The organism is Pseudomonadota bacterium, assembly GCA_018823285.1.
Lineage (GTDB): Bacteria > Desulfobacterota > Desulfobulbia > Desulfobulbales > JAGXFP01 > JAHJIQ01.
Genome location: JAHJIQ010000058.1, coordinates 1 through 57,510, shown reverse-complemented (window position 1 = coordinate 57,510; position 57,510 = coordinate 1). Strand labels below are relative to the sequence as shown.

At 55.4% G+C, this 57,510-nt stretch carries 54 protein-coding genes (1 of these 54 only partly in view); 33 read left to right on the top strand and 21 right to left on the bottom strand.

Translation table 11 applies throughout. The annotated features are described in order from the left end of the window. The 3 genes from KKG35_13630 to KKG35_13620 all read right to left on the bottom strand — a co-directional run. Positions 1-179: the 5' end (the start) of a hypothetical protein gene (locus tag KKG35_13630; protein ID MBU1739168.1), read on the bottom strand. It extends 292 nt beyond the left edge of the window; the window shows 179 of its 471 coding nt (coding positions 1-179); it begins with the start codon at positions 177-179; the stop codon falls past the left edge of the window. 152 nt (positions 180-331) lie between these two features. Beyond that, positions 332-574 carry a hypothetical protein gene (locus KKG35_13625; protein ID MBU1739167.1) on the bottom strand — a complete coding sequence of 81 codons (243 nt, stop codon included), beginning with the start codon at positions 572-574 and terminating at the stop codon, positions 332-334. 31 nt (positions 575-605) lie between these two features. Further along, positions 606-1,586 (bottom strand): lysophospholipid acyltransferase family protein, encoded by a 981-nt coding sequence (locus tag KKG35_13620; GenBank protein MBU1739166.1) that lies wholly within the window; start codon positions 1,584-1,586, stop codon positions 606-608. Positions 1,587-1,927: 341 nt separating this feature from the next. Here KKG35_13620 and KKG35_13615 point away from each other — a divergent pair, with 341 nt between their 5' ends. The 25 genes from KKG35_13615 to KKG35_13495 all read left to right on the top strand — a co-directional run bounded on the left by KKG35_13615 (position 1,928) and on the right by KKG35_13495 (position 25,159). Then, a complete protein-coding gene (locus tag KKG35_13615) occupies positions 1,928-2,374 on the top strand; it encodes a hypothetical protein (protein ID MBU1739165.1) in 447 nt (148 codons plus the stop codon). Further along, positions 2,374-3,651 (top strand): radical SAM protein, encoded by a 1,278-nt coding sequence (locus KKG35_13610; GenBank protein MBU1739164.1) that lies wholly within the window; start codon positions 2,374-2,376, stop codon positions 3,649-3,651. The genes KKG35_13615 and KKG35_13610 overlap by 1 nt, the downstream gene beginning before the upstream one ends. Continuing rightward, positions 3,651-4,985, top strand: coding sequence for a cobalamin-dependent protein (locus tag KKG35_13605; protein ID MBU1739163.1), 1,335 nt, complete (start codon positions 3,651-3,653; stop codon positions 4,983-4,985). The genes KKG35_13610 and KKG35_13605 overlap by 1 nt, the downstream gene beginning before the upstream one ends. 11 nt (positions 4,986-4,996) lie before the next feature. After that, complete coding sequence (locus KKG35_13600) at positions 4,997-6,196, top strand: DUF2062 domain-containing protein (protein MBU1739162.1); 1,200 nt, start codon at positions 4,997-4,999, stop codon at positions 6,194-6,196. Then, on the top strand, positions 6,193-7,095 hold the full coding sequence (locus KKG35_13595) for a lysophospholipid acyltransferase family protein (protein ID MBU1739161.1): 903 nt from the start codon (positions 6,193-6,195) through the stop codon (positions 7,093-7,095). Before KKG35_13600 ends, KKG35_13595 begins: the two co-directional genes overlap by 4 nt. Positions 7,096-7,206: 111 nt before the next feature. Then, the gene (locus tag KKG35_13590; protein MBU1739160.1) at positions 7,207-7,458 is read left to right on the top strand and encodes an acyl carrier protein; all 252 of its coding nucleotides are present in this window, start codon (positions 7,207-7,209) and stop codon (positions 7,456-7,458) included. Positions 7,459-7,639: 181 nt separating this feature from the next. Then, a complete protein-coding gene (locus KKG35_13585; protein MBU1739159.1) occupies positions 7,640-8,875 on the top strand; it encodes a beta-ketoacyl-[acyl-carrier-protein] synthase family protein in 1,236 nt (411 codons plus the stop codon). Next, a complete protein-coding gene (locus KKG35_13580) occupies positions 8,872-9,675 on the top strand; it encodes a hypothetical protein (GenBank protein MBU1739158.1) in 804 nt (267 codons plus the stop codon). Before KKG35_13585 ends, KKG35_13580 begins: the two co-directional genes overlap by 4 nt. 178 nt (positions 9,676-9,853) lie before the next feature. Then, a complete protein-coding gene (locus KKG35_13575; protein ID MBU1739157.1) occupies positions 9,854-10,462 on the top strand; it encodes an outer membrane protein assembly factor BamE in 609 nt (202 codons plus the stop codon). A 93-nt stretch (positions 10,463-10,555) separates the two neighbouring features. Next, positions 10,556-11,737 carry a hypothetical protein gene (locus tag KKG35_13570; GenBank protein MBU1739156.1) on the top strand — a complete coding sequence of 394 codons (1,182 nt, stop codon included), beginning with the start codon at positions 10,556-10,558 and terminating at the stop codon, positions 11,735-11,737. 68 nt (positions 11,738-11,805) lie between these two features. Next, complete coding sequence (locus tag KKG35_13565; GenBank protein ID MBU1739155.1) at positions 11,806-12,948, top strand: CsgG/HfaB family protein; 1,143 nt, start codon at positions 11,806-11,808, stop codon at positions 12,946-12,948. Between the two features lie 113 nt (positions 12,949-13,061). Continuing rightward, positions 13,062-13,790 carry a 3-oxoacyl-ACP reductase FabG gene (fabG, locus tag KKG35_13560; GenBank protein MBU1739154.1) on the top strand — a complete coding sequence of 243 codons (729 nt, stop codon included), beginning with the start codon at positions 13,062-13,064 and terminating at the stop codon, positions 13,788-13,790. A 72-nt stretch (positions 13,791-13,862) separates the two neighbouring features. Next, positions 13,863-14,309 carry an ACP dehydratase gene (locus tag KKG35_13555; GenBank protein ID MBU1739153.1) on the top strand — a complete coding sequence of 149 codons (447 nt, stop codon included), beginning with the start codon at positions 13,863-13,865 and terminating at the stop codon, positions 14,307-14,309. Between the two features lie 2 nt (positions 14,310-14,311). After that, positions 14,312-14,989, top strand: a complete 678-nt coding sequence (locus KKG35_13550) for an outer membrane lipoprotein carrier protein LolA (GenBank protein ID MBU1739152.1) — start codon at positions 14,312-14,314, stop codon at positions 14,987-14,989. Further along, positions 14,986-17,391: a hypothetical protein gene (locus KKG35_13545; protein ID MBU1739151.1), complete on the top strand. Its 2,406-nt coding sequence runs from the start codon at positions 14,986-14,988 to the stop codon at positions 17,389-17,391. The genes KKG35_13550 and KKG35_13545 overlap by 4 nt, the downstream gene beginning before the upstream one ends. Then, complete coding sequence (locus tag KKG35_13540) at positions 17,388-17,951, top strand: hypothetical protein (protein ID MBU1739150.1); 564 nt, start codon at positions 17,388-17,390, stop codon at positions 17,949-17,951. The genes KKG35_13545 and KKG35_13540 overlap by 4 nt, the downstream gene beginning before the upstream one ends. A gap of 21 nt (positions 17,952-17,972) precedes the next feature. Next, positions 17,973-18,341, top strand: coding sequence for a hypothetical protein (locus KKG35_13535; GenBank protein ID MBU1739149.1), 369 nt, complete (start codon positions 17,973-17,975; stop codon positions 18,339-18,341). 2 nt (positions 18,342-18,343) lie between these two features. Continuing rightward, positions 18,344-18,814: an acyl-CoA thioesterase gene (locus KKG35_13530; protein ID MBU1739148.1), complete on the top strand. Its 471-nt coding sequence runs from the start codon at positions 18,344-18,346 to the stop codon at positions 18,812-18,814. Further along, positions 18,811-19,896 carry a beta-ketoacyl synthase gene (locus KKG35_13525; protein MBU1739147.1) on the top strand — a complete coding sequence of 362 codons (1,086 nt, stop codon included), beginning with the start codon at positions 18,811-18,813 and terminating at the stop codon, positions 19,894-19,896. The genes KKG35_13530 and KKG35_13525 overlap by 4 nt, the downstream gene beginning before the upstream one ends. A gap of 17 nt (positions 19,897-19,913) precedes the next feature. Then, positions 19,914-21,374, top strand: a complete 1,461-nt coding sequence (locus tag KKG35_13520; GenBank protein MBU1739146.1) for a B12-binding domain-containing radical SAM protein — start codon at positions 19,914-19,916, stop codon at positions 21,372-21,374. Beyond that, positions 21,358-22,143: an ABC transporter ATP-binding protein gene (locus tag KKG35_13515; GenBank protein MBU1739145.1), complete on the top strand. Its 786-nt coding sequence runs from the start codon at positions 21,358-21,360 to the stop codon at positions 22,141-22,143. The genes KKG35_13520 and KKG35_13515 overlap by 17 nt, the downstream gene beginning before the upstream one ends. Next, on the top strand, positions 22,144-23,451 hold the full coding sequence (locus KKG35_13510) for an ABC transporter permease (protein ID MBU1739144.1): 1,308 nt from the start codon (positions 22,144-22,146) through the stop codon (positions 23,449-23,451). Positions 23,452-23,551: 100 nt separating this feature from the next. Further along, positions 23,552-23,821, top strand: a complete 270-nt coding sequence (locus tag KKG35_13505; protein ID MBU1739143.1) for an acyl carrier protein — start codon at positions 23,552-23,554, stop codon at positions 23,819-23,821. 267 nt (positions 23,822-24,088) lie between these two features. Next, a complete protein-coding gene (locus KKG35_13500) occupies positions 24,089-24,451 on the top strand; it encodes a hypothetical protein (GenBank protein MBU1739142.1) in 363 nt (120 codons plus the stop codon). A 459-nt stretch (positions 24,452-24,910) separates the two neighbouring features. Continuing rightward, positions 24,911-25,159, top strand: coding sequence for a hypothetical protein (locus tag KKG35_13495; protein ID MBU1739141.1), 249 nt, complete (start codon positions 24,911-24,913; stop codon positions 25,157-25,159). Between the two features lie 21 nt (positions 25,160-25,180). On the opposite strand, the gene KKG35_13490 is transcribed toward KKG35_13495, so the two are convergent. Genes KKG35_13490 through KKG35_13450 form a run of 9 tightly spaced genes read right to left on the bottom strand, consistent with a single transcriptional unit; the run spans position 25,181 to position 35,138 of the window. Further along, positions 25,181-26,329, bottom strand: a complete 1,149-nt coding sequence (locus KKG35_13490) for a beta-ketoacyl-ACP synthase III (GenBank protein ID MBU1739140.1) — start codon at positions 26,327-26,329, stop codon at positions 25,181-25,183. A 13-nt stretch (positions 26,330-26,342) separates the two neighbouring features. Continuing rightward, the gene (locus KKG35_13485) at positions 26,343-27,638 is read right to left on the bottom strand and encodes a B12-binding domain-containing radical SAM protein (GenBank protein ID MBU1739139.1); all 1,296 of its coding nucleotides are present in this window, start codon (positions 27,636-27,638) and stop codon (positions 26,343-26,345) included. Between the two features lie 43 nt (positions 27,639-27,681). Beyond that, positions 27,682-28,725: a radical SAM protein gene (locus tag KKG35_13480; GenBank protein ID MBU1739138.1), complete on the bottom strand. Its 1,044-nt coding sequence runs from the start codon at positions 28,723-28,725 to the stop codon at positions 27,682-27,684. After that, on the bottom strand, positions 28,722-30,038 hold the full coding sequence (locus KKG35_13475; GenBank protein ID MBU1739137.1) for an AMP-binding protein: 1,317 nt from the start codon (positions 30,036-30,038) through the stop codon (positions 28,722-28,724). The genes KKG35_13480 and KKG35_13475 overlap by 4 nt, the downstream gene beginning before the upstream one ends. Then, positions 30,039-30,857, bottom strand: a complete 819-nt coding sequence (locus KKG35_13470; GenBank protein MBU1739136.1) for a 1-acyl-sn-glycerol-3-phosphate acyltransferase — start codon at positions 30,855-30,857, stop codon at positions 30,039-30,041. 2 nt (positions 30,858-30,859) lie between these two features. Then, positions 30,860-31,123: a DUF1493 family protein gene (locus KKG35_13465; GenBank protein MBU1739135.1), complete on the bottom strand. Its 264-nt coding sequence runs from the start codon at positions 31,121-31,123 to the stop codon at positions 30,860-30,862. Beyond that, positions 31,120-32,352: a beta-ketoacyl-[acyl-carrier-protein] synthase family protein gene (locus tag KKG35_13460; GenBank protein ID MBU1739134.1), complete on the bottom strand. Its 1,233-nt coding sequence runs from the start codon at positions 32,350-32,352 to the stop codon at positions 31,120-31,122. The genes KKG35_13465 and KKG35_13460 overlap by 4 nt, the downstream gene beginning before the upstream one ends. Next, positions 32,343-33,848, bottom strand: a complete 1,506-nt coding sequence (locus KKG35_13455; GenBank protein ID MBU1739133.1) for an NAD(P)/FAD-dependent oxidoreductase — start codon at positions 33,846-33,848, stop codon at positions 32,343-32,345. The genes KKG35_13460 and KKG35_13455 overlap by 10 nt, the downstream gene beginning before the upstream one ends. A gap of 39 nt (positions 33,849-33,887) precedes the next feature. Beyond that, positions 33,888-35,138: a beta-ketoacyl-[acyl-carrier-protein] synthase family protein gene (locus tag KKG35_13450; GenBank protein MBU1739132.1), complete on the bottom strand. Its 1,251-nt coding sequence runs from the start codon at positions 35,136-35,138 to the stop codon at positions 33,888-33,890. 319 nt (positions 35,139-35,457) lie between these two features. Between KKG35_13450 and efp the strand changes: the two genes are divergently transcribed. Then, positions 35,458-36,021 (top strand): elongation factor P, encoded by a 564-nt coding sequence (gene efp, locus KKG35_13445; GenBank protein ID MBU1739131.1) that lies wholly within the window; start codon positions 35,458-35,460, stop codon positions 36,019-36,021. A gap of 24 nt (positions 36,022-36,045) precedes the next feature. After that, complete coding sequence (gene genX, locus KKG35_13440) at positions 36,046-36,927, top strand: EF-P lysine aminoacylase GenX (GenBank protein MBU1739130.1); 882 nt, start codon at positions 36,046-36,048, stop codon at positions 36,925-36,927. Positions 36,928-37,344: 417 nt separating this feature from the next. Here genX and KKG35_13435 read toward each other — a convergent pair whose 3' ends face one another. Next, the gene (locus tag KKG35_13435; protein ID MBU1739129.1) at positions 37,345-38,136 is read right to left on the bottom strand and encodes a uracil-DNA glycosylase; all 792 of its coding nucleotides are present in this window, start codon (positions 38,134-38,136) and stop codon (positions 37,345-37,347) included. Positions 38,137-38,418: 282 nt separating this feature from the next. Here KKG35_13435 and KKG35_13430 point away from each other — a divergent pair, with 282 nt between their 5' ends. Beyond that, positions 38,419-39,774, top strand: a complete 1,356-nt coding sequence (locus tag KKG35_13430; GenBank protein MBU1739128.1) for a chloride channel protein — start codon at positions 38,419-38,421, stop codon at positions 39,772-39,774. Positions 39,775-40,112: 338 nt separating this feature from the next. On the opposite strand, the gene KKG35_13425 is transcribed toward KKG35_13430, so the two are convergent. The 3 genes from KKG35_13425 to KKG35_13415 all read right to left on the bottom strand — a co-directional run bounded on the left by KKG35_13425 (position 40,113) and on the right by KKG35_13415 (position 45,336). Further along, positions 40,113-43,187, bottom strand: coding sequence for a ChaN family lipoprotein (locus tag KKG35_13425; protein MBU1739127.1), 3,075 nt, complete (start codon positions 43,185-43,187; stop codon positions 40,113-40,115). After that, a complete protein-coding gene (gene trmFO / locus KKG35_13420) occupies positions 43,177-44,484 on the bottom strand; it encodes a methylenetetrahydrofolate--tRNA-(uracil(54)-C(5))-methyltransferase (FADH(2)-oxidizing) TrmFO (protein MBU1739126.1) in 1,308 nt (435 codons plus the stop codon). Before trmFO ends, KKG35_13425 begins: the two co-directional genes overlap by 11 nt. 204 nt (positions 44,485-44,688) lie before the next feature. After that, positions 44,689-45,336 (bottom strand): adenylate kinase, encoded by a 648-nt coding sequence (locus KKG35_13415; protein ID MBU1739125.1) that lies wholly within the window; start codon positions 45,334-45,336, stop codon positions 44,689-44,691. A 469-nt stretch (positions 45,337-45,805) separates the two neighbouring features. On the opposite strand from KKG35_13415, the gene KKG35_13410 reads away from it, so the two are divergent. The 3 genes from KKG35_13410 to KKG35_13400 all read left to right on the top strand — a co-directional run bounded on the left by KKG35_13410 (position 45,806) and on the right by KKG35_13400 (position 49,827). Next, positions 45,806-47,200 (top strand): class I SAM-dependent RNA methyltransferase, encoded by a 1,395-nt coding sequence (locus KKG35_13410; protein MBU1739124.1) that lies wholly within the window; start codon positions 45,806-45,808, stop codon positions 47,198-47,200. 364 nt (positions 47,201-47,564) lie between these two features. Then, positions 47,565-49,292, top strand: a complete 1,728-nt coding sequence (locus KKG35_13405; GenBank protein ID MBU1739123.1) for a DEAD/DEAH box helicase — start codon at positions 47,565-47,567, stop codon at positions 49,290-49,292. Positions 49,293-49,548: 256 nt separating this feature from the next. Then, entirely contained in the window at positions 49,549-49,827 is a 279-nt protein-coding gene (locus tag KKG35_13400; protein MBU1739122.1) for an RNA-binding protein, read from the top strand. A 102-nt stretch (positions 49,828-49,929) separates the two neighbouring features. On the opposite strand, the gene KKG35_13395 is transcribed toward KKG35_13400, so the two are convergent. Continuing rightward, positions 49,930-50,694 (bottom strand): hypothetical protein, encoded by a 765-nt coding sequence (locus tag KKG35_13395; protein ID MBU1739121.1) that lies wholly within the window; start codon positions 50,692-50,694, stop codon positions 49,930-49,932. A gap of 43 nt (positions 50,695-50,737) precedes the next feature. Beyond that, positions 50,738-51,349 (bottom strand): glycine zipper 2TM domain-containing protein, encoded by a 612-nt coding sequence (locus tag KKG35_13390; GenBank protein MBU1739120.1) that lies wholly within the window; start codon positions 51,347-51,349, stop codon positions 50,738-50,740. Positions 51,350-51,546: 197 nt separating this feature from the next. Here KKG35_13390 and KKG35_13385 point away from each other — a divergent pair, with 197 nt between their 5' ends. Beyond that, complete coding sequence (locus KKG35_13385; GenBank protein ID MBU1739119.1) at positions 51,547-52,296, top strand: hypothetical protein; 750 nt, start codon at positions 51,547-51,549, stop codon at positions 52,294-52,296. Positions 52,297-52,331: 35 nt separating this feature from the next. On the opposite strand, the gene KKG35_13380 is transcribed toward KKG35_13385, so the two are convergent. Continuing rightward, complete coding sequence (locus KKG35_13380; GenBank protein ID MBU1739118.1) at positions 52,332-53,681, bottom strand: O-acetylhomoserine aminocarboxypropyltransferase/cysteine synthase; 1,350 nt, start codon at positions 53,679-53,681, stop codon at positions 52,332-52,334. Between the two features lie 380 nt (positions 53,682-54,061). On the opposite strand from KKG35_13380, the gene KKG35_13375 reads away from it, so the two are divergent. Beyond that, entirely contained in the window at positions 54,062-54,877 is an 816-nt protein-coding gene (locus KKG35_13375; GenBank protein MBU1739117.1) for a 4Fe-4S binding protein, read from the top strand. Positions 54,878-54,984: 107 nt separating this feature from the next. On the opposite strand, the gene KKG35_13370 is transcribed toward KKG35_13375, so the two are convergent. Then, positions 54,985-56,028 carry a c-type cytochrome gene (locus KKG35_13370; protein ID MBU1739116.1) on the bottom strand — a complete coding sequence of 348 codons (1,044 nt, stop codon included), beginning with the start codon at positions 56,026-56,028 and terminating at the stop codon, positions 54,985-54,987. 229 nt (positions 56,029-56,257) lie between these two features. Further along, positions 56,258-57,253, bottom strand: coding sequence for a hypothetical protein (locus KKG35_13365; GenBank protein MBU1739115.1), 996 nt, complete (start codon positions 57,251-57,253; stop codon positions 56,258-56,260). Positions 57,254-57,510: the final 257 nt, after the last annotated feature.

The window sequence follows — 57,510 nt, the reverse complement described above, 5'->3', positions numbered from 1 at the left end:
AGAAAACAGAGAATAATGAGAATCCTGATGTACAGCTCATGTTCGGGAACGTCGGAAATCAGAAGGGTGATAAAAGATCCTTCGTAGAAAAAATAGAAATCGAGCAGGGAATCAACCAGCCAGAGAAAGAGCCCGAGCCCGAGGGCCAGTACAACTATTCTCACTTCCTGTTTTTTCATATCCAGACCTAGTCGTTGGTTTACTGCACTTACAGCCTGTCAGTTGCGATGGTTAAGGGCTATCGTTTCACTACAGCACTAAGATTTAAGGTGCGCTGCGGGAATCAGTTAATATTTGCAACCGGGTGGTCGGAATCAATGGTCCGGACAGCTTATTTGTTTTCCAGCGCCTTGTCGATGGATTCAACGCGATCATTGCCAAGGGTTTTGGTTAATTTAGCTTTGTCGATGGGGGTGCGGATTTTTGTAACCGCCTTGTCTGCCGCTTTGGTAGTGATTTCATCAACCTTGCGAGAAGCCTTTTCGCTGACGCTCTCTTCACCTGAACAGGCGGTGAACAGAGTGAGAATCGACAGCATGGACAGAGCGACAAGGAAATTTTTCAACATATTCATTTCTCCTGCAGGTTAAGGGTCTTTGGGCATCCTATTGCCAGAGGCTGCTCTGGACAGGCGCGGCACCAGTCTCTTTTTCAATCGCTTCCGGCTGGGTTTTCCAGCGTTTATGCATCCAGACCCACTGTTCGGGAAAGCGTCTGATAATCCCTTCATAGGCATCAGAACATTGCTGGGTGTAGGATCTGATGTCTTTCTCCTCATTGGCGGTCCGCACCAGATCGAGGGGGGGCTGGCACTCCAGATGATAGGTGAGATCGTCTTTCAGGTACATGAAGATCGGGATGATCGGCAGGTCGAGCTTTCTGGCGAGTACCGCCGGGCCGGTCGGGGTGTGGGTTTGGCGGCCGAAGAAGTTTACGAAAACCCCCTGAGCCTTGGTATCCTGATCGATCAGCATACCGACCGAATGGCCCTTTTTCAGGGTGCGCATGATCTCCCGGGTGCCCTTGCCCCGAGCGATATTGGTATAGCCGGCGTTGTTCCTGGTGTCGACCAGGAAACGGTCGAGTCGTTCGTCGAACAGGGTGGTGCCGACCACGCTCATCGGGTAGCCGTTCTTGACCAGCCATGCGCCGAGGAGTTCCCAGTTACCGAAATGGCAGGTGATCAGGATGAGACCCCGGCCAGTGGCAAAGGCCCGGTCAAGATGCTCGGTGCCGGAAGCGGTGACCAGATCATTCAGTCCGGAGTCAATGAGCCGGGGCAATCTGACCAGATCGCCGATGGCCGTCGCAAAATGGATAAAGACTTTTCTGGCGAGAGTGATGATTTCTTCCCTGCTTTTATCAGGAAAAACCATGCCGAGATGGGCTATGGCACGCTTTCTCGGATTCTTCGACAGGATAAAAGCCAGCCGCCCCAAGGATCGCATGAAAAGGAGAGCTGGTTTGCGGGGCAGGGCGCGGAGCAGTTTTATCAGGACCAGCACCAGCAGGTAGAAGATATCGTCACGGATCTTTTTAATGGGATGTTTTTTTTCCACGATCTCTTTGCAAAAAAAGGTGAACATTGATTTCCAGGCATTTATATAGCGACGAATATAGGCGGTTCATTGCGGAGGTGTCAAGTACGAAGGGAAACCGGGAGTGGATCAATAATTTCCGTCATGTAAATTCCTTGACCCCCGGGGTTTCGGTTGATAATGTTTCGCGATAACCGGTTGGGCACAAGAAGAGCTGTCTGGTGGAACCTCCGGGTGAAACAGGCGCTGTTCTGGACAGGAGCTTGTTTGGCAATGATATCAGATCGGATTTCTGGTTTAAATTGAATAATTTCAGTTATTTATATAGCAACGAGCCTTCTTTCGGAATTGTGGAGATCCTCGGAGAAGTTCCCAGAAGATGGGGAAGGATGGATCATCTGAGTCGGTTGGTAGTTGTTGAAACCGGAAGAGTCTTGAGGGAAGAAGGTCTTGCCGGGGGTCGCGGGGTCAAGGTGAAAGCAGGCCTCATCGGCGGGACCAGATACGGTTCTCTGGAGACCGATCTCCTGTATGCCGAAACGGCCGCTGGTGATCCGCTACTTGCCAGTCCTCTGCTTTTCAGTTATACCCTGCCAAACATTTCTCTCGCGGAAGCGGCAAGTCATTTCGGCCTCACCGGTCCGGTTTATTCAGTCTTTTCCGAAAATCCTCTGTCGGCAGCGGAAGAGGAAGCGCTGCGCTGGCTGGCCGATGATCCGGAGCTTGCCTTCATGGTGGCCGGTGGGTTTGATTTCCGGGCGGGAGAGAAGGATGCCCACGGGCAGGAAGGTCCTGCCGATACGATCGAAGTCAATATCAAGGTGGTGAGAAAATAATGTCACATATTACCATTGTCTATCCCAGATGGCCGAAGATTCCCGAGCAGACCGAATTCCATCTGCCGCCCCATGGGCCGGTATGCCTGGCAGCTGAGGTCCCGGAAGAGTATGAACTGACCTTTATCGATGAAAATGTCGACCGGTTGGACTTCGACAAAGAGACCGATGTGGTTCTCCTGTCGATGATGCTGACCTGCCAGACCCCGCGGGGTATGGAAATCGCTGCGGCATACCGCAGGAAAGGAATCAAGGTGATCGCCGGCGGCATCAGCACCATGCTCCATGCCGATGAGATCGAGCCGCAGGTGGATGCGATCTTCCTTGGTGAGGTCGAGAATGGCCGCCTGGCCAAAGTGCTGAATGACTGGCGGACCGGGCAGCTGAAATCCCGCTACGATTACTTCCGGGACTTTCCGCCGATTGAATCGGTGGGGCCAGCCCGACGTGACATCCTGAACCGGGAACGTTACATCTATCGGGGCGTGCCGATGGTGGATCTGGTTCATGCCTCCCGGGGCTGCCGCTTCAACTGCTTTCCCTGCGCCACCGCCTATCTGGGCGGCAGGCAGTTCAGGCCGCGGCCCATTGCGCAGGTGATCGACGAGATTGCGGCCATCGACAACAATCGTCTCTTTCTGGTCGACAACTCCCTGGCCCAGGACCGGGGCTGGATCATGGAGCTGTTTGAAGCGATGATTCCGCTCAAGAAAAAATGGGTTTGTCACCCGATCCTTGATGAGGATGCGGTGGTGGCTAAGGCCGCTGAAGCGGGTTGCTGGTATGTGTATCAGGCAGTTTTTGATACTTCCGATGTGATCCGTGAGCGGGTGAAACGATTGAAAGACCACGGCATCGGAGTGGAGGCCGCCGTTCTCCTCGGACCCGATAATCAGGATGCCGATTATATCAAGAAGCTGGTCGATTTCCTGCTTGAGATCGATATCGATATGGCCGAATTTTCTCTCCTGACTCCGTTCCCGCACACCCCGGTTACCGATAAATATGAGAAGGAGGGCAGGATTCTCCACCGCGACTGGAGCCGCTACACGACCGCTGAAGTTGTGTATCAGCCGAAGCACATGACTCCGGAGGTCCTTCAGGAGATGTATCATTATGCCTGGGAGAACTTTTACAAGGACATGTCGCAGTCCCTCCGGATGGCCAGACTTTTTCAGAAGGTGGTCAGAAAAGAGATTGACGACAACACCTACCGGTCGCCCCCGAGGCTGACTGCGACCCGCCGTGACTGGGAGCTCGACCGGGGAACCGTCTGATGGGGATCAACTGCCTCTTGATTTCAACCAACCGGGTTGAAGTCCCTTTCCCTGTCTATCCGCTGGGCGTTGCGTATCTGATGGGCGCCCTGCGTGATTCCGGACATCAGGCCAGCCATTATGATCTGCTGGCCCAGGGTGGGTTGGCGGGCATTCCCGCGAGGATCGAAGAGTTCCGGCCCGACCTGATCGGGCTTTCGATCCGCAACCTCGATACCGTTGACAGCACTGCGCCGGACGCATTTATGGACGGTGTGGTGGAGGTGGTCGAGTTCCTCCGGCACCATACTTCGGTGCCGCTGGTTCTCGGCGGGCCGGCTTTTTCCATCATGCCGGAGATTATTATGGACCTCCTCAAGGCCGATTACGGGGTGATCGGCGAGGGGGAAAAGGTCCTGCCGGAGCTCGCGGATATGCTTGCCGCAGGGCAGGTGCCCGCTGAAAAGATCATGCGGGCAAAAACCGGTGACACGCTCTGGCGCCCGGCCCTGTATGATTCTCAAACCGCCGAGCATTACCTGGCCAGAGGCGGGATGCTCAATGTGCAGACCAAGCGCGGTTGTCCTTATCGTTGCAGTTACTGCTCCTATCCCTTGCTTGAGGGCAGGGGCTACCGGTTTCGAGACCCGGACGAGGTTGCCGAGGATGTGATCCGGCTCGGCCGGGATTACGGGGCCGGCTATGTGTTTTTTACCGACTCGGTGTTTAATGATATCCAGGATCATTATCTGCAGGTGTGTGAGTCTTTGATCAGGAGTGGCAACACCACTCCCTGGTGCGGCTATTTCCGGCCCCAGAATCTGACTGCTGAAGGGATGGCGCTGATGAAAAGGGCCGGGCTTGCGGCCATGGAATTTGGTACGGATGCTTCTTGCGACAGGACGCTTTCGGGTATGCAGAAGGGATTCACCTTTTCCGAGGTCGTGCAATGTAATGATCTCGCTGTGGAGCACGGCGTGCCGTGTGCCCATTTTATTATTTTCGGCGGCCCCGATGAAAATCGCGACACCCTGGCCGAAGGGCTGAACAACGTGGAGGCGCTTCGGCAGACGGTGGTTTTCGCCTTTACCGGGATCAGGGTGCTGCCGGGAACGGCAATGTTCCAGCGGGCCATTGATGATGGGGTCATGCAAGAGGGGCAGCCCCTCCTGGAACCGTTTTTCTATTTTTCTCCCCATCTGTCCGAACAGGAACTGGATGCCGCGCTTAAGGGCGCCTGGAAAGGAAGACTGGACCGGATCTATCCATCTTCGGTCATGCAGGAGAGGGTCACCAGGCTTCATAGCAAGGGGCATGTCGGACCCATGTGGGACATGCTGGTAAGGCATCACTGAGCCGGTTGACCATGGGGAGTGATCGTACGAAAATACTGCTGCTCATTCCGCTCTATAATCATGGAGGGACAGTCGCCTCCGTGGTTGATCGGGCGGTGGCCTCCGGCTGGCAGGTACTGGTCGTTGATGACGGCAGCACCGATGGCGGGGCCGCGACTCTTGCCGGGCGCCAATGCGAGGTGCTGCTCCTGCCGGAAAACCGGGGGAAGGGCGCTGCCATTCTTGCCGGGGCGGAACGTGCGCGCGAACTCGGCTATGAGGCGGTGATCACCGTTGATGCGGACGGTCAGCTTGATCCCGCAGAGGCGGCCCTGCTGGCTGAGGCCCTTCCGGATAACACACCCGCCATGGTGATCGGGGCCCGGCGGATGGATCGTGATAATGCCCCGGGGGCAAGCCTTTTCGGACGCGCTTTTTCCAACTTCTGGGTCCGCCTGGAATGCGGTCTTGAGCTTGCCGACACCCAGAGCGGCTTCAGGCTCTATCCGGTAAACGAGTTGCTGGCCATCGCCACCGGCTGCCGGCGGTATGATTTTGAGGTCGAGATCATCACCCGTTCCGCCTGGGCAGGGATTCCGATTGTCTCGGTACCGGTTTCGGTCCATTATCCGACCCCGGAGGAAAGAGAATCTCATTTCCACCAGTTCAAGGACAATCTCAGGCTGACCTGTCTGCATACCAGGCTCGTATTCCGCGCCCTCATGCCCTGGCCGCATAAACGGTTGATCGCCAAAAGTCCTGCGGCGAAAAAGGCTGAGAGAGACGAACACCTGTCGATGCTCCATCCTCTTCGACTGCTGAAAAGATTGTGCCTGGAGCACAGTTCGGCGCTGCAGCTTGCCGCAGCCGTCTGGATGGGAATATTTCTCGGGGCCTTGCCGCTGCTCGCCATCCACACCGTGACCATCCTCTATGTCAGTCACCGGCTGCATCTGAACAAACCGGCCGCGGTCACCGCGAGCCAGCTCTGCATGCCCCCGGTGGTTCCCGTGTTGTGCATCCAGCTCGGGTATTTCATGAGAAACGGCCGGCTGCTTTTCGACATCAACTGGGAGACCATGGTGGAGCAGATTCATTACCGGCTCTGGGAATGGCTGTTGGGCTCGTTGATTCTCGGCCCCCTGCTCGGGCTCGTGGTCGGGACGATTTTCTACTACGGAATCAGGAGACTGCGAAGCGTCCCGGGTGATGCTTGCGGCTCGCTGGAGTGATTGTGGGAAAAAAAGAGCGCAATCTGAAAGGGCGACTGGAATCCCTGGGGCATGACTGCTTTTACCTCACCCTCAAACTGTTCGGACACCGGGGGGGGTATCTGCTGCTGCTGCCCGTTATTTTCGTCTATGTCATCTGCAGCGGGAAAATCCACCGGGTAACCTCGCCCTATGTCTCCCGCCGTTTTCCCGAACATGGCTGGTTGAGAAAACGTGTCGACACCTTCAGGATCGTCCTGTCGTTCGGACAGGTTCTGGTGGATCGGGGCTGGCTCGGGCTCAACGTGGGGGCCTCGTTTTCAGGGGAGCTGGACGGGCGTGACCGGCTGCTTGAACTGGTTGCTGCGGGCAAGGGGCTGATCCTGCTCACCGCCCATGTCGGCAACTGGCAGACCGCCTTGTCCAGGATCTGCGATCTCGGGGCGCCGGTGAACTCCCTGATGCATTATGAACATGAAGCGGTCGCCAAACATTATTTTGATCTGCGTAAAGAACCGGTCCCTTTTACCATCATCAACAGCGAGGGGTTTATGGGCGGCTTGGTGGAGTCAACAGCCGCGCTGCAGCGCGGGGAGATCGTCACCATTATGGGCGATCGGTATACGGGGGGGCCCTATGCCGAAACAAAATTTCTGGGCGACACGGTCAGGCTCCCTGCTGCCGCTTACAGTCTCGCCGGGGCAACGGGGAGTCCGGTGGCGGTGCTGCTCGCGGCCAAGACCGGCAGCAGGAGTTATCGGCTGAAGGTCTGGAATGTCTTTCAACCCCTGCCGACCGAGAGAAATGAAAGGCGGAAGGGTCTTTCCCGATGGGCCTCGATGTTTGCCGGATCCGTTGAAAAATACCTCGAAGAGTACCCCTGGCAATGGTACAATTTTTACGATTTCTGGAGCCAATGACCCGATAATTTATTAAACTGCACGGTTTTACACTCTGGTAAATTATTTGTGAGCGGACACGCCGGCTGATAACAGAGAATCCGCGCCCGGCATAGTGGAGAAGGTTTTTTTATGGAAGAGCTGAAGCAGCAGATAAAAGAGATGATCGTCCGGGACCTGAAACTGCAGGGTGTCCAGGCCGGTGACATCAGAGACGATGATCCTCTTTTCGAGGAAGGGCTGGGCCTTGATTCGCTTGACGCCGTTGAGCTGGTGGTCCTGGTACAGAAGCATTTTGGCGTCCAGATTGAAGATATGGACGAAGGGCAGATGGCCTTCAAGTCTGTAAACTCTCTGGCCCGGTTTATCAGCGATCGCAGATGATCTGGTGTTGAAACGTTTGAGAATATCCGGCCGGCACTTCCCGTCACATTCATGGAGCGGGAAAAAACAGCATCAGGTTCCGGTCGGGAGGGCGTTTCCGGAGTGTGCAAGGTGATTATTCACCTGCCTCCTGTGTTGCTGATCACATACTTCTGCGGGATGATGTCATATAACTTTTTTTATGGCCTGTAACAATCAGATAGCGATTACCGGTATGGGCTGTATGGCCGGGGCCGGTACCAATATTGACGAACTCTGGGGAAATTTTGCAGAGGGCAGGGTAAACTGTGCCCAGGTTCCCGAATACCTGTTTCATACAATACTTGAATACCCGGTGTTTGCTGCTCCGGAAAACTGCTTTACCGAACGGGCAAGGGGGTTGGTATCGGCAACGGCTCCGAGGTTCCGGAGGGAACAGGTCAGCCGGACCATCCTTCTCGCTTGCAGTGCGACTGCCGAGGCCCTCGACCGGTCCGGGATTTCTCCAGATTCGCTGAAAGGAAAAAGGGTCGGCATCGCCCTCGGCACCACCGTGGGTTGCACGTTCCATAACGAAGAATATTACCAGGCCTGGCGGGACGGAAAAGAACCGGACCTGGCCCCGGTGCAGTACTATCTGGCGGGAAATGTCGCTTCTGCCCTGCACCGGATTCTCGGGACCACCGGACCATCGGCGGTGATCACCAATGCCTGCGCTTCGGGTACGGATGCCATCGGAGTGGCCAGGAACTGGCTTGCCGCCGGGCTTTGCGACATTGCCATAGCGGGCGGTGCCGATGAACTCTCCCGGGTGGCCTATAACGGTTTTGTCAGTCTGATGTTGTCGGACAGCGAGCCTTGCCGGCCTTTCAGCGGCGACCGCAAGGGCCTGAACCTTGGAGAAGGGGCCGGGGTTGTGGTGCTTGAAAGGTTTTTGGATACAGAAAAAAGAGGTGGTGAGCCGCTGGGCCGGATTCGGGGGTATGGCTGTGCCGCGGATGCCTGGCACCCGACTGCGCCGCACCCCGAAGGAAGAGGGCTGAAAAACGCCCTTGCCCAGGCATTGCGGGATGCAGGTCCCGATGTGGAACTTGCCCTGATCAACGCCCATGGCACCGGGACCAGGGCGAATGATGTCGCTGAAACCTCCGCTCTGGCGGAGATCCTCGAATATCCTGAGCAGGTGGCGATCGTTTCCACCAAAGGAGTGACCGGGCATACCCTCGGCGCGGCTGGTGGAATTGAGGCCATATTTACTCTCATGTCTCTTCGTGCGGGATACAGTCCGGGAACGGTCGGTTGTGAGAAAGTTGATCTTCAGTTGCCGGTCAAACCTCTTGCCCGCAACCAGGGCCGAGAGCTCTCGGGGAAAATCGGTCTCTCCGAGTCGCTGGCATTTGGCGGCGGCAATTCGGTTCTGATCATGGAGGCGTTATGAACAGGCCGGTTGCGGTGACTTCCGCATATGATCTCCCGGAAAACTATCAGATTCCCGACCATATGGCCAGGGACCTGCGTCGGGCAGACAACTTCATCCAGATGTCCGTACTGAGTGCCGCTGCGGCATTGGCCGCAGCCCCCGGGCGCGATCTCCCACCGGAAAACGTCGGCGTTTATATCGGCACCGCTTATGGTCCTCTGGAAACGAACTTCGAGTCCCTCGGGTCATTGATCGATGACGGGGAGGGGCAGATATCTCCAACCCTTTTTTCCCATTCGGTCTATAATGCGGCTGCGGGGTATGTGGCAAGACTTCTGGATATCAGAGGGCCGGCATTGACCATCACCAATTATGGCTGGCCTCTCCTGATTGCCATGGAAGAGGCGAGAACCGCTGTGGCCGTGGGACGGATTGAGAGAGGGATTGTGATCGGGGTTGAGACCTACAGCGAGCTTCTTGCCGACGCTTACCGGCGCTCCTATGGAACCGATACGGTCCCTTGGTACCGGAACAGTGTCGCCTGGATTCTGGATCCGGCGGAACAGGTTGACTGCTCTTTATGCAGGCTGAAAACAATCGGGCTTGTGGAAGCGGAATGTGATCCGGCCGACTTTCTCACCAGAAACGGGGAGAGGTGGTCCGGTCCAGGTCTGCAGGAGGGGGGGGCGCCACAGCCGATGGCCTATGCGGGGGCGATCACCGGAGCGGTTGCCGCTTTCCCAGGCGCCTATACAGGAAAGATCAGCTGGCAGATTACGGCACCCTTTGGCCGGGCTGAAATTGTTATGGAAATATGATACTGTATGTGCTTATTACACCCTTCGGGTATAAGATCCGTACGAGCAGACAAGCTGCTCAACTTAAGCTTTTCACCCTGCGGGTATAAGTCTCGATGTCTCGCAGGCTCGCTTATCGGTACGAGCAGACAAGCTGCTCAACTTAAGCTTTAAGAAAATTTCTGGAAGGTGGAACGTTATGAAGAAACTTGATGTTTTTTTCGTGATCGCTCTGATTTTTGCGTTTATCTGTCCTTCTGCATCAGCAGCCTCAGGGAAGCTTCCCGCCGACTCCAAGGCTCTGCAGAAAATGGAGGGGAAATATTATTATCTGGCCTACAATCTGCATGGCGACCAGAGACTCGGCAAGGTTTCATCTGTCAATTACCAGCTAGATGGCGGACTCATCCCCTGGGGTACGGAAGTCAAGATTCTGAAAGTGTATCGCAACTTTCTGATGTTTGCCGACAAGGACAGCGGCAAGAAATGGAAGTATGAATTCCACTACAACAGCCGTCAGAACCAGGGTCTGGAAGAGCATATCAAAAGTGTCTTCATTGAAGATCCGGAACCGATCCGCCGGAAAGTTGAAAGCCTTTCCGAACTTGACCGGGACGGGATCTATGACGGCCGGGTCCGACCCGGCATGAGTCGGGACGGGGTGTTGATCACCATGGGATATCCCCCGAAGTTCGCCAACAAGAGAGAACTTATGGGGGCGCGGGAATGGCTTTACTGGAGCAGCAGATTCAACCGGATTACGGTTGAATTTGACCGCAACGGTAAAGTGTCAAGGATCGCCGAATAGATGCCTGCGATGATGTTGACAAAGGGCTCGGGATGGGTTCATGCTATGGGTATCATTTACTAAACTATTTCTGACCGGAGGTTTGTTTTGATCATGCAAAGCGAAATGCAAGAAGCGCAGCTTGAAGTATCCCGCCGTTCGCGCTCAGCCTCGAGACGTTTCACGATAGGACTCCTGGTATTGTTCTCCCTGCTCGTCCCTGTTGCAGCGTCACTGCATGCGGCGGACCTTGAGGGAGATATCACGGTTGAAGCGGAAGGTTACGGCACCAACAGAAGCGATGCCCTGCTGAAGGCAAAGAGAGAAGCCGTGAGCAGCGGGATCGGCACCATGCTGATCTCCGAGACCGAGATCAAAAACTTCATGCTGCAGAAAGATGTGATCCTGACCAGAACAGTCGGCGCGGTCAAGAGCTACAAGATTTTAAAAGAGGAACCGCAGGGCGCGGACACCTTCCTGGTCAAGATCAGTGCGGTGGTTTCAAGGGCCAGTATCAAGCAGGACCTGATCGCGCTCAAGGTTCTCCTCGAGTCGATGGACAAACCGCGAATGATGGTTCTGATCAGGGAAGAGGGCGGCAATTCCGCCGAGACCGCCATTCTTGACTATCTGGGTGAGAAGAAATTCGAACTGGTCGATGCCGCTGCCGTGGCCGCGCTCATGGATAAAGATGATGTCCTTATCCAGAAGGCTACCGAAGGAGATCCGGCGGCCGCAGCCAAGCTGGGTGCGGCCAACGGCGCTGAATATGTGATTGTCGGCAAGGTCATCAAGAGCACCATGAAGAATGATCTGCTGGGCGACGCCGGAATGGTCTCGGGGCAGGCCAATATAACCGCCAAGGTTGTCAATGCCTCCAATGCGAGGATCATTGCCTCGAAGGCTGCCCTCGGAGCGGCAGCCCACATTTCTCCGGATTCAGCGATGGAGAAAGCCACCGAGAAGGCGGCCACGAAACTTATGGACCACAAGCTCTTTGAGGAGATCGTATCCTCCTTCCAGGATACGGTCAACAATGGGATGACCCTGGAGGTGACCGTGAATAACGTGAGTGATTTCAGCACCCAGAAAGAGGTGCGTCAGATCATTTCGACCCTGGATGTCTCCTCGATCAACAAGAGAGGGTTCGGGGGCGGAAAACTGCAGCTCTCGGTGGTTTTCCGGGGAAGCGCCGACAGTTTTGCCGAGGCGGTGGACGGCAGCAAACTGGCCGGCGGCAAGAAGCTCGCGGTGACTGATATTAAAGGCAGCAGGGTGGTCATCAGCCTGAAATGATGAGATGCGGGAAGTGGATTCAATCAGAAATTGCTTTATTGAGAGTGAAATACTTTAAGGAGATTACCGTGAAAAGATGTCTGTCCCTGCTAATGGGAGTGCTGTTGGTCCTCTGGTCTTTGCCGTTCACCGCTTCTGCCGACTTTGTCAAGACCAAGGTCGCGGTTCTGGACTTTCAGCTCCAGGGTGAAGGGTATGAAACCAAGGACATGGGGTCGATTGTTGCCGAGTGGTTCATCACCGCCCTGGTCAAGGAAGGGCGGTTTGACGTGGTCGAGCGGGCCATGCTGCAGAAGATCCTGAATGAACAGAAGATGGCGATGAGCGGGATTATCGATGAGAGCAGCGCCACCCAGCTCGGGAAGATTCTCGGAGTGAAGGTTATCATCTCCGGGTCAGTCATGAAGCTCCAGAACATCCTTGAGGTCAATGCGAGGATCATTGATGTCGAAACCGCCTCGATCATTGCCGCCGAAAATGTGAAGAGCACCGCCTCCACCAGTCTGCAGAGCCTGATTGTCCAGATGTCGGAGAAGATCATCAAGAACTTCCCGCTGGAAGGGTATATCATCTCCAGATCCGGGAAAACGGTTGCCATCGATCTCGGACTGTTGGCCGGAGTCAAGGATGACATGGAATTCATGATCTTCAAGGAAGGCAAGGTCATTAAACATCCCAAGACCGGGGAAGTCCTGGATGTGGAAAAAATTCAGACCGGCAAGCTCAAGATCACCAGCATCAGCAAAAAAATCGCCACCGCGACAATTACCGAGGAAAAGGGTGACGGGGCCGGGCCCATTGCGGTCGGCAATATGGTGAAGAGCATCTCCGGTGAACTGAAACCGATCCAGGAAACTCCGGCCTACACCCCGGCCTACACCCCGCCGCCGCCAGTGCGAGGGGCAATGAAGCAGACAGATTATATCCAGAAACTGGAGTCTCCGAACCTGAAAGACAAGGTCTATGGCGCCAAGAAGATCATCCGGGACGGGGTCAAGGACCCGGCGGTCCTCGATGTGCTGGAAAAGGTGGTGATGGAAATGTATAACCAGAATACACGTGACCGGAACCATGTCGATGCTGTGGCCTGGATGGTAAAGGCGTTGGGGGCCCCGGGCCTTCCGAAATACAATGCTGCGGTCGAGACCATCGCCAAGAATGCCAATAACCGGAAGATTAGAGGCTATGCCCAGAAAGCGTTGGGCAGGTAGTGATGCGGCTATTGAGCAATAAATAAAAAACAGCAAAGAAAATTCCTGTTAGTCCCTTCTTTGAAGGTCGGCCGTAACAGGAATTTTTTTATCAGACCAATTGCGGAGGGAGTATGGCCGATTCCGGAACGATTCTCGTTACAGGGGCAAGCAAGGGCATCGGTGCGGCAATTGCCAGAAGGCTTGCCGTAAGCGGCCGTGACATCTGGCTGAATTACCGCTCCGATCATCAGGCGGCGGGTGAGGTTGCCGGAGAAATCGAGAAAATGGGGCGTAAATGTACACTGCTTCCATTTGACGTGGCCGACGAAGAGGCGATGCATGCCTCCCTGCTGCCGCTCCTTGAAGAGGAAACGCCATTCGGGTTGGTCCATAATGCCGGAATTACCCGCGACTCGCTGCTCGCGATGATGCAAACCAAGGACTGGGATTTGGTCATGAGGGTGCATCTCACCGGTTTTTTCCTGGTCAGCCGGTTGATCGTCAAAGAAATGATGTCGGTCCGCCGGGGGAGAATTGTCGCCATCGCCTCGACCTCCGGGGAGGCCGGGCAGCCCGGGCAATTTAATTATTCCGCGGCAAAAGGGGGGATGATCGCGGCGGCAAAATCCCTTGCCCGGGAAGTCGCCAAAAGGAAGATCCTGGTCAATGTGGTGTCGCCCGGACTGATCGATACCGAAATGATCGAAGGGCTGCCCCTTGATAAAATGCTTGCGGGCGTACCCCTTGGCCGGGTCGGCCGGCCGGAGGAGGTTGCCTCGGTGGTGGAGTACCTGATGTCAGATGATGCTTCCTACATTACGGGGCAGGTTATCAGTGTGAACGGCGGCCTTTATATTTAAGATGTGTTCTGGAAGTTGCGTGTGTTTTGCCAATCGAAATTACCATGACTGAATGAATCACCGGAAACCGTTTTGAGTACTTCTAAAAAAATCCCTGATCTTCCCTGTACTGTTGAAAAGCTGATTCCTCAACGCCCGCCGATGCAGGTTGCTCACCGACTGCTATTAAGGGATCGCCCGGGAAATTTCTCGGTGGTGGAAGGGGATGCTCCCACCGGCGGGATTTTCAACCCCGATGGGGCTGGCGTAATCCCTGAATATTTCATGGAACTGATGGCCCAGTCGATGGCGGCGGTAAACGGGTATGACTCCCTGGTTGACGGCAAGGAGAGCGGGAAGGGCTTTCTGGTCGGGATCGACGACTTTCGCTGGCAGGACCATCCCCGCTCCTCCGGGCCCTTCCGGGTGGAGATAGTCAAGGACTTCGAATTCGGGCAGGTCACGGTGGTCAGCGGCAAGATCTTCACCCCTTCAGGCGACCTGATCGCCAGCGGCAGCGTCAAGGCCTGGGAGGAGTGAACGTGTCAAAAAGAATGGCCGCAAGCGCAGGCCGGGTACTCCTTGGGGGTGTCCTTTATCTTTTCTTTCTGTCCGGCATGGCATCTGCCGATCAGGTACAATTGAACGATTTTCTGGATCGGGTGGAAGAAAAGGCCGCAACCGTCAGTTCGTTTCGCTGCAACTTTATCCAGGAAAGGCATCTTTCAATTTTTCCGGAGCCGGTGATTTTTTCGGGCAGTTTATCGCTGGAAAGGCCCGACCGTCTGCGCTGGGAGTTCACCGAACCGATCCCTTCCGTTCTTATTTTAAACGGCAGCTCCGGCGCCAAGTGTGAACCGTCCGGGAAAAAGATCCGGTTCAGTCTGGACTCCGACCCGGTCATGCGGCTTGTCGCCAGGCAGCTCTGGAGCTGGACCAGTGGCTCATACCGGGAAATGGGTGATGAGTTTGCCATGGCTTTTTCTGCCGGGCCACTTCTCTCCATGACGCCTGTCAAAGGTGGCGCTGCGGTCTTTATCAGCAGGATTCAGGTCCGGTTTGATCCGGAAACATTGCAGCCGGTGCGGGTCAGCATCATGGAGCCTGCGGGTGACCGAACCGAACTTTTTTTCAGCGCATACCAGTTGAATCTTCAACTGCCGCCGGCAACTTTTTCAGAATGCCCGGTAGAGAAGGAACGTACGCAGATTAAGCAATGATCTCTTCAAAGGGCAAATCATCTCTTTCGCTTCGAATTCTAATCCTTTTCATTACCATCACCGGTCTTGCCGGCGTCTGGAATGTCCGGTTGGCCGAAGACGCCCTCGACCTTCTTCCGCAGTCTGCCGTCAGCGAGGACTTGGCAAGTCTCCAGAAACTCGGGGTAATCAATCGGATCTTTATCTCCCTGGAAGAGAAGGACGGATCTCCGCCCCGGTCTCTTCCCGAACTACAGTCGGCTCTAAAGGAATCAGCTGAAAATATTGGCGCTGCCATGGTTGGCAACCCGCTCTTTTCAGAGATTTTTTATCGGCTCCCCCAAGGTTTTGAGTTTGAAATATCTAATACAATCAGCACGTTACTGCCTAATCTGATCGACAGCGGTGATCTGCCGGTCATTGCCGAACGTCTGGAGCCGGAATTTCTAGAAGAGAAGCTTAAAGAGAATTTTATGGCCCTGAACAGTCTCGCGGGAATTGCCCTGGTGAACCGGATCAGGGAAGACCCTCTCGACCTCTCGTTGCTCGTTATGAAAAAATTCATGGCCCTGAAAGGGGGGATGAAGATGCAGGTTAATGACGGGTACTTCTTCAGTCAGGATGGCCGCAGTTGCTTGATCTGGGCCGAGAGCAGACTGCCGCTGACCAGCTCGGCAGAAGCGGGCAGGATCATGGAAGAGTTGGGATCCATTTTCTCTTCAGGTCTCTCCCCTGGTATAAGGGGCGGGATAACCGGGGCGCTGCCGCATACCCTGGCGAACAGTGAGGCAATCAAGAACGACCTGAAAAAACTTCTGCCCGCCGCCATGCTGGTTCTGGTTTCCTTTCTCCTCTTTTTCCTCAGGGATCTGCGGGCCCTGTTGGTGGTTGCCATACCATTTCTCGCAGCCCCACCGGCAATTGCCCTTGTTTCGCTGTGGTTCGGCACGGTCAGTTCGATGGCGCTTGGTTTCGGGATTGTGCTCCTTGGGATCGGTGTCGATTTTGCGGTCCATATCTTTCTCGGTTGTTCCGAAAGTGTTGAGCCGAAAAAAATACCACCGGAGCTTCAGCGCTCGCTTCTGACGGCGGCCCTGACCACCATCTCGGTTTTTGTCGTTCTGCTCTTCTCACAAGTTCCTTCGCACCGGCAGATGGCCTTTCTTGCAATTGCCGGTCTTTCCTGGGCTCTGGTGATCTCCTGGTTTCTGGTTCCTGGAATCGCCGCCGGGTATGCCAGGAAAATCCGGATCGGGACAGACGTGGGGTTTGAGTTCGTGAGACCCGGAAAAGCTGGGGCGATTGCAGGGAAGATCGCTGTACTCGTATGGCTCACCCTGGTGGCGGCGGCGGTGGTGTGTGCCCCCGGGCTTCATTACAATGGTGATCTGAGAGCCCTTGATGTGCCATCGGATTCGGTGCGATATGATGAGGAGCGTTTTATTTCCAACTGGGGGCATGGTCATGACCAGGCTTTTATTGTTGCCACCGGAAACTCAGGGCAGGAAGCTCTCGATATCAATGACCGGGTGTATTTGAAGCTGCAGGAGGGGGCGGGTCTTTCCGGAGTCCAGTCATTGGCACCCATTTTACCCGGACCTGCCCGGCAGCGGCGCAATATTGAAAACTGGGGCCTGTTCTGGCGGGAGCGGTTTACCCATTTTTCCGCATTGCTGGAAAATAAAGCACTTGATGCCGGTTTCACCGGGAAGGCTTTTACCCCTTTTCTGGAAAGAATTTCGAATATTCCGGAAGTGTTTTCCCCTGAAATCATGCTCAACGGCCCGTTGCGACCCTTGATGAAATCATTGTTCAGCGAGGTTAAATCTTCCGGAAATGATCCGGGCACCTTTCTTGTGGCAACCGTGGTGCCGGACAGTGATGCCTATCGTTCTCTGTTGAGCGACATGCCGAAAACAATCAGTGGCACAAGGGTCATCTCCAACAGCCGCTGGCGGGATGAGGTGGAAAAACAGCTTGAGCGTGACATCGTCAGACTCTCGCTCGCCGCAGCGCTGATTGTTATCCTGATCTGCAGCTTTGTCTTCAGGAATCCGCTCAGGGTTTTTGCCGTGCTGGCCCCGGTGATCGCGGCTCTTTCAGCAATGGTGGTGTTTGCAAGAATCACCGGCGGGGATTTAAATATCATGCACGCACTCATGGGCATTATGGTCATCGGGATCAGTGTTGATTACGGGATATTTATTGCCCGTTCAGAGCAGAATTCAATATCAGGGGCCACCAGCAAGGCGGTGACCGTCTGTGCGGTGAGTACTCTCTCAGGCTTCGGAGTGCTTGCTCTCGCTTCACATCCGGCCCTGAAGGCTCTGGGGTCGACGGTCCTGGTGGGGATTGGAGCCGCCTGGCCCGTTGCGTTGCTGGTCACTCCCGTGCTGCTGGGTCTTGCCCGGAGAGATCAATGATCCGCGCTCTGCTCGCAATCCTCTTGATCGGTTTTCTGGTCGGATGTTCCCGGCTGACTGTAAGCAGCGTTGGGCCGGAGCAATTGCTGCCGGTTGAGCGGAGTCTATGGCAACTGAACATCGGCAGTCGGCAAAATCCGCAATTCACGGGGCTGCTGGCACTGCGAATTTCAGGGAGTGGCATTGAGGCCGTAGTGCTCGACAGCACCGGTATCAAACTGCTTGCTGAAAAGATCGGGCCCGATGGTGAAATCGAGGTGCAGACAGCTCTCCCGGTCATCAGGGAAAAGGGCTTGCCTGCCTTTCTGGGCACCGGGCTGCACCGCATATTTCAGTCCGCTGCCGGGAAAACATCGGTTCCATGCCGGCAGGAATTCCTGCTCCAGCGCTGTTTTGGTGAAAAGAGCAATGGTCGGCTGATCAAATCGGTTGGCTTTGGCCCTTTTGAGTTGTGGTCGGTCGAGTATTTAATTAATAAAGAGAGAACTGAGCCGGGTGTGTCGGGAGCTGTCCTTGATTCGGGATGGTTTATCCCTCTTCTTCGGTTGGAAAGAAAATGAATGTGATTAAATAATTTGGCAATGATTGATCTTGAAAAAACATTTCTGAACCGCAATTTTGAACCGGATGAGGGCAAGGTCACAGCGAGGATCAAATGCCCCGCTGATTTTGCCGCTTTTGACGGTCATTTTCCTGGACAACCGGTGTTGCCGGCAGTGATCCAGTTGGCTGCCGTCAGGATTCTCGCCTCTTCGGCGGCCGGCATTGAACTTGAACCGGTTGCCACGGAAAAGCTGAAGTTCAGCGCCATGGTCCTGCCTGAGGAGGAGATCAATATCTCCCTTGTCATGAAAAAGATTGACGCCTGCTGGGAAGTCAGGTTCCGGCTCAGCAGAGAAGGCGGCAAGGTCTCCGCCGGGACTATACTCTACCGTGAGGGTGGGAACTGAGGATGGGTTTTGCCAGAGCATATTTCACCGTCGACCCGGCGGCTCCATCAGCACTGACCGCCAGGGCCACCCGGAGGGTCAGGTTTGAAGAGGTTGATATGCTCCGCATTGTCTGGCATGGCAATTATGTCAGCTATCTTGACGATGGCAGGGTTGCCTTTGGTGACCGCTATCCGGCGTTAAGCTACGGGAAGATGCGTGAAGAAAAAACGGCGGCCCCTATTGTCCGGATTCATCTCGATTACCAGTCCCCGCTTCATTTTGATGAAGAGATGGAGATCATTACCACCCTGCACTGGAGTGACGCGCTGAGGTTCAATTTCGAATACCGGATAAATGGAGCGGACGGCAGGCTCGCCGCCCGGGGGTACACGGTCCAGCTCCTGACCGATCTCTCCGGGACAACGATCCTGTTGCCACCGGACTGGATCGCTGCATTCCGGAGAGAATGGCAGAGCGGAGTGTTCGGATGAAGGAAGTCGTCATCGTCGCGGCAGCGGTGGAAACAGCCCTGGGTAATCTGGAGGCAACCTGGCAGGGCCTGATGAGAAAAAAATCCGCGCTGGAAAAAGACCGCTTGCCGGGAGCGCTGGCCGGATGGCCGGTTGGTCTGGTACCCGGTCTTGATGGTGCACCGGGTTCATCCTTGAGATTGAAAAATCTGGTCAGAAAACTTGTCGCCGGTCTGCCGGAAATTCCGGAAAGGGCGGGGCTGGTTGCTTCAACCACCAAAGGCGCTCCCGATGAACTGTTCGCGAAAAATATCGACTGGCCTGGGCAGCCGTGGGAAGTGGCCGCCGATATCACAAAAATTGCCGGAATTACCGGGAAGCGCAGCACGGTAAGCGGGGCCTGTGCCTCCGGGACCATTGCCGTCATCCAGGCAGTGCAGAGACTTCTGGCTCCCGGTGGCGAGAAAGTCTGTCTGGTGGTCGGCCTGGATCTGGTCAGCACCTTTGTCACCAGTGGCTTTGCAAAACTGCACGCCCTCTCTCCGGAGCGAAGTCGTCCCTTTGACCGGAACCGAAACGGTCTCTCTCTTGGTGAAGGCGGTGGCGCACTCCTTCTGGCAACGGTGGAAGAGGCTTCTGCCAGATCCTGGCCCGTTCTCGCAAGGGCAGGGGGCTGGGGGGTCTCCTGTGATGCCGGGCATATTACCGCGCCCTGCCGGGAGGCCAGCGGTCTGATCAGGGTGATTGAAAAAGCGTTGCGCGGCGGGTTGGTTCCGGGCGGGATAAATGCTCACGGGACCGGCACAACCTATAATGATGCAATGGAGATGCGGGCCTTTTCAGACCTCTGGTCGGGCACGATCCCCTTCCATTCGGTCAAGGGCGCAATCGGACACACCCTTGGCGCGGCTGGTGTTATAGAAGCAGCCATCGCCGTCAGGAGCCTTGAGGCGGGGGTGTTGCCGCCAACGGTGGGATTAGAGGAGTCGGAAGACGGAATGAACGTTTCCGGAGAGGATGCGTTGCCGCTGACCGGGCCGTCCGTCTTAAGCACGAATTCCGGTTTTGGCGGGATCAACGCAGCGCTCCTGCTGCAGCAATAATTTTTCAGGACTTCACTATGCCAGCAACTGATGACAACAGGATTCTTCTCGTTCACCCGCTCGGGTACCTGAAAGAGGCCGCCGGGAGAGACATCTCGCGAATGGCGAATATCATGCCGCCCCTCGGTCTGGCAGGAATTGCCGCTTATCTCGAGCGGGAGGGGATCAGGGCCGATATCATCGACTGCTATGCCCATCCTGAATCCGATGGTCTGATCAGGGAATACCTGCGCGAAAAAAAGCCGGGATTTATCGGCCTCAGCTGTACCACTTCCAGTTTTCTGGATGGGGTACGGATCGCGGAAATGGCCCGCAGTGAACTGCCGGGAATTCATACCGTATTCGGCGGGGTCCATGTATCGGCGCTGGCCGAAAGAAGTGTCAGGGATTACCCGGTGGTCGATTATGCGATCATGGGTGAAGGCGAACAGACCCTGACCGAACTGGTCCGGCTTGGCGGGCAGGACCCGGCAGGATTGAAGGGTGTTGTCTACCGGAGTGCTGACGGGACGGTGATCAATAACGGGCAGCGGGAAGTACGCCTGGAACTCGACAGCCTGCCTTTCCCGGCCTATGAGAAGCTTGCCGGATACCCGGATTCTTATATGCTGCCCATCTTTAATTACCCTCGCGCCCCCAACAGCAGCTGCATTTCAAGCCGGGGGTGTCCTTACGCCTGCAGTTACTGTGACCGTTCCGTTTTTCGTCGCAGTTTCAGGTACAACTCCGCCGAATATCTTTATGAGCACCTTGAGTATCTGAAGGAAAGGTTCGGAATCAGGCACATCAACTTCTATGATGATCAGTTTACCTTCAACCGTAAGCGGGTGGAGGAGTTTACCGGAATGATCATCGACCGCTCCCTGGACATGACCTTCAACTGCGCGGTGCGCGCCGAGCACATTGATTTCGATCTTTTACAGCGCATGAAACAGGCCGGCTGCTGGATGATCAGCCTGGGGATCGAGACGGGGGATGAAAACCTTCTCGCCCAACACCGGCAGAATGCGGATCTTTCCATGCTGGCCGACAGGATCAGGATGATCAAACGGGCCGGGATCAGGACCAAGGGCCTTCTGATGATGGGGCTGCCGGGAGAGAGCGAGGAAAGCATCCGGCGCAGCATGGACTATGTGTTCTCCCTGCCGATCGATGATTTCAATCTCGCCAAGTTCACCCCTTTCCCGGGTTCACCGATCTATGAAAAGATCCATGAGCTGGGGAGTTTTGAAGAGAACTGGGAAAAGATGGACTGCATGCGGTTCCAGTTTGTGCCCAAGGGGATGGACAAAGAACGGATGGAAGAACTGTTCATCCGTTTCTACAAGACCCATTATATGCGGCCGAAAGTCCTGCTCGGTTACCTGACCATGCTCTGGCGCTCTCCGGACAGCTGGCGGCGGTTTCTCGGTAATTTTTTTGATTTTGTCAGGTTTGCCCGGAGCAATAAGCGGCTCGGAGATGCTGAAAATGGCTGAACCGATGAACGTTTCAGGTTCCGGAAGAGAACTTGCCCTTGAGGCGCGAGGGCTCGTCAAAATCTTTCGGGGGATGAAACACCCCGCCCTTTCCGGGGTTGATCTGAAGATCAGGAGCGGCACCATCTTCGGTTTTCTCGGGCCGAACGGGGCCGGGAAGACTACGGCCATTTCAATCATGAGCACCCTGCTCAAACCGACCAGCGGCTCGGTGGAGATCTTTGGTCGCGACTGCGGGAAAAAGCCTTCGGCAATCCGCCGGATGATCGGGCTGGTACCCCAGGATATCGCCCTCTATCCGTCACTGACCGGAAGGGAAAATCTCTGTTATTTCGGCAGGTTATATGGAATGGGGGGCGAGGTCCTGCAGCGACGGGTCGGCGAATGCCTGGCCCTGGTCGGACTTGCCGACAGCGGTGACCAGAGGGTGGATTCTTTCTCCGGAGGGATGAAAAGACGGGTCAATCTGGCGGCAGGGATTCTCCATCAGCCGAAACTCCTCTTTCTGGATGAACCGACGGTGGGGATTGACGCCCAGTCAAGGAACATGATCATGGACCGTCTTCTTGAGTTGCGCGGGCAGGGAATGACCATGCTCTACACGACCCATTATATGGAAGAGGCGGAAAGACTCTGCGATGAGGTGGCGGTTATTGATCAGGGAAGGGTGATTTCCGAAGGTGTTCCCTCCGAGCTGATGCGGGAGGGCGGGCACAAAACCCTGCAGGATCTTTTTTTCAATCTGACCGGACGGAGCCTGAGAGACTAGATGGGAAAACTGTTTGCGACCATGAGGAAAGACCTCTTGCTGCTCTGGCGTGACCGGGCCGGACTGCTTGTTCTTTTCGTGATGCCGGCCGTTCTGGTCCTGATTATTACCTTGGTGCAGGAGAATGTCCACAAATTGATGGGCGAGACTGCCGCCCGGGTCCTCATGGTGGATAATGATCAGGGAGAACTCGGGCGGCACATTGTCGGGAAGATGACCAGGATCGATCTGGTGACGGAGATCGGCGGCCGCAGGGTGGAACGGGCGGAAGCCATAAAGCTGGTTGCCGGCGGTGACTATCAGGCCTGCATCGTGATTCCAGAAGGTCTGAGCCGTGATCTTGCGGAACGGACCCGAAAGGAGATAGAAGGCTCGTTAAAGGGTGAGCAAGGGACGTTTGCGGATTTGCCCGTCGTAGAGATCTATTTTGACCCGACGGTTCTCGGCGGTTTTCGTTCGGCGATGCAGAACGCACTCCAGCTTGGCCTGCTCGGGTTTGAAACGGCTGAAAAAATAAAGGCCCTGTCCGAGAAACTCCCCGACCATCTTGAGGTTGAGCTCAGAAAGGCGGCGGGGAATTTTGCCGGGATGATCAAGATTCCCGAGCTGCAGATCGATCTCGGCCCTGAACAGCTTCTGTCGGTCACCGCTTCTTCCGCATCGCTCGATGGACTGGCGGTTGTGCCGAGCCCGATCCAGCATAATGTGCCTGCCTGGGCGTTGTTCGGGATGTTTTTCATCGTGGTGCCGATGTCCGGCTCACTGATCAGGGAAAGGCAGGAGGGGACTCTGACCCGGCTTCTGAGCATGCCGGTGCCCTATCCGGTGATCCTTGGCGGGAAACTGGTGACTTTCGTGGTGGTCTGCTTCTGCCAGTTCGCGCTTATTCTGCTGATTGGTAAATTTCTTCTGCCAGCTCTCGGCACCGATGTCTTCATGGTTGGGGATCAATCCCTCGCGGCCCTGCTGGTTGTTTTAGCCGCAACCCTCGCCGCTACCGGTTACGGGATCATGCTTGGGACCCTGGCCAGATCATACGAACAGGCTTCGATGTTCGGTTCAATATCGGTAGTGGCCGCCTCCGCCATCGGCGGGGTGATGGTTCCCGTTTACGCGATGCCTGAGGTGATGCGGAAAATCAGCGTTCTGTCGCCGGTGGGGTGGGGGTTGGAAGCCTTTCTTGATATTTTTGTTCGCGGTGGTAATGTGGCGAGTATCTCAGGTGAGTTGGCCCTCCTGGTTTCCTTTGCTTTGGGAACATGCGGCGCCGCCTGGTTCTTTTTTTCCCAACGGGTCAGATCGGCATGAGTAAGTCGGGGTTCCCGGTTTTTCTTTTCAATGGTCATCTCAAACCGGTGATGTTTGCTGTTTTATGGGTCAGAAATTGTGGACGGGAGTACGAGTCTTGATGAATGAACTTGAAGAGGAACTTCTCGCTCTTATCTGTGAGGTATGCAAGATCCAAGGCGGTGTTCCTGAAGAGATGTCTGCGTCTTCGCCTTTGATAGGCCCGGAATCACCTCTCGGCACTGATTCGCTGGATGCTGTGGAGATTGTATTCACGGTTCAGAACAGGTACAAGCTGAGGATTGATTCAGAGGAGACGAGTCGCAAGGTTCTGCAGTCGCTGACCACCCTGGCGGATTTTGTGTCCGCCCATAGAGGCGACGGCGGTTGAGGACAGGGCCCTACGGAACCCTCGTTTTACCCATGCGGGGATAAGTTTCATGCGAGCAGACGAGCGGCTCAACTTAAGCTTTATCCTTGTTATTGCTCTGAACTTAAGTGTAGTATGGACTGTATAACCGACTCTTTCGGTGGGGGGAGATATTTGAAAGAATCGTGATCGCTTGGATTCCTGTATTGTAGGGTGTACATGCTTGGCTGAATCTCATCGCAGTGACCTGGGATTCCAAATTGATTCGTGATCTGCCGGGGGGCTTCAATGTTCTGTTTCAGACAATCCGCACTTTTCCTGGATAAATCGGACTTTTCTGCAGTGCACGCAAGACTCCTGATCTTCTTCCTGATCTTCTTCCTTGGACCGCTGCACCCCATTGCCGTTTTCGCTCAAGAACCGGGCGGGAGTGGAGGAAGGCAGGGTAAAAAAATCGAATACAAGTTTACCATTCAGGTCAATGTCGTGCGGATTTGCGCGGCTGGCCGGTATTTTGATCTCCTGGAAGCCGATACGGCCGGAGCCGGGGCTTGGATCAAACCCTACGTTGTCGAAGTTGTTGACAGCAAGAGTGAAACAATCTCCTGTGAGGCAGCCCCTCCTGAACCGGCTACCCGGGAAGAGCGCTGAACATCTGAGTGAACTCCGGACAGTGATCCTGAGTCCGCTCGGAGTATATATCATCTGCCGGGAACTTCAATCGTCCTGCTGGTTTGTCGGATTCTCCAGACCACACCGGAAAGTCAGGAAATCCTGATCAATCCTTTTGATTTTTTTTCTCGAATTCTGTTGACAGTACCACCGTCAGTAATGTTAGAATCTTTATCTGATAGAGACAGGTTCCTTTTTGCCCCCTTTTAAAGCACCTTCTCTATCGGCGCCGGCCAACAATTAACAGGTTGTTGGCCGGCATTCTTTTTGGGGCTGTCCCCCATGTTCCGGCAAGCTCGTTGAAACTCCACCGGTTACGGAAAAACAGGGCTTCTTTTTTTAGAAATTGACATTGTTCAGGGATCAATACTATAAATTAATGATGGAGAGTGCAGGAGATTTCCTGCCGGCAGAAACCAATTACGACTGGAGAATTCGATGTCTGAAGAAATCAACCACACCGCAGTTATCATCCTTACCAAACATTACAAGATTTCCGGGTGTATCGACCTGGTGCCGGGTGCAAGGTTGACTGATTATATTGCCGCGATCAGGACTTTTTTCGCTGTGACCGATGTGGTTGTCGAAGATATTTCGACCGGCAAGGTGGTTTTTCAGGGTGAATTTGTCGATGTCAATCGTGACAATGTCGAAGTCATCATGCCGGCTAACGCCATTCTTAAATAGGGATGCGGAAGTGGTGCGATCTCAGACCACGGTAAGAAGCATGTAACCCACCGAGAATCGGCCGCTTTCCGGGATGTAACAGAGAAGGCGGTCGCCTTTTTTCAGGCGTCCGGAGTGGAAGAGTTCTTCCAGAATGATGTAAATCGAAGCCGAGCCGGTATTGCCTTTTTCAACAAGGTTGGTAAACCACCGCTCTTCAGGGATTTCAAATCCGATCTCCCTCATCTGGTCGGCGACCAGCTTTCTGAAATACTCCGAAGAATAATGGGGCAGGAACCAGTCGATGTCGCTCGGTGTCAGGCGGTGTTTTTCGACCAGCCCGGCCAGCGATCTGGTGACGGTGATCGGGATGATCTCGCTGTTTAACAGCCTGGCGTCCTGTTTGACGAGAAGTGCCCGCGCATCGTTTCCTTCCTGCAGTGAATCAAACTCCCGCCATCCCTGCAGAGTGCCGTCTTCCTTTTTTATGGCCCCGGCATACATGCAGGTTTCCATCTCGTTGGCATAGGAGACGATCTCGATAAAGTCCACCCGCAGACTCAGGCGATCATCCGCCGGGGTCGGCGCGAGGAAAATTGCCCCGGCGCCGTCGGAAAGCATCCAGCGCAGGAAGTCGGCTTCAAAGGCCAGGGACGGCTGTTTTTCCAGATCGGCAACCTTCTGAAGGTCAATCGGGCCGCACATTCTGGCCCGCATGAACGATGACGCCTGCTCGGAACCGGTCGCCACCGCGTTCAGGGTGAGCCCTTGGGCAACACTCATCACCGCGTATTTCAGGCAGGTGACGCCGGAGAGGCAGATGCCGGCGGTGCTGACGATCTCGCAGGGGTTGCCTCCGACTTCGCCATGGACCATGGAAGCGTGACCGGGCATGAACTGGTCCGGCGCCGAAGTCCCGCAGCAGAGAAGTTCGATGTCCCTCGGAGTAAAACCGGGGTAGGGCTTCAGGTTTCTGACCGCCTCGGCGGCCAGTTGCGCGTTGGTATGGGTGGTTTTGCCAGTGGCCGGATCAACAGCGTAATATCGTTTCCTGATTCCGTTATTGCGAAGGATGATCTTTCTGGTTCTGGACGGAAGGCCGTTGATCATCCCGAGGACCTGTTCCATCCGGTCGTTCGTCACCGGTTCGTTGGGCATGAAGATGGCTATGTCGGTAATATAGGCGTTCATTGCGTGTTCCGGTCTACAATCTGGCTCCGGTATGTCCTTTTTTCAGGAGCCCGGCATAATTTTCGTAAAATCTCTTTTCGTTCAGCCTGGTGGGGACGACCGCATTTGTTAACGTATAGTAGTCAAGATCGTCAACTATTATTTCGTCCCGCATCTCTTCATGCAGGCGGGTTCCGGGAAGAGGGGTCATGACGGTGATCATCGGCAGATCGACAGAATGGTCCGTTATGTAACGATCTAACCTTGCAAAGTCGTCTTCATCGTAATCCGGTGAGACGATGAAGTCACCGATAATGGTGATCCCCATCCGGTGGAGGATGGAGATGGCATCGGTATTGGTCTGTGCCCGATTCACCTTGTTCATACCTGAGAGCCTCTCATCACTGATCTCTTCAAAACCGATGATCACCGCCCGGAGTCCTGCCTCCTTCCATTGCTGGATGACCTCCGGATATTTTACCACCGTGTCTGATCTGACATCGGCCAGAAATTGCTTTTTGATTCCCGCGTCGAGAATGGCCCGACACAGTCTCTCCGCATGCTTGATATCGCCGAAGGTGTTGGCATCAAGCAGCCGGACCACCGGCAGGTCGCCAAGGAGCCCGATGTCGCGGATGACCGAATCAATCCTGTGGGTCAGGTAGCGGCCGCCGGTCAGGCCGCTGATGCAGCAGAACGAACAGTCGAACGGACAGCCGAAGGCCGTGGCCACAAAACCCATGTCGAGCTTCAGGCTCGCCAGATAATATTCCGAGCGGTATTGGCTCACCAGATCATAGGCCGGTGGCACATCATCGAGCAGATCCGCGCCGGAGAACTGTCGTGGTGAGTAGGCCAGGGGCTTTCCCGGGGTGACCCTGGCAATTCCGGGGATGTCGATGTCTTTCAATCCTTCGGCGATGGCTGTCGCCAGTTCCCGGAAACTTGCCTTGCCGAGCCCGACCACCACAAAATCGATCCCCGGCCGGTTGAAAAACTCCGGATCGTTACTGGCATGAATCCCGCCGACGACGATGGTCGCACCGCAACTCTCCTTGATTTCCGCGGCCAGCCGCAGGACCGAATTGGCCTCGCAGGTCACTCCGGTGATTCCGGCAAGGTCAGGCCGGAACCCGGAGAGTGTCCGGCCAAGGGATTCCGGCTCGGCCTTGAGATCGACGATCCGCACGTCAAACTCCCTCAGGTTTCCCGCGAGCACCTCAAGGGCCAGCGGTTCACCCCGGAAGATCTGTTTGATCGAGTCAATGCCGTATCGTTCTTCCGGAATGCTGCGGCCGCTGTTGGGCGGGTTGATCAGGAGGATATTCATTGTTCGCTATCTGTCCCGCGGAGCTTCAATAAAAAAATTCGGGCTATTTCCCTTCTTCCAGCCAGCAGAGCGGGTCTTCTGCCAGGTAGTCCCCGGTCACCTGGTAGGCGTGGCCGCGGCAACCGTAACAGTAATCACCGAAGGTGCATTCTCCACAGCGGCCCTTGATCAGGGTCCGGATATTCCGTAATTCCTGGATCGGTTTGCCCTGGGCGAGAATTTCCGCCAGGGTGTTCTCACGGATGTTGCCTGCGGCAACGCTAACTCCGGGGCAGGGCTGGATGTCGCCGATGGAGGTCACGGTGCACGAATACTCATGCCGCGCACACTGGGAGGCGGCCAGCGGAGGGTGCGGGGTCCAGCGGTTGCCGAACTGTTCGGCATCCACTTTTGCCAGATCCTCGAAAAGCTTCTTGGTTTCAGGGATCGAGACCTCAAGTTCCGGATGATCGGTGGCCCGCCCCTGCAGAGTCATCATTTCGATGTAGGGAATAATTCCCTGCTTTCTTGCCCAGATCCAGAGATCGACCAGCTCGCCGTAATTCTGGCGGCAGATAATGGTCTCGATGCCGAGGGTGTGGTTCGCACTGGGATAGCCTGCATTACGGAGGTTCTGCAACCCTTTTTCAATCGCGGCATGGGCACCTTTCTGCCCGGCGAGGAGATCCTGGATTTCAGGGTTACGGCTGTTGGTCTTGACCACCACCGAAACATTCCGGTCATAAAGCGCTTTCGCCTTTTCCGGGGTGATCAGCATGCCGTTGGTGAAGAGATCGACCTTGACCTTTTTGGCGAGGATGTAGTCGATAACCTTGAACAGGTCTTTGTAAAGCATGGGCTCCCCGCCGCCCAGGACGATAATTTTGCGGGCGCCGAGGGCGATTGCCTGGTCAATGATGCTGTAGATCTCTGCCAGCGTCAGTTCATTGGCCAGCGGGGCCCCTGATTCGGCATAACAGTATATGCACTGCAGGTTGCAGGCCCTTGATAGTTCCAGTTCCATGGAAAGCAGGCCGTTCCTGGCCCGGGCATCAGCTATCTCTTCGGGGGAGAATTCAAGTCCCCAGTGTTCACCAAAGCATTTCATCTTGTTCTCTCACCGCGCAGGTCAAAAAATTGTTTAAGTTTGCGTCCGCCGGCCTGATCCATGGTCTCCTGGACCTGGATGTGCTCACGGACAGTTACAGCAGGCTGCACCCGAAGGCGAGCCTGCAGGAATTCAGCGATTCTCTGGTTTTCATTCACGGCGGGGCCATCAATACCCGCCACCACGGTTATTTCATCTGAAAGGTCATATGATGATCTGACCTCGATATATGATGACTTGATTTCAGGGAGCTCCTGAAGGGCCTGAAAGATCATTTCCGGGTAGAGAGTGGTGCCCCGGAATTTGAGCCGCTGGGCGAGGCGGCCCTCAATGGCGCCAAGTCGAGGCGTCTGCCAGCCGCAGGCACACGGTGCATCATGGAGACGGGCAATGTCTCCGGTTCGGAAACGGACCAGCGGCAGTCCTTCAACTCCGAGAGGGGTCACCACCAGTTCCCCGGGTTTCCCGGGAGGCAGGGGGGTGCCCTGATCATCAATGATTTCGGCAAGCATCAGCTCGGGGTGGACATGGCCGCCACACTGGGCAGTGCATTCACAGAAGGCCGTTTCCAGTTCGGTTGCCCCGTAGGAGGAGAAAACCCGGCAGCCCCATGCTTCCTCAAGTTCACGACCGAGCGGGGTCAGGGTGTTGTCCGGTTTTCTGACCGGCTCACCGATGGTGATGATTGACGAAATCGTGCTCTTTTGCGTATTGCGGCCATGCTCCTGGCCCCACTGCGCCATTTTCAGAAGGAAGGTGGGAACCCCGACCAGTCCGGTGGGCAGGAGGCGATCGATGAGTTCCCACTGCCGGGCGGGCTGCCCGGGGCCGCTGCGGATGGCAGCGGCGCCAAGTTTCACGAGCCCCGAGTAATAGGCGAGGCCGGCAATAAAACAGCGGTCGAGGGTCACACAGAGCAGTATCCGGTCATCGGCTCTGATTCCGGCGCCCCAGAACCCCATCTGCTCATTGAAGGCGAGCCGTTCAAGGTCGCCGGCGGTATAGGGAACAAGGACCGGATCACCGGTTGAACCCGAGGTGAGTGCAAGATCAACCTGTTCGGTGGCGGCTGTTGCAAACAGGGCGGCTGGATCCTTTTCCAGGTCGTGCCTGGTGGTCAGGGGCAGGCCGGAAAGGGTGGACAGGGTGATTTCGTCCGGCTCGCATTGCAGATCCGTGAACATCTTCCGGTAAAATGGCGCATGGCAGGCCTTCCGCAGATGGTCCCGGAGGAGTGTTTCCTGGATGGCCCCGATTTCTTCAGGGGTGGATCTTCTGAGCGCGAGAGCTTTTTCGTGGGAGTATCCGTTCATTTAGCAGGCTGCCTCATTGCCGGGCGTCCGGCCTGTTTCATGAAGGCATGAGCAGGAACTGCTCGACGGGCAATTCTGCCTGCGGGTTGCCCGCGTATTTCCGGCCAGTTCCTCGGCCAGGGCATTTTTGACCCTCATCTTCAGGCTTCTGATGTCTTCGGGGCTGTTGCTGCGGCCGGACGGAGTGATTGCCGGCAACAGGATCATCCGGATCCGGGCGGGAGTCAGAAATCTGCTGCCGGGGGGCAGCATCTGCCGCGAACCGATCACACAGACCGGGACGACAGGCCTGCCGGTTGAGAGGGCCAGCTGAAAGGCGCCGTTCTTGAATCGACGGAGTTTGCCGTCACGGGAACGATGCCCCTCCGGCCAGATGATCAGTGAACAACCGGAACCCAGCAGTTCACTCCCTCTTTCCAGGACATGTTTCCAGCCCTTATTGGAATTGATATACCCGGACAGGTGCATGAAAAAATTGTAGAGGGGAATACGAAACGGCCAGGAAGTGACGAAGGCATTGTCCAGCGGCAGCATGCCGAAAAGGTAAGGATCGACCGATGAGCAGTGGTTCGGAACGAAGATAACCGGTTCCTCGATGCCTCCGGAGCGGTCTTCCACGGTGACCGGAGCCATGAAGGGGATAACCCGGACCAGAATCCAGCCATAGAGCCTGATGCATTTACGGACCATCCGGGCCGTCGGTTGCCGGGTGAAGATGAGGTTGCCGGCCAGCAGCACAGGCGAGAGCAGGACCGCGGCCAGTGTCACCAGGGAGAACAGGGGCCAGAAATACAGATTGAGAAGGACTTTTTTCAACAAGGTCAACTCTCTTGGGCGGAAGGTTTCAGGCTGCTGATCAGGGTAAAAAGGTCGCCCATGGTTCTGACGGATTTTATCGCCTCTTCATTGGCAAGTTTGACGCCGAAGGATTTTTCCAGGGCTACGACCAGGTCGACCGCATCCAGGCTGTCGAGACCAAGGTCGTCGTAGAGGGTTGCCTCCGGAGTCAGCTGCGCCGGGTCCAGCTCGAACTCCTCGGCAATGACCTCGATCACCTGCCGGCGGATACTGTCGTCCTGATTCATTCCTGCCACCTCCGAAAAATCAGGGCGGTATTGACACCGCCCAGAGCAAAATTGTTTTTCAATATAGTATTAACGGGTTGTGATCTTTTTTTCATCAGCAGATCTACGCAGCTGCATTCAGGGTCCGGGACGGTGAGGTTTAACGTCGGGATCAGTTCCTGCCTCTCCATCATTTCAAGGGCCAGGATGCTTTCCAGGCTCCCCGCCGCACCCAGGGTGTGGCCGATATGTCCCTTGCAGGAACTGACCGGCACATGGGGGCCGACAACCCTGCCGATGGCTTTTGCCTCCGTCACATCGCCCTGCAGGGTCCCGGTGGCATGGGCATTCACGTAGTCGATCTCGCCTGCCTCCACCCCTCCGTCAGCAAGGGCCGCTTTCATTGATGCGGACATCGCCTCCTCCTGGGGATTGGCGATGTGGGCGGAGTCATTGACATGGCCGAAACCAAGCAGTTCCGCATAGATCCGGGCGCCTCTGGCCCGGGCCGAATGCAGGCTCTCGAGCACCAGAATCCCGCTGCCGCCGCCGCAGACAACTCCGTCACGTTCGGCATCAAATGGCGCCGGGGTGATCCGAGGGGCGTCGTTTTTTCGCGAGGCGGCTTTCAGCACATCAAAGACCATGGTCACCGTGTGGTGGACCTCGTCGGCCCCGCCGCATAACACCGCATCCTGTCTGCCGGACTTGATCAGCAGGTACCCGAGGCCCAGGGCCTGGGCCGAAGAAGTGCAGGCGCTTGACGGCGCCCATTGCTCGCCGGTAATGCCGAGCGCGAGGCAGACATTGGCCGCACAGCTGTGGCTCATGACCTTGAAGAAAAATCCCGACTTTATTTCGGCAACCGATTCTTCGCGCAGGTAGGTCCGGTAAAACTTCTCATACGCTTCCGGGCTGCCGGTGGTCGACCCAATGACCGTCCCGACCCGGCCGGAAGCGAGAATCTTATCGTCCAGGCCGGCATCGTCGGCCGCTTCCCTGGAGGCGATAGCGGCATGGATTGCCATGGATCCCATGGTCCGCCTCAAGTTTCTGGACAGGTACTCCCGGGCGTCGATTTCCGGGACCGGAGCGGCAAGATAGGAGAGCATCCCCCCGACCTTCTGCCAGTCGGCCATAAACCGGATGCCGGACTTGCCCTGCCAGACATTTTCAGCCAGCCTGCCGACCCCGACCCCAAAAGGTGAAACGGCTCCGCGGCCGGTTATGACGACTCTGTTCACTGACAATTCCTGACCCTGTTCCAGGTTTCTTCAAGACCCATTATTTCCCCGGCGGTGACCAGTCCGGCCAGGGATGCCCCGAGGACGCCGGTCATCAGCGAACCCTGACCGCTCAGAAACAGCCCCCCGATCCTTGTTCTGGCCCGGGCGACGAACTGGTGCATATTGTGCTGGACCCCGTACACCCCACCTGCCGGAGAGCCGAGTTCATCACTGAAGGTCAGGGGGGAGCCGGTTGCCAGCACCTTGATGGTGGAGCACCCTTCGCCAAAGGATTCCGTCGCCTTTTCAATCATCTTCCGAGAAAGGCTCTCCTTCCATTCGGAATATCCCGCTTTTCTCGACTTGAAGCCATCTCCGTAAACTGCGGCCTCTTCCATAAGGGAAGGTTGCATCAGGATGACACCTTTTGCGGCCGCCCCGTTTTTTCCCTGGGGGTCGTCCCGTCTGCCCGGGGCGGTCATCAGGAGGGTTGTTCCCTCCCCATGGCTTTCCATGAGGTTAAAACCGGGATTCAGCATGTACATGTTTCCCCGGTCGAGATTTGGAACCAGTCCCGGATTGTCGAGCATCCCGAAAACGATGAAGACCGACATGGTGTCTTCAAGGTCCCGCAGGCGACTGCAATAGGCCGGTCGGAAAGCCCCCTCGGCGACCAGATCCGGGAAAGCGGCCGGGTGGCCGGTATATATAACGTTTTCGGCCGAAATTTCAAGCTTGTTGCACTTTACCCCGCTGACCCGACCGTCGGATACGGTAATCTGTTCTGCCGGGCAGCCGGTGATAATTTCAACTCCCGCCTGCTGCAGTTGCCCGATAAAGGCGTTTGCGATCGCCTGTCCGCCACCCTGGATGCCCCAGGCTCCTGAATAATAGCCGTGGGCCACCGAGGCATGCATGGCGATCCCGACTTTATGGGGCGGCACTCCGTGCAGACAGGCAGGGGCGGAAAACACCGCCTGCAGTTCCGGGTTTCTGACCATTGCGGAAACCGCGGCAGTCAGCGAGCTGTCACCCGAACCGAAGAAGTCGCGAAGGAACGGGACCAGAGGGACGTCGGGATTATAGAAGGGGTTTTTATGGCAGATATCCCGTACTGTCTGGAGATACTTCCTGATCCCAACTGACTCAGTCGGGAAAACCCGGCACAACTCTTCAGTCAGGAGCTCGTACGAGTAGTATGCCCTGACGGTTGTATCACTGTTTGCAAACTTGAAAAGATCGTATCCATCGGGGTGCAGGGGGGTGGCGGTCAGGTTGTCCCAGATCCCGATATGTTCCCAGAGAATTCTCAGTATCTGATTCCGAGCCAGTCCGCCGGTATAATGAAATCCGATATCAAAGGGGATCCCGGAGCGGCTGAATCTTCTCAAGGCTCCGCCGGGTTTCCTGTCTTTCTCCAATATCGCAACCCGGCGGCCGTTTTTTGCCAGCAAGGCGGCGGTGGTCAGGCCACTGATTCCGCTGCCGATCACGACAGCATCAAACTTACTCTGGGGCAAATAAAAACCTCGTGAAAAACCCCCTGTTCCGGGGAGATATCAGCCTGGGTTGTTCCGGATCACCAGACAGGCGTTGGTGCCCCCAAAACCGGCAGCATTGCATAAAAGAAAACGGGTTTCATTATATACTTTTTCCCTTGGCAAACGCAAGGACTTAACAGCCGGATCAGGTCTTTCCAGATTGCGGTTTCCGGCAACAAAACCACCCTGTGCCATCAGCAGTCCGTAAACAACCTGGGACGCTCCGGCCATCCAGAATTCGTGACCGGTAAGCGCCTTGGGAGCGGTGATCAGCGGGCCTTCGGTGGTGGCATCGGTGATGAATATTTTTTCCAGGGCCTGGCCTTCGACTTTATCCCCTGCCGGGGTGGAGGTGGCGTGGGCCAGGACCAGGTCTATCTCGGCAGGAGAAAGCCCTGCGTCACTGATCGCCCGGGACATCGCCCGTTCAAGACCTTCACCGCTCGGGACCACGATATGGTGTCCGTCGCTGGTGTTGCCGTACCCGAGGACTTCGCCCAGGATCTGTGCGCCGCGTCTTTCCGCTTCCGGATATGATTCGAGGATGACTGCCGCAGCACCTCCTCCCGGGACCAGTCCGTCGCGGTCCAGATCAAAGGGGCGGGAGGCCGAGGCCGGATCATCTTCCCGGCGGGAAAAGGCGCCGAGGGTGTCGAAACTGCACATGGATTGCCAGGAAATCTCCTGGGCGCCGCCGCAGATCATTCTTTTCTGCCGGCCGGCGGCAATCAGCTCCGCACCCTGACCGATGGCCATGGCGCCGCTGGCACAGGCGCCGCTGACCGTCCAGACATGCCCATGCAGGCCGAGCAGGGTGCTGATATTCAGAGTGATGGTGCTGTTCAGGAGGCGAAAGATGTGGCCGCTGCCGATACTTCTGGTCTCACCCGCCTCCTTCAGAACCTGCACCTGTTCCACCGGGGTTACGGCCGATGAGTCATTGCCGAAAATCATCCCGGTGAGAGGGTCGCCATGGAGGGCGTCGCGGTCAAGGCCCGCCTGGTGCATCGCCTGGTCAATGGCATCCCAGGCCCAGAGGGCAAATTCGGGCATCGATTTTCTTTTTTTACGGTCAAGAATTTTCCGGCTGTCGAATCCGTGGATCACTCCGCTCAGGCCGCTCTGGAAGCCAAGATCCTTCCGCTCGGAGAGCAGTTCAATCCCGCAGCGGCCCAGGGCCAGGGATTCGCTGACTTCTTCCCTGTTCAGACCCAGGCAGGAGATGATCCCGAGACCGGTAATGGCCACCCGGTTTTCACCGTTCAGCATAATCGTTATTCCCGGAGATTGTTGTCATCATAAATTGTTCGGAAAGGTTCATTGATCGGTAACAGACATTGAACAGGTAAAGCGAAATGTATTCCCCGTAGCTCGAAGTCCCACGCTGTTCGCGATCTGTCGCGGGGAGCTTCAATCATCAAGACTTCGGTTGATTTGCGATGCCGGAGAATTTTAACAGGGATGCTCGATTATAGCCCGAAAAATTGATTTTCCCGGTGGCTTATAACTTGTCAAATACGGCGGTCCGGTGTATTAAGCAGTTCGATTTTTTACAGCGGAACAATACAATAACTACGGAGCGGGAATAATGTACAGTGCCTCGGATCTCAGAAAAGGTTTGAAATTAATGATGGACGGAGACCCTTATATCATCACCAAATTTGATTTCTCCAAGCCCGGCAAGGGACAGGCTCTTTACAAATGCCGGTTGCGGAATCTGATCAACGGGAATTCAACCGATCGCACTTTCCGGTCCAATGATAAATTTGAACCGGCCCCCCTGAGTGACCGGCCGGTCCAGTTTCTCTACTCGCAGGGGGATGAGTTCCATTTCATGGACAACAAGTCATATGAGCAGCTGATGCTGTCCCGGGAGCAGATCGGTGACAATGTCAATTATCTGATCGATAATATGGAAGTTTCGGTTCTTTTCTTCAATGATCTGCCGATTGATATCACGTTGCCGATCTTCGTCAACCTGGTCGTGACCAAGGCGGACCCGTGGGTCAAGGGTGATACCAGTGGTAGCGATACCAAACCGGTGACGGTCGAAACCGGTTATGTGTTGCAGGTCCCTCCTTTTATTGAAGAAGGTGCGAAGATCCAGATCGACACCCGGACCGGCGAATATATCACCCGGGTGAAGGAATAACGATTCCGGTCCCGGTTGACTCTCATGGTCGATCTTGAAAAACTCCGCGAACGGGCTGCCATTATCCAGGCAGTCCGTTCTTTTTTTATCTCCCGCGAATATCTTGAAGTACAGACGCCGGTCCGGCTTCCAGCAATTGCCCCGGAGCCATGGATTGAACCCCTGACCTCGGAAGGGCAATTTCTCCAGACCTCCCCCGAACTCTGCATGAAAAGACTGCTCTCCGCCGGAGCAGAAAGGGTTTTCCAGATCTGTCCCTGTTTCCGGAAGGGTGAGCGGGGGCGATTGCATCTTTCTGAATTCACCATGCTCGAATGGTACAGAGCGGGAGCTGAGTACTCTTCGCTGATGACCGAATGTGAAGAGATGGTTCGTTTTGTTGCCGCCGACTTTGATCCGGCAATTGTCAAAGACTGGGGGGATCCCTGGCCGAGGATCACGGTTGCCGAGGCATTCCGGCAATATTGTCGCATTTCAGTGGATGAGGCCCTGGCCACCGATATGTTTGAAGAGTCGCTGGTCGAAGAGATCGAACCCGCGCTGGCTGCCGGAGGCCCGGTTTTTCTGTATGATTATCCTGCCTCACAGGCCTCGCTTGCTCGTCTGCGTAAAGACAATCCCGAGGTTGCGGAAAGATTTGAGCTCTATATCGATGGTATCGAGATTGCCAACGGATTTTCCGAACTGACTGATCGGGAAGAGCAGCATCAGCGCTTTTCACGGGATCGTGAGTTGATCCAGGCTTCAGGGCGGAAGCCCGGGCCATTTCCCGGGAACTTTATTGAAGAACTCTCCCGGATGCCCGAGGCTGCAGGTATCGCCCTTGGTCTTGATCGTCTGGTGATGGTCCTGACCGGATCGGGAAGTATAGACGAAGTTGTTTCCTTTACTCCTGAGGAGCTCTGACTGAGACCTCGGCCGGGGTCTTATCTACATGCAATTTGAATTCACCATGTAAGCGGAATGTGTTGGAGATGGTCTGGCGGGGTTGCGATTTTTTGCGGCGCATTCGGTTACAAAAGCTGTCAGGGGGTGGCGGCAGAAAGTCACGGGCGGGTATCCGTGATTTTTTTTATGATTTCCGGCTGCCAGCCCCCTGATGCTTCCATTTTCGATCCTGGAGCCATCCGGATCGAAACAACAAGAGAGATAAGGTGTTGATGCGCATAATGTAGTAGTAAAACGCGATCTTGTCAATAGGATAAGTTGTTGAATTTGTGTCGATATTTTATCTTTTTTTGTAGGAAAACGACTACCCTGTGTAGGCGGATTCCTACAGCATGAGTCGACGTGGGTTGTATTCCGGGAAGGGGAAAGTTTTCGCTACCGGGCTGGGCTGTTCTCGGCAAGTTTCTTCTGAACCAGCTGCAGGTCGATCCAGCTGGCCTTCTTCATCTCCTCATTCTTCAGCAGAAAAGTTGGGTGAAAAGAGGCCATCAGAGAGGTGCCATGGAAGTCGTGGAATTTCCCCCTGATCCTGAAGAGGGGCTGATTGTTGCCGGTTAAGGTTCTTGCGGCGAGGGGGCCGAGGGCGAAGATGACCGCCGGGTTGACCGCGGCGACCTGTCTCGCGAGAAATGGCAGGCAGGTGTTGATTTCATCAATGGTGGGCAGCCGGTCATTTTCCGGCCGGCATTTGACGATTGAGGTGATATAGACATCACTCCGGTCGAGATGAATGGCTTTCAGCATTTTGTCCAACAGCTCTCCCGCCGCGCCGGCAACGCAGACCCCCGCAGCTTCTTCATTTTCGGAGGGCTGGTCTTCAATGATCAGGAGGCGGGCGGTTTTTTCTCCCTGGCCGGGAATGATCCCTCTCCGCTTCAGGTGGAGTGGACATCGGGTACATTCCGCCAGATCGGCATAGATTTCTTCAAGAACCGGGTTTGCATCCCTGTTCATCAGCGTGGCCATGGCGGAAGTATTTCCGGTCGATACCCTTCGGTTGTCGATGACAGGTGCTGGCTGAATGGTTTTTTCAGGTGCAGGGGGTTTGTCGGCCAGAAAGTTTTTCAGCTCCGGGGTCAGGGGCAGGTCTTTTATGCCCATGTCCTTCAGGAAGACAAGCCGGTCCCGGGTTGCCTTGATGGTCTCAATTATTTCTCTGGCGGCCATATCTGTTCGTGCTGTTTTTTTGGGACGTGCAATGTGAAACCTGCCCCATCAGGTTGTAATTTCATGCGGACCTCTCTTTTGTCCGGAGCGCGTCATCAATTGTTCCTGCCGATGATAATCCCCATTCATGATTCCCGCAAGCTTCAGAGGTGAAGGAGAGGATTTCTCCAAGACCTCCCGATGTGCCTTAAAAGAGGGGTTTGCTTTTTCGGATCTTGTGTTACACTGGATGCTGTCAGGAGGAAGAGCTGAGCGGCGCTCTCTTGCCGCGGGGATTTGTGCATGCGAAGAATTACCGAAGAGACTGTCCTGTTCATCAGTATCTTCAAATGGTTTGTTCTCTCCTCCATTGTCGGCGTCATGGTGGGGCTCTCCACAACCGTCTTTCTTTTCCTTCTCAATCAGGCGACTACCTTTTCCGGACGGTACGAACATTATTTTCTGTTCCTGCCGGTTGCCCTTTTCCTGAGCGCCTGGATCACCAGGTTGGCTCCCGAGGCTTCAGGGCACGGGACCGAGAAGGTGATCGAAGCCGTCCACAAACACAGTTCCAGGATCAAAGCGGCGGTGGTGCCGGTCAAACTGTTGACCACGATCATCACGCTGGCCAGTGGGGGGGCTGCCGGTAAGGAAGGACCCTGCGCCCAGATAGGAGGGGGGCTTGCCTCTGTCTTTGCGACCTCTTTAAAATTCAGTCCGGCCGACCGGAAAAAACTTGTGATTTGCGGGATCAGCGCCGGTTTTGCCTCGGTATTCGGCACCCCCATCGCCGGGGCGATTTTCGGGATTGAGGTTCTGTTCGTCGGCGGCATCATGTATGAAATCCTCCTGCCCTCTTTTATTGCCGGGGTGACCGCCTATCAGATCTCTTCATACCTCGGCGCATCATATTTCTATCATGAAATTCCATTTATCCCCGCCTTCTCCGAACTTTTCTTTTTCAAGGTTGTTTTCAGCGGCATTTTTTTTGGGATCTGCTCCCTGTTTCTGATCGAGATCATGACCTATCTGAAGCAGGTGGAGGAAAAGATCCCTTTCCAGGCGCCGGTGAAGGGGTTTCTCGGAGGAGTTGTCCTGGTCCTTCTCACTCTGGCTGTCTCGACCCGCTATCTCGGATTGGGTCTTGAGACGATTGAAGGCCTGTTGAAGGGCCAGGTGGCGAACTGGTGGGATTTTCTGATCAAGATGCTTTTCACCGGAATCACCCTCTCTTTCGGCGGGAGCGGGGGGATTGTCACCCCGGTGTTTTTTATCGGCGCCGCGGCAGGCAGTTTTTACGGACACATCCTCGGACTCGATCCTGCAACCTTTGCAGCGATCGGGATGGTGAGTCTTCTGGCCGGGGCGGCCAACACACCGATCGCGGCAAGCATCCTGGCGGTAGAGCTTTTCGGCCCCAAGGTCGCTCCGTATGCGGCCGTGGCCTGTGTGACGAGCTTTCTGATGACCGGGCATCGCAGTGTCTACCCGTCCCAGGTGCTGGCCATCATGAAGTCGTCATCGTTCAAGGAAGGGATCGGCAGGGATGTCGAGGATATGCAGGCGGAGTTTGTCTTGCGGAAAAGAAGTTTGACAAGGCTGCTCCTTTCGCTGACAAAGAAGTTCTTTGAAAAGATCGGGAAGGGCGGAAAAGAATAATCCCCCAGCCAGAGACCATGACTCTGACGAACCGAATCCGCAATGAATCGGTAAGGTCTTCAGGAGATCTGTTCGTCTCATTGGCCACGAAATGAAGATGAGTCAAACAAAGATCAGCCCCCTTTTTCGTATTTGATCGCCGGTCAACATGCTTCCAAACTATGATTGACTGTCAGGTAGGTGGATTGACGGGATGGTGAATGATTTGCATCATAGTTATGAGGTGTGGGGAAACTGGGCGTTGGCCGTTTGTCGGCTTTGAAAAAAACGGGGTCTGGATAGCGGCGGTTCAGACCCCGGGTGAAATGATTGTCTGACGGAAAAATTTCCGGGAAGGATTACAGGGGGATATCGATCTCCAGCACCGGGTCGGGCCAGAATTTTTTGATCCTTTTGATCTTCGCCCGGACGGATTCGCCGCTTTTCTTGAAGAACATATAAACCTTGATGTCTTCAACGGTGGCTATTTCCCGGTCATCGAGTTTCAGGATCAGGTCTTTTTCCTTGACCCCAGAACTTCCGGCCTTGCCGTGAGGCGAGATCTTCTCAACCATGACCCCGTTTTCGGTTTCCTTCAGCAGCACTCCCATGATTGCCGCCTTGGGAAGGGCTGCCGGAGAGGAGAAAACCAGAAAATCGGCGGTCGTGGCGCGAACCTCCTGCTGCTCAACATTGATCACCACCGCCTGGCTGACCGGAATTCGGCGTTCCACTCTGGGCGGGATGGCGTTCTGCTTGTCCACATGACCCCGTCCGGCGACCACCGCCATCCGTCGGTCGGGATTATCGGTGAGATAGGTGGCGATGGATTCCGCCATCGTCTCATCCCATAAAGACTGGGCCTGCAGGAAGTTGTTCAGCTGCTCCGGTTTCTGCTGGTGGCCGGAGTGCATGCCGAAAACTGAGCTGATCCGTTCCCGGTAGCCTGGCATTGAAAGGTCGCGGTCGGCAGGGATCACCTGGAGCGATTCCTCGTCCAGGCCGGTGATCCCGGTTTCCTTGTAGACCTTGCTGACAATGTCTTTTTCCAGGTTCAGGGCGATCACCGGGATCCGGTTGTGCCGGGCAAAATTGATGATCGGCTGGTAGAAGCGATAGTCGAAGCTCCATTTGCTGAAATAATGGCTCCGGCGGAGAAACTCCTCCTCGTCGATGGAGTGGTCGAGAACGTAGCTGTCCAGAACGTTCTGGACCGGCCGGTTGAACATCTCCATGCCGATGGCCAGGCCGGGGTTCTGGCGGTGCATGGCCTGGATAATTCTTAACTGCAGCAGATGGTCTTCAACCCTGGTGTGGGTTTCGCCGATATAGACAACTCGTTTGTCCGAGATCCGGTCCATGATGGCGTCAAAGGACAGGTTGGCGCTGATCTCGATGCCTCCGGGCGGCTGGTCGATCATGAAGCGTTGCCCAAGCTCGCTCGGGGTGATCTTTTTTTCCATGGCGCGTCCATTTTCAAAATGAAGGAAGCTGTACTTGCTGTAATGCTGGAGCTTGCGGCTTGCCTTGATGACCTCGGCAGTATCTTCTGCGGAAACAATCACCGCTGTTTCTCCGGTATTGAGCGGATTTTTCCGTACCTCAAAGGTCGCTCCGATATCGGGATGGCCCGGATCGGCAAAGATCCGGCGCGCGGTATTTGACCCGGCGCCAAGAAAGATCAGCGATGATCCGGCAAGCTCCTTGTCGGTGGCATCAGTTTCGGAGATGATTCGGCAACCCATTTCCTCAAGCATTTTCTGCAGGGGTTCGAAGATGTGTGCCCTGGCAGGCTCAACAATGACCAGCCGATTGGCCGAGCCGATGAAACCGGCCCAGACCGGGGGCATTTCAGAAGGAGCGAGGCGCCGCATGAGCCGGTACTCGTCATCAATCACCAGCTCGCGGGGTTTTGCGGCGAGGGGAATTTCAACAACCTTTTCCTTTTCGCTGATGCTGATGACTTTCCGAATTTCGCCGCCATCGGTGATCACCCTGATCGGAACCTCCAGATCGTAGTTGTCGCCTCCATTGTCCTGGCGGAGGGTGAACTTCAACACCGGATGTCCCTGGTCATCCATGACATTCAGGGCGCGGACGGTCAGTACCGGCACATCGGCGCGGCTCAGCCACTGGGTGAAGAATGCAGACAGTTTACTGCCGCTGGTTTCTTCAAAGCCGGCGGCAAGTTCTTCCCATCCGGCCTGCTGGTGTTTCATCCGGGTGTAAAAAATCCTGAGCCCGGCAAGAAATTTCTCGCGGCCGAGGAGGTCATCAAGCATCTGGAAAAGCATTGCCGATTTGGTGTAACCGATCGCCCTTGGCACTTCCTGGCCACTCAGCAGATGGCTCTGGGCGCCGGCAAACTGCTGCAAGCTCATGGTGTTGTCATTATGGACGAAACTCTGATAACGGACCAGCTGGTTCTTTCGGAATTCGACCCCTTCCCCTTGCTCTTCACGGTAGAGCATGTCGGCCAGAAAGGTGGCCAACCCTTCAGACCAGTTCCCCTTTTCCGGGGAGGGGGAAATGGAATTCCCGAACCACTGGTGCAGGGTCTCATGGCCGAGAGAGGTGTCTGTTATGAATGGCAGTCGGGCCACCGATTGGCCGAGAACGGTAAAGGTCGGCATCGCATAGCCGGTCGGCAGGCGGTTTTCGATAACCGTGAATCGTTTGTAGGGAAAGGGGCCGATCATCGTTCGGTATCGTTCAAGATAGGCGAGGGTCTTGTCGCGATAGCCCGCCACCAGGTCCTGGTCTTCGGCAAAAAAGTAGGTGTAGAAATTCTGATTGTCGCCAAAGGACGTCTTTTCAACCTGATAAGGGCCGGCGATAAAATTGAGCCTTGGCAAAGGGTGGGGAAAATGGAAGGTGGCCTTTTTCCCCGAATCGGTTTGTATTGTCTCGATTTCTTCCGCCTCGGAAACTGCCTCGAAGTTTGCCGGGATCTCGGCCGTGAGGTTGAATATGGTGTCCTGGTGCAGAGAAGGGTGCCAGATGCCGGTGAGCGAGATCCCTTCTTCGCTGATCAGATCACCGAGCGGAGAGGTCTGTTTCGTCAGGTCGAGGGTGTAGGAGATGGTTACGGTCTTCGGACCGGGGGTGACGGGAATGGTGATCCCATGGAGCGGGTCGGCAAAATATTCAAGCGCCTGATTGTCGAGATCAATACTCTTGTCGTTGATCCAGAGGCCGGTGACCGCGAGACCGTCCAGGTGGAAACTGCCGCCGGCGTTGGCAGGGAACTCGACCTTCGAGATGCCGGAAAGGGTTGCGCCGGCCGGATCGAATGTGACCGACAGGGTATGCACGGGGGGGATTGCCGCCGCTATAACCACAGGTGGTGAGATAAGCGGGATCCACTGGGTCATCACCGCAAGGGCGAACAGGAACTTCAGGTCCGGGAAAAATCTCTGGAGACTAGATATCATTTTCTTTGCACCATTGCTCAAGGGTTTCAAGGGCTTGTTCGGCTCGGATCTGCCCGCGTAATCGTTTCGGCATTTTCCTGGTGAAGGGCGGAAAGAGACCGAAATTTATGTTCGACGGTTGAAAGGTGGCTGGATCACCCTGCGAAACATGGGCGATCAGGGCGCCCATGGCTGTATCGATCGGCGGAACCACCGGTGGTCTGTCGGTCGCAATGCGGGCTGCGTTCAGCCCGGCCAGAAGCCCCATGGCCGTTGACTCGACGTATCCTTCAACCCCGGTGATCTGCCCGGCGAGAAAAAGATCAGAACGCTGCCTGGTCTGGAGGGTCGGCAGAAGCACCTGCGGTCCGCAGACAAAGGTGTTGCGGTGGATGGAGCCAAGTCTAGCGAATTCGGCATTCTCCATGCCGGGAATCATCCGGAAAACTTCCCGCTGGGCGGAATAGGTGAGTTTGGTCTGGAAGCCGACCATGTTCCAGGCGGTGTTTTCGCGGTTTTCCTTGCGGAGCTGGACGACCGCATACGGGTCCTCACCGGTCCTGGGGTCGGGCAGTCCCACCGGTTTCATCGGCCCGAAACGGGGGGTGTCGATGCCCCTTTCAAACATCACCTCGATGGGCAGGCATCCTTCAAAATACTTCACGTCCTCGAATGAACGGAGAGGCACCTTGTCGCCCGCATTCAATTTTTCAGCAAAGGCCAGATATTCTTCCTCGTTCATCGGACAGTTGAGATAGTCGCCCGGTCCGTCATCGTACCTGGAGGCCTGATAAATGATATTCAGGTCGAGGGATTCAGCGGTGACAATCGGGGCGATGGCATCGTAAAAGGCCAGATGCTCGCGGCCGGTGAAGGTGCGGAGAGATTCTGCCAGCGATTCCGAGGTGAGAGGGCCGGTGGCAAGGATCCAGGGTGCCTCGCCAGGTTCCGGAAGCGCAGGGATTTCCCGGCGGAGGATTGTGATGTTCGGATGCCCCTCAAGAATTTCGGTAATCCTGGCAGCAAATCTCTCCCGGTCGACGGCCAGCGCTTTACCGGCGGGGACCTTGGTCTCGTCCGCGATTTTCATCAGCAGCGAGTTCATGCGCCGCATTTCTTCCTTCAGCAGGCCGACGGCAGACGCTTGGTCGTCGGAGCGAAGCGAGTTGCTGCAGACCAGTTCCGCCAGGGCTGGAGAGGAGTGGGCGGGGCTGTAATGGTCGGGTTTCATCTCGTAAAGAGTCACCCGGCGCCCTCTCTCGGCGCATTGCCAGGCCGCCTCGCATCCGGCCAGTCCTCCACCGATGATGGATATCATGCTTTCGTTGTTCAATTTTTAAGTGGCTGAAATTATTGATTAAAATTGATATCTGGTCAGGGCTGATGAGCCGGGGACTGTTCAGTATCAGGTGTCACAACACATTAAATACAATCGACTCGAATAACAAGCGCTGAAATAAAAAAACCGGCTCCCTCGGAAGAGGGAACCGGTTGCGGACTTGCGGTGTTGTTCCGGAAAGGGTCAGATTTTAAGCGCTGCCCTGATCGCGGAAACGACCACCTCGCTGGAGGTGCCGGTGATGGTTTTTTTGAGGCCTTCTTTTTCGTAGAATCCTGCAAGGGGAGCGGTTTTCTCGTTGTAGGTGTCAAGACGATGGCCGATGGCGGTTTCGGTCTCGTCGGCCCTCTGGACGATCTTGCTGCCGCATTTGTCGCAGATCCCTTGAACCTTGGAAGGCATGCTCTTGATATTGTAGATGGCCTGGCACTTGGTGTTTTCGCAGGTGCGGCGGGTGCAGAGCCGGTCGAAGATCACATCGCGGGGCACATCGATATCGACCACCATGTCCAGTTTGATGTTCAGTTTCTTGAGGAGCACCTTCAGCGCTTCGGCCTGGGGGATGGTCCGTGGGAAACCGTCGAGCAGGAAGCCGTTCGCGCAATCGGGCTCCTGGAGCCTCTGCTCCATGATCCCCATGATCAGTGAGTCGGGGACCAGGTCGCCGCGGTCCATATAGCCTTTGGCCTCTTTGCCGAGTTCCGAGCCGGCCTGGACGGCGCCGCGCAGGATGTCGCCGGTTGAGATCTGGACCGAGCCGTCAATGGCGGTGAGTTGTTTGGCAACGGTCCCTTTGCCGGCGCCGGGTGCGCCAAGAAGAATAAGTTTCATGGGATAAATCCTCCGGAAGATGTTTTATGATAAGTTGGTTATTTTACCCTTCGCGTATTATTTTCCTGCGAGCAGACGGGCTGCTCGATTCAAGCTTTATCGAAGGGTCGCCACTATACACGATTTTTCACCCTTCGGGTATAAGTTTTGTCCGGGCAGGCCGGCTCTTCAACTTCAGCCTCGTTCTTGCCGCCCGGTGCAGCAGGAATTCCCGGCCGATGAGGGCCGGGGGGGCCGGATAAAGATGGGGTTTCCCGGCTTCAGGCGGGAAGGCGTTTTCCCCCTGGCGCGGGTTGCAGGATGACCCGGAACGGGTCGTATGCAAAAGGTGTTCGAAAAATATGGATTGTTTTGTCGACATCCCAATGGCATGGTGTGATGATCGGGATTGTGGGGAATTCCTTGTGACCCTGATCCGGCAAGGCGTGGTCAAGAAGAAACTTCTGATTTTCATTGGATGACCGTGGTTATGAAACAAGGCGAGAAGAACAGGAACCGGACGAAGACAAAGGGCAGGCCGGTAAAAAGGGCAGCTGCCGGGGAAAGGCCGGAAAAGGTGGGGCGCGAGACCAAAAAAAGGTCTGCTCCCGCCAAGCCGGGAGCAACGGTCACCTTCGCCTCCCTGCTGTATGGAATGGCGGGGAGCCCAACGAAACCGGTGGATTCAGTTACCCTGCAGGCGGCGCCCCTTGCCCATCTTCAGTACGGCGATGAACTTGCCCTGAAGGACAAAGCCCTCAAGGAGTTCTGGCAGAAATTCAGGCTGTCGGGTACGCCGGAACCGGTCATCCCGTCCCCCAGGCCGAGGGGGTACCGGACAACCTCCAAACGCCGCTGTATTTTCCGGGGGTCCCAGCTGCATCTTGTTTTCGGGGATAAAATTCTTAAGGACCAGAAGAGAGCGTTTCTCGAGTCGCCGCTTGAACCACCGGAGCATGCCCGGATCTATACTTTTCTTCAGCAGAAGCTGAGCGAGCCGGCCTGGAAACTTATCGCCGCGCATTTGAACTATCTGATCATCAGGGGAAGTTATGAGGAACGGGTGGTGATCCTGAATATCAGGAAGATGACCGGCCCCCTGGTCCACAAGCTGAAGATTCTGGCTGAACATCTGCAGAAGCAGCCGGAACCGGTAACCGGGGTCTTCGCCTATCTTGATCCGACCGGCTCGGATTATTATCTGGAGAGTCGCCGGCCCGAGAGCGGGCTGCAGATGAAAAAACTTTACGGTCCGGCCCATCTTTCAGTCCAGTATGGCGACTGCCGGTTTCATTTTCATCCCACTTCGTTTTCCCAGGTGAACGAGTCGATCGTTTCTTTCATGCTCGGGAAGGCCCGGGAGCTGCTTGCGCCCGGCAGCAAGGAACGGCTGGTTGATCTGTATTGCGGCTACGGGCTTTTCAGCCATTCTCTTGCCGGCAGCTGCAAACAGGTGGTCGGTATTGATGCGGAAGGTCCTTCGATCCGTGAGGCCCAGGCAAATGCCAAACTGAACGGCAACACGAACAAGACCCGGTTTCATGCCCGTCGGATCACCCCCAAATCCCTTCATGACCTGCTGCCGGTCTCCACCGAGCCCACGGTGTATATTCTTGACCCCCCCAGGCAGGGACCGCAGCGGGGGGTGATCGAGGCCATCTGCGAAAGAGAGCCCGGCAGGGTTCTCCATATTTTCTGCGGGGTCGACCAGATTCCGGCCGCTTTCCGGGAGTGGCAGGAGAACGGCTATCAGGTTGAAAGGGTTGTCCCGTTAGACATGTTCTCCGGCACCGCCAATCTGGAAGTGCTGGTCCTGCTGACCAGAAAACCAATGGCGAGCAGCTCGCCTGCTCGGACGAGACATATCTCCGGAGGACGAAAGTGATTTGTTGCCGATAAAACTCCTGCCGGGCACATGAGGATATACCTCAAAAAAAATCCGTATCTTCAATTCGATGCTTGCTTTATTGGTGATTTGGAGTATATTCACCGGTTCTCAAATAGAGATTTATATGTTTTGTCATGAGAGACTGCTGTATCCGACCGCGCAATCCTCTTCATAAAAAGGATTTCGTGGTTTTTTTTTGAGCAATCTGCCCCTGATGAACTGCTGTCGGTCTTGCGGCGGGCGTACGAAGTGAGGCGCCAACCCACGGGGCGGACAGACTGCGTCAACCAGCCCGTTGATGAGCTCACTGAACGAAGTTGTCGAATTTTCGAACACCCCACATCCTGGAAGAACAAACAATATGGTTACATTTGCAGAGCTTGGTATTCACGAAGATATCCTGAAAGGACTTTCATCCCTGGGGTTTGTCGAACCGACTCCCGTTCAGGCGGAAGTCCTGCCCCTGATCCTGGAACGGCGGGCGGACCTGGTCAGTCTGGCCCAGACCGGCACGGGCAAGACCGCGGCTTTCGGCCTGCCCCTGATCCAACTGACTGATGTGCAGGACAAGAAGACCCAGGGGTTGATTTTGTGCCCTACCAGAGAACTCTGTATGCAGGTGGCCAAGGATCTTGAGGCTTTTTCCCGCTACGTTCAGGGAGTGAAGGTTCTTGCGGTATACGGCGGCGCAAGTATTGAACAGCAGATTGCGTCCCTGCGCAAAGGCATCCATATCATCGTTGCCACCCCCGGTCGGCTGAATGATCTGATCCGGCGCGGTAGAGTCGATATTTCCGGAGTCCGCTATGTGGTTTTTGATGAGGCCGACGAGATGCTGCAGATGGGATTCCAGGAGGAACTGAATGCCATTCTCGCAGAGACTCCGGCTGAAAAAAACACGCTTCTCTTTTCCGCGACCATGTCGAAAGGGGTTGCGGCGATAGCCGCAAGGTACATGACCGACCCGGTCGAGGTCACTATCGGCAGGCGGAATGCGGGAGCCGAAAATGTCCGGCACGAGTTTTACATGGTCCAGGCCAAAGACCGCTATCTTGCCCTGAAGAGAATTGTCGATTTCTGTCCCGATATCTATTCGATTGTTTTCTGCCGGACCCGCCAGGAAACCAATGACGTCGCCAATAAATTGATCCAGGACGGATACAGCGCCGATGCCCTGCATGGAGAATTGTCACAGGCCCAGCGGGATCAGGTGATGAACAAGTTCCGGGGTAAAAACCTGCAGATCCTCGTGGCAACCGATGTTGCTGCCCGGGGTCTCGATGTGAATGATCTGACCCATGTGATCAATTACAACCTGCCCGACGATATCTCCAGTTACACCCACCGAAGCGGGCGGACCGGGCGGGCTGGAAGGACCGGGATTTCGGTGGCCATAGTCCATATGAAGGAACATTTCAAGATCAGGGAAATTGAGAGCAAGCTGAGCAAGAAGTTCAAGCAGTGCCGGATTCCGACCGGTGTCGAGATCTGCAAGAAGCAGTTGCTGAGCCTGGCCGATGTGGTGAACCGCGTTGAAGTGGACCATGCCCAGATTGATCCCCTCTATGCCGAAATTGCTGCGAAGTTTGAATCCCTTGATCGTGAAGAACTTATCAAGAAATTTGTCTCTCTCGAGTTCAACCGGGTCCTTGAATATTACAAAAACGCCCCGGAACTCAATGTGAGTGATGGGGAGAAAAGAGAGCACGGCCGCAAGGAACTTCGGCGCGGTGATGCTGCCGGAAGAGCGGACCGGGGCGGCCAGCAGAAATTTGCCCGTTTCTTTCTCAATATCGGACGCCGTCAGGGGCTTGAGCCCCAGGGTCTGATCGGTGCGATTAACGGCATTCCCGGCGTCGGCCGAATCAAGGTCGGGAAGATCGATATTCAGCGGAACAGCGCCATGCTTGAGGCGGACAGCAAGTTCACCCATCAGATCCTTGACGTTTTCCGGGATACCGAAATCAACGGAAAAACCGTCTCCATCGAAGTTGCCGGAGGCACCGGCAAGCAGAGTGGTGGACGGCGGCCCGGCAAAGTCGCCACCGGGCCTCGACAGTACAAAGGACGCAAGGGCAAGAGCGCCTGAAATGCAGCATTTCGCAGCCCCCGAGGAACGGGTGTTGCGCAATACCCACCCACGATACCCCTGCCGGGGCCGGGATGGCGGTTTGTGTCGATGTGTACCGAGGCATGAGCCGGAATGGAAAATCCCGGTGCATCAATAATTGTCGGTCCCGTTGAGAGCGAGCGAAGTGAGACTTCGAGAAGCACGGGACGGACGGACAGTGCCGTCTCTTCCTGTATTTTATCGCAAAACGGCACCCATTCTGAGGAGAATGATTATGAATATTTATGTCGGACAACTGCCTGATAATATTAAAGAAAGCGAATTGAAAGAACTCTTCTCCGTATACGGCCGGATTGAAAGTATCAATCTGGTCATGGATCGTTATTCCGGAAGACCGAAAGATTTCTGTTTCATCGATATGCCCGATAATTCGGAAGCCGACAAGGCAATCAAAGCTTTGAACAGGAGCGCCTTTAAAGGCAAGGAGATCAAGGTGAACCAGGTCCAGGTCCAGCGTGGTAAAAAAAACCAGAAGCGTCGACCGCAATATTGATACGATCCCCGGGAGCAGAGTTTATTTCTGACTCCTGAGTCATGGACCGTTAAGGCCGTAATCCCAGCGAAGGGATTGCGGCCTTTTTCATTCCGGAAAGTTCTACTGAACGCTGTACTCTCTCGCCTCAAGGCACGCTTTCATTGCCCGCTGGTACTGAAGACGCTTTTCTTCGTGTTGTTCTTCCGGCACATCCCCTCCAGGCCTGGTCGGATCAAATCCGGTCTCGTCTGTAGACCAGCGATGGCATTCATAGCGGTCGGTCGCCTGCTGTTCCTCACTCTGGCCGGACTTGGGATAGATGAACAGCTTGTCGGGAATCGGCGGCTCGGTTACCGCCTCCTTCTCGGATGGCGGATCTACAACTTCGTAAACCCGGTCTTCGGCGCGCCATCGGTAATAGACTTCATCGGCATAGTAATAAGGAGTTCCTCTGACCCAGACCGTTGTGTAGAAAGGGGGCAGCAGCGGCAGGGTCAGGCCGACGGGGGGCAGCACGACAGAGAAGCCGACTCCTGATGGTCGGTACCAGATCCCGTCGTCAAAATAGTAATTGTCGCGGCGATATTTGAATACCCGATGGTTATGCGGCAACTCCCGCACCACATACCCCCTTTTCGGATAATAACGGTTGTGGTTGAAGCGGGTGTCGAATATGAAGTTCCTGTCGTTGCGATAACGCTCATGAGACCTGCGATCTTCCCGATAACGGGAACCGTAGTCGCGCTCGGAATGGGAGTCGCGCTTGCTGCGCCACTCATCACCTCCGCGGCCGCGGCCCCGGTCAGCCAGGGCCGAAGTGGCCAGGAGAATTGAAAAAATTGTCAGAATTACAGAGACGGTTATGATCAGGCGGTTTTTTTTCATTAGATTCTCCTTATTAAATGTGCCGTGGTATTGGAAATGAATGTCAGCGGACGGTGTAGCCCCGCCCTTCAAGGCAGGCTGACAGGGCCCGTCGATATTCCTCGGCCCGGCGCTCCGTCTCGGCGAACCGTTGTCCGGATTGGCGATTGTAGTATTCCTGGATCCGGTCGGAGCGTTCCTGTCGTGCCGCATCGGCGGCGGTGCCGAAAATGGCTCCGGCCATGGCGCCGACCAGCGCTCCTTCTGCCGTGTTGTGATGTGAGGCAACCGCCGCTCCGAGAATGGCCCCGGTCACAGCGCCGACTGCGGTCCCGGTCCCGGGAGGAGGTTCGGGAACCACCACAACTTTATGATGCGGGGCGAGATTGGCGGCGCTGGGATCAAAACCGGTCTGTTTTACCCCCCAGAGGTAACACTCATAACTGTCCCGGTCCTGTTGCTCCTGGCTCTGCCCCCTGTTGGGGTAAAAGAAGACTTCGGTTGATGGAGGTGGGGGCTGAACGCTTTCAACCTCCATCTCCGCATAACTGGCCGAAGGAGGCATGCAGGCCGTGAAGCCGGGGAAGATGATCGTTGCCAGCATCAGCATGGTGAAATAATTGCGGCGAAGTGTGGTGGGAACTTGGGCGTGCATTTTCTTTATTTTCTGCAGCATATTTATTCTCCTTATTATTCCCCCGTGCTTCAAAAACTATGATCGGCTGCGGATGTTGTCAAATTTAATTTTGGTTAATATTACCGGAAAAAAGGATGGTCGACCGATACTGTTTTTGATGGTAAATAGGTGGCCGGTGTTGGTAGTGGATAAATTTTAAAATCAATAATGTAAGCATATCAGATGAGAACGTCGTCATGAAACCGAGAATTAAAATAGCTTCCGCCCGAACTCCCGACGGCAGCGAGATGGAACTGTTGCAGCATGACCGGGATTTCTTCATCAAGGTCAACGGCGAGGACCTGATGCACAGCCGGCACTATGAGTCCGAGCTTGAGCTGGCGCGCCTTGGCTGTGCCCGCCTGGGGAGAAGTCAGGAACCTTGTGTCCTGGTCGGGGGACTGGGAATGGGTTATACCCTGCGCGAGACTCTTGATCTGCTCGTTCCGCAGGCCGAGATCGTGGTGGGCGAACTGATGGAAGCGATCGTCGAATGGAATCGGCGGTACTTTGGCGAGTTGAACGGTCGGCCGCTTGAGGATCAGCGGGTGCGGCTGGTAACCGGTGATGTTTTAAAGCTTATTTCTGGTTCCCGGAACAGGTTTGATGCGATTCTGCTTGATGTCGACAACGGGCCAAAGGCGATGACCGATTCCGGGAACAGCCGGTTGTATGGATATGAAGGGGTCATGGCCTGCCGCCAGGCGTTGCGTAAGAAGGGAAATCTGGCCGTCTGGTCGGCCGCTCCCTGCAAGGATTTTGAGGAAATCCTGATCGGTTGCGGTTTCCATGTGCGCCGCTACCGGGTCCCGGCCTACAAGGGGAGTAAAAATCAGTCACGCTTTGTCTGGGTCGCCTCGGAGAGTGAAAAGAGCCTGCCCCCCGGCGGCGGCGAACCGCAACAGCCGAAACAGACCAGCTGGAAGAAAAGTCGGAAAAAACGTTAGTGCAGGGGGTGGCTCTCCCCCTGCACTGATGATCGTCAGCCGGCGGTGGCTGCCAGGGCCTGATTGAGATCCGCCGTGATGTCGTCGATATGCTCAAGACCCACCGAAAGGCGGATGAAGTCGATGGGGGCGCCCGCTGCCGCCTGCTCCTCCGGAGTCAGCTGGGAATGGGTGGTGGATGCCGGGTGAATCGCCAGGCTCTTGGCGTCGCCAATGTTCGCTAAGTGACTGAAAAGCTTCAGGTTATTGATAAATGATTTGCCCGCCTCAAGCCCGCCTTTGATCCCGAAACCCACCAGTGCCCCGAAGCCGTGCCGCAGGTATTTCTTTGCCAGTTTGTGGGTGGGATGGTCGGCAAGCCCGGGGTAGACCACCCAGTTCACCAGGTCGTGATTTTCGAGGTGTTTCGCCACTGCCAGGGCATTGCTGCAATGCCGTTCCATCCGCAGATGCAGGGTCTCCAAACCCTGGATGATCTGAAAGCTGTTGAAAGGGGAGATACAGGCGCCCAGATCCCGCAGGAGAATGGTCCTCGCCCTGATCACGTAAGCGGCATTCAAGACGGCATCACTCCAGACAACCCCGCCATAGGAAGGATCGGGTTCGGTGAACATCGGGAACTTGCCGGACCCGGGCCAGTCGAAATTGCCGCTGTCGATGATGATGCCGCCGATGCTGGTGCCGTGCCCGCCGCAGAACTTGGTCAGGGAATGGACCGAGATGTCGGCGCCGTAATCAAAGGGCCGGCACATGAAGGGGGTCGAGACTGTATTGTCGATGATCAGCGGGATTCCCGCATTGTGGGCGATTTTGGCGATCTTTTCGATATCCGGGGTGTCGAGCCTTGGATTGCCGATGGTCTCGATAAAAATGCATTTCGTCTGCCCGTTGATTGCCGCGGCAAAGGCGTCGGGATTTGAGGCCGCAACAAAGGTGGTGGTGATTCCGTACTGCGGCAGGGTGTGGAGAAAAAGATTGTAGGTGCCGCCGTAGAGGCTCGCCGATGAAACGATGTTGTCGCCGGGGCGGCAGATGTTGATGATCGCATAGGTGATGGCCGAAGAGCCGGAGCTGGTCGCTAAAGCGCCGACCCCGCCTTCGAGATGCATCATTCTTTTTTCCAGAACATCGGTGGTCGGGTTCATGATCCTGGTGTAGATGTTACCGGTGGCTGAAGGATCGAAATCTCCCGGGCGCAAGCCGTCTTTGTCGAGGTTTAAGCGCGGCGCCCAGACCTCGGGCTTTAATGAAAACAGCTGGGCTGCGTCTTCGGTGTCGTTAAAGACGTAACTGGTGGTCTGGTAGATCGGCACGGCCCGGCTCCGGGTGGTCGGATCGGGAGTGTGGCCGGCGTGCAGGACGAGGGTTTCAGGTTTCCAGGACATTGTGAACCTCCGTGACAGGGTGAAAGGATCATGATTAAGAAAATATCTGCTTCCGGACCTGTTGCCGAAAATAGTAAATCAGGCGATTGTTGTTTATACCACAACGTGGCATTAGAATTCCAGTAGTATGCAAAAAAAATATCTGGTTGACACTGAACTCCGGCAAATGACTCTTTGAAAGACCCATCCCCAGGCAGGCTTACCCTCGACAGACTCAGGGTGAGCGGTGGACTCTTTGTTGTGTATGAGTTGTTCTCCTCATCCTGAGCGTGTCGAAGAATGGCTGAAATTCTATCATAGTCAGCGTAACACCTTGAAAACAAGTTTAGATTCAACTAAAACAAATTTTCGATATTTAGAAGAAGGGAGATGAGAAAACGATGTGTGAATTCTGCACCAAGCATGGCGACGGCAAGGTCTGGTTTAAAAATGCGGCAAATTATGCCAACGACCTGATGAGCGATCTCTCCCGGCGGAACTATATCAGGGATTTTTTCACCTCGACCATTGAAGAGGGGATCGTTACCATCGGGCGGCTTGAGACCATCTACCGCAAGAAAAAGATGCTCCCGGAACGGGTGGTCCGGCAGATGGTGGACAAGGCCAACGAGGAGCATTTCGGCCAGGTGGTGACTATTGAGGATATCAGGGAGATTGTCGGCCGGGCGGCAACCGTGGTCAGAATGCCCTGCGCCTGCCGCTGGGCATCGCTGAAGAAAGAAAACCGCTGTTGTTACAGCGTCAGCTATACCCCGGAAACCTGGTACAAGGACCTCGACATGAGTTACTTCGGCAAGGCGGAGGACATGGGGCTTGAGAGTCTCAGTCCGGAGGTGGCAATCAGGCAGATGGAGGAACTGGAAAAAGAGGGGGCGGTCCACACCATCTGGACCATGATCACCCCCTTTATCGGCGCGATCTGCAATTGTCGGCCGGTTGACTGTCTTGGTCTGCGCACCCTCGCCATTGATGTCGAGACCATGTATCGCGGCGAACAGGTGGCCGCAGTTGATAACGCGCTCTGCACCGGCTGTGGGGCGTGTGAAGATGCCTGCCACTTCGGCGCCATCAACAGCAGGGAAGAGGTGGGGGAGTTCCGGGCGGTGATCGATCCCGGAAAATGCTTCGGCTGCGGGCTTTGCCGCAACAGTTGCCCGCATGAAGCGCTTGGGATGGTTGCCCGGCACTGGCGGTAAAGTCTTTTGAGCACCTTCCGCCACAATTATGGCGCTCCAAAATGAAAACCGGAAGCCGATCAGTCGGCTCCCGGTCATTTTCCTGCCAGTTCAGATGAAGTATACGGCTACCTTTTCGTGCTGACATCGGTCAGTGCGCCGAGAAAGGCCACAACGTCGGCGATTTCCTGGGTGTTTAAGGCAACGTTGACCGGATCGACCAGATTCTCTTCCACATCGGGAGTCAGTCCCCCTCTATCGTTATGAAAGCTGACCATTGCGGTTAACGTGGGAAAATATCCGTTGTGCGAATAGGGGGCTGTTTCGGCGACATTTCGTAATGTCGGGATCTTGAATTTCCCGTCTTCACCTGCCTTGACATATCCAAGGCCGAGATCCGGATCAGGGTTTACCAATGGATTGTTCGGCACCCCGATATTGGCATAACCGTAAGTTGTGAAAACCGGGCCGGGCGCGCCTGCCGGCGGGGTAAGAGAATGGCAGGAGTCACAGCCGGCCTTCCTGAATACCGCCAGCCCCCGCGCTTCCGCCGCGGTCAATTCATCGCGATCGTATCTGGAATTGAAAGGATTGAGTTCTCCTGATCGTTCATAGGCGGCAATCAGCCGGGCGATTTCATCGTAAGCGGCAATCGGGTCGTCGAAAAAGGTGGTCCCATAGTTTTCAATAAAGAGCTGGGCGTATTGAGATTCTTCCACCCGCGCAACAACCGATGCCACATCCGGCATATTCATTTCAACGGGATTCAGCGGCGGTCCCTGGGCCTGTTCAGCCAGAGGGTCACCGAGCACTTCCCCGGTCATGCGGCCATCCCAGAACATGCCGCCAATCCATTCTCCGGCAGCGTTCTGAGCGAGGATCGGGCTGTAACCGGCATAAGCGGAGGTCGGGGCATTCCGCCCCCCTAAAGAAATTCCGTCATCCCCTAAAGAGACCATGGTATTCTCGGGATCTCTACTGTTGGTCGGGTCGGCAAAGCCAGATGACCTGTGATGGCAGGTGGCGCAGGATTGGGTTCTGTTCCACGACAGGTCCTTATCCTGATAAAGGTGCCTGCCCATCTGCTCCTGAACGGAGAGATTTGCCGCCATGGCCGAGCCGGCTGATATTGCCAGGGTCATTGCGATCGCGCTTGCTGTGATTTTTTTCATTTGGTCCTCCACGCATTTAATTTGTTGGTAAAAATAAAAATTTCGTCATGCGAGGGTCATTCTTCCATTTTTATCTGGAAAAATTCAATGTGGCCGATTGTCACATCGACCATGCGGGGGACAAGTCTACACCTCATTTTGGAGGGATCAGTGTAATCGGGGGGGGATTCCCCGCATAAGCCAGGGGGATCGGCAATGGTGCGCGACCGGAAATAGTTGCCGCCGGGGACTATTTCAAGGCGGGGCTTAAACTCTGTCCGGGATCAGGGCATTCGACCTCGATCTCGCATTCGCCTTCCGTGCCCGGTTCCGGGGTGAATCCGTAGGATTGATCCGGCAGGTAGGTCTGCCCCTGGTAGGGATTGTGTTCCGAGTTGTTGAAGCAGACCTGGTTGATGTAGCTTAAGATCGGGTCCTCACCCTTGATCAGCGAGAAACCGTTGGTCTTTTCGATGATCATCACCGGGATGGTTTTGATCCCGAGAAGCGAGAGGACCAGTCGGTTCAATGACGGGTCATAGTCGGGGAAGTGTTCCAGCTCCGGATGCTCCAGAGACTCAATGGGCTCGATGGGATTGAAGTGCATTTCGCAACTGTTGCAGTTTTCGAGCGCCTTGATCACGGTCTGGCAATGGGGGCAATTGGCGGAAAAGAACAGATAGAGCTGGTTTTCCGGGGCAATGCAGCTGGTTTTGGCGAAGGTCCCGGAGAGCAGGGTCCGGGTTTTCAGCGACATCTGCGACTGGCCGAAATTCAATGAGCTGAAGGCGATCATTGAGGCTGCGAAAACCGACAGCCCGAGAAATATCTGCCTGCGCCCGCTGATGAGATTCAGAAAGAGAATAACCCCGAAGATGATCAGGCAGTAAGAACAGAGGGTGTGAATCACAAAAACCTGGTAGCCGACCAGCACCCCCTCCGCGCCAAGGCCGGTGAGGAGCAGCAGCGCGGTCCAGCTGAGTTCGGGGTGTGGTCCGGATTGCGGCCTGCGGGCTGCAACAAACAGGGCCAAAAAAAAGAGGAGTCCGGCGAGATTGACGAACAGGGGCGGCACCCTGGTCAGTTCCTCCACCACCTTGCACCCCTGGTTCAGGCAGAACGCCTCACCGCTGAAGAGGATGGTCGCGATCTGCACGCCGATGAAGCCTGCTGCCAGCAGTGCGGTTCCCTGGATTATATTGTCGGTTTTTTTCATTTTCTCAGGATACGCTGTTTCCGGGTTCATCTTGGCCACCAGCAAAAAATTAATGGCCAATATAATCAAATTTTGAAATTTTTCCTACTGGCTCATCCATGGTTGCTGGTCCAATATATAAAAAACCATAAATTCAAAAAATAATTTCAATAAACTTATTGGGTCGGCTAGATTGCGGGAATTATCGGAGGCAACGATTGTAACCATAGTTCTGACTATTAAGGAGACTTCTTGAAAAAGATCATAATTGCAGGATTGTTACTGGTGGTTTTACTGCCGACCGGAGC

Bases quoted from the DNA above. Each gene is read 5' to 3' on its own strand.
- KKG35_13625 (MBU1739167.1), bottom strand. From the start codon at position 574: ATGAATATGTTGAAAAATTTCCTTGTCGCTCTGTCCATGCTGTCGATT.
- KKG35_13620 (MBU1739166.1), bottom strand. From the start codon at position 1,586: ATGTTCACCTTTTTTTGCAAAGAGATCGTGGAAAAAAAACATCCCATT.
- KKG35_13615 (MBU1739165.1), top strand. From the start codon at position 1,928: ATGGATCATCTGAGTCGGTTGGTAGTTGTTGAAACCGGAAGAGTCTTG.
- KKG35_13610 (MBU1739164.1), top strand. From the start codon at position 2,374: ATGTCACATATTACCATTGTCTATCCCAGATGGCCGAAGATTCCCGAG.
- KKG35_13605 (MBU1739163.1), top strand. From the start codon at position 3,651: ATGGGGATCAACTGCCTCTTGATTTCAACCAACCGGGTTGAAGTCCCT.
- KKG35_13600 (MBU1739162.1), top strand. From the start codon at position 4,997: ATGGGGAGTGATCGTACGAAAATACTGCTGCTCATTCCGCTCTATAAT.
- KKG35_13590 (MBU1739160.1), top strand. From the start codon at position 7,207: ATGGAAGAGCTGAAGCAGCAGATAAAAGAGATGATCGTCCGGGACCTG.
- KKG35_13585 (MBU1739159.1), top strand. From the start codon at position 7,640: ATGGCCTGTAACAATCAGATAGCGATTACCGGTATGGGCTGTATGGCC.
- KKG35_13580 (MBU1739158.1), top strand. From the start codon at position 8,872: ATGAACAGGCCGGTTGCGGTGACTTCCGCATATGATCTCCCGGAAAAC.
- KKG35_13575 (MBU1739157.1), top strand. From the start codon at position 9,854: ATGAAGAAACTTGATGTTTTTTTCGTGATCGCTCTGATTTTTGCGTTT.
- KKG35_13570 (MBU1739156.1), top strand. From the start codon at position 10,556: ATGCAAAGCGAAATGCAAGAAGCGCAGCTTGAAGTATCCCGCCGTTCG.
- fabG (MBU1739154.1), top strand. From the start codon at position 13,062: ATGGCCGATTCCGGAACGATTCTCGTTACAGGGGCAAGCAAGGGCATC.
- KKG35_13545 (MBU1739151.1), top strand. From the start codon at position 14,986: ATGATCTCTTCAAAGGGCAAATCATCTCTTTCGCTTCGAATTCTAATC.
- KKG35_13540 (MBU1739150.1), top strand. From the start codon at position 17,388: ATGATCCGCGCTCTGCTCGCAATCCTCTTGATCGGTTTTCTGGTCGGA.
- KKG35_13535 (MBU1739149.1), top strand. From the start codon at position 17,973: ATGATTGATCTTGAAAAAACATTTCTGAACCGCAATTTTGAACCGGAT.
- KKG35_13530 (MBU1739148.1), top strand. From the start codon at position 18,344: ATGGGTTTTGCCAGAGCATATTTCACCGTCGACCCGGCGGCTCCATCA.
- KKG35_13525 (MBU1739147.1), top strand. From the start codon at position 18,811: ATGAAGGAAGTCGTCATCGTCGCGGCAGCGGTGGAAACAGCCCTGGGT.
- KKG35_13520 (MBU1739146.1), top strand. From the start codon at position 19,914: ATGCCAGCAACTGATGACAACAGGATTCTTCTCGTTCACCCGCTCGGG.
- KKG35_13515 (MBU1739145.1), top strand. From the start codon at position 21,358: ATGCTGAAAATGGCTGAACCGATGAACGTTTCAGGTTCCGGAAGAGAA.
- KKG35_13510 (MBU1739144.1), top strand. From the start codon at position 22,144: ATGGGAAAACTGTTTGCGACCATGAGGAAAGACCTCTTGCTGCTCTGG.
- KKG35_13505 (MBU1739143.1), top strand. From the start codon at position 23,552: ATGAATGAACTTGAAGAGGAACTTCTCGCTCTTATCTGTGAGGTATGC.
- KKG35_13500 (MBU1739142.1), top strand. From the start codon at position 24,089: ATGTTCTGTTTCAGACAATCCGCACTTTTCCTGGATAAATCGGACTTT.
- KKG35_13495 (MBU1739141.1), top strand. From the start codon at position 24,911: ATGTCTGAAGAAATCAACCACACCGCAGTTATCATCCTTACCAAACAT.
- KKG35_13490 (MBU1739140.1), bottom strand. From the start codon at position 26,329: ATGAACGCCTATATTACCGACATAGCCATCTTCATGCCCAACGAACCG.
- KKG35_13485 (MBU1739139.1), bottom strand. From the start codon at position 27,638: ATGAATATCCTCCTGATCAACCCGCCCAACAGCGGCCGCAGCATTCCG.
- KKG35_13480 (MBU1739138.1), bottom strand. From the start codon at position 28,725: ATGAAATGCTTTGGTGAACACTGGGGACTTGAATTCTCCCCCGAAGAG.
- KKG35_13475 (MBU1739137.1), bottom strand. From the start codon at position 30,038: ATGAACGGATACTCCCACGAAAAAGCTCTCGCGCTCAGAAGATCCACC.
- KKG35_13465 (MBU1739135.1), bottom strand. From the start codon at position 31,123: ATGAATCAGGACGACAGTATCCGCCGGCAGGTGATCGAGGTCATTGCC.
- KKG35_13450 (MBU1739132.1), bottom strand. From the start codon at position 35,138: ATGCTGAACGGTGAAAACCGGGTGGCCATTACCGGTCTCGGGATCATC.
- efp (MBU1739131.1), top strand. From the start codon at position 35,458: ATGTACAGTGCCTCGGATCTCAGAAAAGGTTTGAAATTAATGATGGAC.
- genX (MBU1739130.1), top strand. From the start codon at position 36,046: ATGGTCGATCTTGAAAAACTCCGCGAACGGGCTGCCATTATCCAGGCA.
- KKG35_13435 (MBU1739129.1), bottom strand. From the start codon at position 38,136: ATGGCCGCCAGAGAAATAATTGAGACCATCAAGGCAACCCGGGACCGG.
- KKG35_13430 (MBU1739128.1), top strand. From the start codon at position 38,419: ATGCGAAGAATTACCGAAGAGACTGTCCTGTTCATCAGTATCTTCAAA.
- KKG35_13425 (MBU1739127.1), bottom strand. From the start codon at position 43,187: ATGATATCTAGTCTCCAGAGATTTTTCCCGGACCTGAAGTTCCTGTTC.
- trmFO (MBU1739126.1), bottom strand. From the start codon at position 44,484: ATGATATCCATCATCGGTGGAGGACTGGCCGGATGCGAGGCGGCCTGG.
- KKG35_13415 (MBU1739125.1), bottom strand. From the start codon at position 45,336: ATGAAACTTATTCTTCTTGGCGCACCCGGCGCCGGCAAAGGGACCGTT.
- KKG35_13410 (MBU1739124.1), top strand. From the start codon at position 45,806: ATGAAACAAGGCGAGAAGAACAGGAACCGGACGAAGACAAAGGGCAGG.
- KKG35_13405 (MBU1739123.1), top strand. From the start codon at position 47,565: ATGGTTACATTTGCAGAGCTTGGTATTCACGAAGATATCCTGAAAGGA.
- KKG35_13400 (MBU1739122.1), top strand. From the start codon at position 49,549: ATGAATATTTATGTCGGACAACTGCCTGATAATATTAAAGAAAGCGAA.
- KKG35_13395 (MBU1739121.1), bottom strand. From the start codon at position 50,694: ATGAAAAAAAACCGCCTGATCATAACCGTCTCTGTAATTCTGACAATT.
- KKG35_13390 (MBU1739120.1), bottom strand. From the start codon at position 51,349: ATGCTGCAGAAAATAAAGAAAATGCACGCCCAAGTTCCCACCACACTT.
- KKG35_13385 (MBU1739119.1), top strand. From the start codon at position 51,547: ATGAAACCGAGAATTAAAATAGCTTCCGCCCGAACTCCCGACGGCAGC.
- KKG35_13380 (MBU1739118.1), bottom strand. From the start codon at position 53,681: ATGTCCTGGAAACCTGAAACCCTCGTCCTGCACGCCGGCCACACTCCC.
- KKG35_13375 (MBU1739117.1), top strand. From the start codon at position 54,062: ATGTGTGAATTCTGCACCAAGCATGGCGACGGCAAGGTCTGGTTTAAA.
- KKG35_13370 (MBU1739116.1), bottom strand. From the start codon at position 56,028: ATGAAAAAAATCACAGCAAGCGCGATCGCAATGACCCTGGCAATATCA.
- KKG35_13365 (MBU1739115.1), bottom strand. From the start codon at position 57,253: ATGAACCCGGAAACAGCGTATCCTGAGAAAATGAAAAAAACCGACAAT.